We start from the raw sequence: 57,671 nt of genomic DNA on the forward strand, positions 1-57,671 counted from the left end.
TTGATCGTGGACGTTTCGGATCACGACCCGGAAAGGGCGCCGCGCTTCGACGTGGAGCGCCCTCTCGGTCAGGGCGGCCTCGGGATGTTGCTTGCCCGCACCTTCGCGGTCGAGGTCGGTTGGTACCGCGCCGGCGCCGGCAAACACGTCTGGGCGAGCTTCCCCGCCTGAATCGATCTACGGTGCGTGACCGTTGATGTACCGAGAATACAATTTCTGCTCAGATATCGACCGTGACCTCGTGCGCCACACCCTTCACGGACGGGGGAGGGGGCCGATTTGGAGGTGCGGGGAGGACCGGGTAAAGTTTTCCAAGCCGGCAGGGAAACGGGCGAGCAAGCAGGGCCGAAGTTGAGGCTCAGCGCAGCGGCCGTCCTGCCAAACCCCAGATTTGATCACGGCCCAGCGTCGTGTAATGTTCTGCGGGTTGCTCGAACGGAGTTTCGAACCGCTTAATTTCGCCGAAACGCGGATTTGACGGGCCGGAAAACGAGAGAGTAAAGTTGAACGAGTGCCCCGGAGGGCAGGCCGCGAATGCGGTCTGGTTTGATGGTGTGCGGTTGTTCTTTGAGAACTCAACAGGGTGCTTGATAAGCCAGTGCCAATAATGGCATTACCCCGACCCATCTCTTACCGGGGATGGGTGGGAGATTCCTTTGGCAACATTTGTTTGTTGCCGGGACGCTTTTCCAAAGATTTTGTTGGAGAGTTTGATCCTGGCTCAGGACGAACGCTGGCGGCGTGCTTAACACATGCAAGTCGAGCGGAAAGGCCCTTCGGGGTACTCGAGCGGCGAACGGGTGAGTAACACGTGAGTAACCTGCCCCAGACTTTGGGATAACCCTCGGAAACGGGGGCTAATACCGGATATTACTTTGCATCGCATGGTGCTTGGTGGAAAGTTTTTCGGTTTGGGATGGACTCGCGGCCTATCAGCTTGTTGGTGAGGTAATGGCTCACCAAGGCGAGGACGGGTAGCCGGCCTGAGAGGGCGACCGGCCACACTGGGACTGAGACACGGCCCAGACTCCTACGGGAGGCAGCAGTGGGGAATATTGCACAATGGGCGGAAGCCTGATGCAGCGACGCCGCGTGAGGGATGACGGCCTTCGGGTTGTAAACCTCTTTCAGCAGGGACGAAGCGCAAGTGACGGTACCTGCAGAAGAAGCGCCGGCCAACTACGTGCCAGCAGCCGCGGTAAGACGTAGGGCGCGAGCGTTGTCCGGATTTATTGGGCGTAAAGAGCTCGTAGGCGGCTTGTCGCGTCGAATGTGAAAACTCGGGGCTCAACTCCGAGCTTGCATTCGATACGGGCAGGCTAGAGTTCGGTAGGGGAGACTGGAATTCCTGGTGTAGCGGTGAAATGCGCAGATATCAGGAGGAACACCGATGGCGAAGGCAGGTCTCTGGGCCGATACTGACGCTGAGGAGCGAAAGCGTGGGGAGCGAACAGGATTAGATACCCTGGTAGTCCACGCTGTAAACGTTGGGCGCTAGGTGTGGGGGACCTCTCCGGTTTTCTGCGCCGCAGCTAACGCATTAAGCGCCCCGCCTGGGGAGTACGGCCGCAAGGCTAAAACTCAAAGGAATTGACGGGGGCCCGCACAAGCGGCGGAGCATGCGGATTAATTCGATGCAACGCGAAGAACCTTACCTGGGTTTGACATCGCCGGAAAACTCGTAGAGATACGGGGTCCTTCGGGGCCGGTGACAGGTGGTGCATGGCTGTCGTCAGCTCGTGTCGTGAGATGTTGGGTTAAGTCCCGCAACGAGCGCAACCCTCGTCCCATGTTGCCAGCATTTAGTTGGGGACTCATGGGAGACTGCCGGGGTCAACTCGGAGGAAGGTGGGGATGACGTCAAGTCATCATGCCCCTTATGTCCAGGGCTTCACGCATGCTACAATGGCCGGTACAAAGGGCTGCGATACCGTGAGGTGGAGCGAATCCCAAAAAGCCGGTCTCAGTTCGGATCGGGGTCTGCAACTCGACCCCGTGAAGTCGGAGTCGCTAGTAATCGCAGATCAGCAACGCTGCGGTGAATACGTTCCCGGGCCTTGTACACACCGCCCGTCACGTCACGAAAGTCGGCAACACCCGAAGCCGGTGGCCTAACCCCTTGTGGGAGGGAGCCGTCGAAGGTGGGGCTGGCGATTGGGACGAAGTCGTAACAAGGTAGCCGTACCGGAAGGTGCGGCTGGATCACCTCCTTTCTAAGGAGCAACTTTCCGCGAAAGCGGACAGTAGCCCGCACCGCCCGAATGTGGTGGTGGGGTGCTCAAAGGCGGAGACACTGGCCAGTTATCTGCCGGCAACGGCCGAATCAGTCTTAGTACACGCAGCTTGCTGTGAAGGAACGGGCTCTCGGTGCGGCTGGGAGACGGCGAAAAACAAGCATCCTGTTGGGTATCTGAAAGAACAACCTTTGTGGTTGGTCTTCAATGCCAGGCATGACCTGGTTCTTTATACCGCTCAGCTTGCTGGGGTTTTGGTGGAGAACTGATCGGGTTGTGGGTTGGTCGTTGGTTGAGAATTGCACAGTGGACGCGAGCATCTTGTTTTTTGTGGTTAAGTTGTCAAGGGCGAACGGTGGATGCCTTGGCACCAGGAGCCGATGAAGGACGTGGGAGGCCGCGATAGGCCTGGGGGAGCTGCCAACCTAGCTGTGATCCCAGGGTGTCCGAATGGGGAAACCTAGCACGAGTCATGTCGTGTTATCCGTGCCTGAATTCATAGGGCATGTGAGGGGAACGCGGGGAAGTGAAACATCTCAGTACCCGTAGGAAGAGAAAACAACCGTGATTCCGTGAGTAGTGGCGAGCGAAAGCGGATCTAGCCTAAACCAGATACGTGTGATACCTGTCAGGGGTTGCGTATTCGGGGTTGTGGGACCCACTTGATTGTTCTGACAGACAGTCGAAGAGTTACAAAGTTTCATGCTAGTCGAACGACGTGGGAAAGTCGGCCGTAGACGGTGAGAGCCCGGTAGACGAAAGTGTGTGACCTCTTTGTGGTGTTCCCGAGTAGCAGCGGACTCCTAGAATCTGCTGTGAATCTGCCAGGACCACCTGGTAAGGCTGAATACTTCCTGGTGACCGATAGCGGACAAGTACCGTGAGGGAATGGTGAAAAGTACCCCGGGAGGGGAGTGAAATAGTACCTGAAACCGTTCGCCTACAATCCGTCAGAGCCACCCTAGCAGTGGTGATGGCGTGCCTTTTGAAGAATGAGCCTGCGAGTTAGTGGCATGTGGCGAGGTTAACCCGTGTGGGGTAGCCGTAGCGAAAGCGAGTCTGAAGAGGGCGCTCTTTAGTCGCATGTTCTAGACCCGAAGCGGAGTGATCTAGCCATGGGCAGGTTGAAGCGTGGGTAAGACTACGTGGAGGACCGAACCCACCAACGTTGAAAAGTTGGGGGATGACCTGTGGTTAGGGGTGAAAGGCCAATCAAACTCCGTGATAGCTGGTTCTCCCCGAAATGCATTTAGGTGCAGCGTCGCGTGTTTCTTGCCGGAGGTAGAGCACTGGATGGTCTAGGGGGCCCACAAGCTTACTGAAATCAGCCAAACTCCGAATGCCGGTAAGTGAGAGCGCGGCAGTGAGACTGCGGGGGATAAGCTTCGTAGTCGAGAGGGAAACAGCCCAGATCGCCAGCTAAGGCCCCTAAGCGTGTGCTAAGTGGAAAAGGATGTGGGATCGCATTGACAACCAGGAGGTTGGCTTAGAAGCAGCCACCCTTTAAAGAGTGCGTAATAGCTCACTGGTCAAGTGGTTCCGCGCCGACAATGTAGCGGGGCTCAAGCACACCGCCGAAGCTGTGGCATTCACATATTAACTTAGCTTGGTCCCTTGAGGATCTTGTTCAGGTGTGTGGATGGGTAGGGGAGCGTCGTATGGCGGGTGAAGCGGCGGAGTGATCCAGCCGTGGACGCCATACGAGTGAGAATGCAGGCATGAGTAGCGAATGAAGGGTGAGAACCCCTTCCGCCGGATGACCAAGGGTTCCAGGGGCAGGCTAATCCGCCCTGGGTGAGTCGGGGCCTAAGGCGAGGCCGAGAGGCGTAGTCGATGGATAACGGGTTGATATTCCCGTACCCGCGTAGAAGCGCCCAAGACGAACCTCATAGTACTAACTATTTGATCAATTCAATGGCTTCGGCCGGCGATGCGGGATTCTAGGACCTTTGTGGGTAGTAGTTTAGCGATGGGGTGACGCAGGAAGGTAGATGATCCCGGCCGGTGGTTGTGCCGGGGTAAGCGTGTAGGCCGTACCGTAGGCAAATCCGCGGTGCATATGAGGCTGAGACGTGATGCCGAGCCGTTCTGGTGAAGTCATTGATCCTATGCTGCCGAGAAAAGCCTCTAGCGAGCTTCGAGCGGCCCGTACCCTAAACCGACACAGGTGGTCAGGTAGAGAATACCGAGGCGACGGGTGAACTGTGGTTAAGGAACTCGGCAAATTGCCCCCGTAACTTAGGGAGAAGGGGGGCCGGACGCGTGAAGCCCCTTGCGGGTGGAGCGTGGTATGGCCGCAGAGAGCAGGGGGAAGCGACTGTTTACTAAAAACACAGGTCCATGCGAAGTCGTAAGACGATGTATATGGACTGACGCCTGCCCGGTGCTGGAACGTTAAGGGGACCTGTTAGCGAGTAATCGCGAGGCGGAGAACTTAAGCGCCAGTAAACGGCGGTGGTAACTATAACCATCCTAAGGTAGCGAAATTCCTTGTCGGGTAAGTTCCGACCTGCACGAATGGCGTAACGACTTCCCCACTGTCTCAACCACAGGCCCGGCGAAATTGCAGTACGAGTAAAGATGCTCGTTACGCGCGGCAGGACGGAAAGACCCCGGGACCTTTACTATAGCTTGACATTGGTATCCGAATTTAATTGTGTAGGATAGGTGGGAGCCGGTGAAGCTCGGACGCCAGTTCGGGTGGAGGCATTGTTGAAATACCACTCTGTTGGGTTTGGGTATCTAACTTGCGGCCCTGATCGGGTCGAGGGACAGTGTCTGGTGGGTAGTTTAACTGGGGCGGTTGCCTCCTAAAGGGTAACGGAGGCGCCCAAAGGTTCCCTCAGCCTGGTTGGCAATCAGGTGTTGAGTGTAAGTGCATAAGGGAGCTTGACTGTGAGACTGACGGGTCGAGCAGGGACGAAAGTCGGGACTAGTGATCCGGCACTTGCGTGTGGAAGCGGTGTCGCTCAACGGATAAAAGGTACCCCGGGGATAACAGGCTGATCTTCCCCAAGAGTCCATATCGACGGGATGGTTTGGCACCTCGATGTCGGCTCGTCGCATCCTGGGGCTGTAGCAGGTCCCAAGGGTTGGGCTGTTCGCCCATTAAAGCGGTACGCGAGCTGGGTTTAGAACGTCGTGAGACAGTTCGGTCCCTATCCGCCGTGCGCGTTGGATACTTGAGAAGGGCTGTCCCTAGTACGAGAGGACCGGGACGGACGAACCTCTGGTGTGCCAGTTGTTCCGCCAGGAGCATGGCTGGTTGGCTACGTTCGGAAGGGATAACCGCTGAAAGCATCTAAGCGGGAAGCCTGCTTCGAGATGAGGTATCCCACCACCTTGAGTGGGTAAGGCTCCCAGTAGACTACTGGGTTGATAGGCCGGAAATGTAAGCACGGTAACGTGTTGAGTTGACCGGTACTAATAGGCCGAGGGCTTAACCACCCTAAATTTTATGCTTACGCGTCCACTGTGTGATTCACAGCAAACGAACAACCACCCCGGGTTCGAGAACCGGGTTGCTGGTTGGTCATTCTGCTGACCGTTGTTTCGGTGGTCATAGCGGAGGGGAAACGCCCGGTTACATTCCGAACCCGGTAGCTAAGCCCTCCAGCGCCGATGGTACTGCACTCGGGAGGGTGTGGGAGAGTAGGACGCCGCCGGACTCAACTTGTATGAAAGCCCACCCGGGTATCCGGGTGGGCTTTCTGCGTTTCTGCGCCGTTTTTTGCTGCCGGCTTGGACGGTTTCGGGGCGGGGATAGGCCACGCAGGGCGGTCAGGCTTGATCCCTGCGTGGCCTATCCCCGCCCCAAAACCTTGCCTACTCGATCGACTTTCGGTCACCCTGGGTGGTCGAGGAAACTCGGCGGCCTTTGCGGGTCCACGCCGGCATTGATTACTGCTTGCGGTATTTCACGCGAGGCGACTCCCGCACTGTGACGGCTCGCCACTCGCGCTTGCTCGCCACTCGCGCTTGCTCGCCACTCGCGCTTGCTCGCCACTCGCCCTTGCTCGCCACTCGTCCTTGGCGGCTTGCTTGTCTGCTCTTATTCGATAGGTCCCGCTGGTCTTGGCGGCCGCTTGTGTCGTCTGCGCGGGTCGTGCTTCCGATCTTGTGGACTTGGCCGGACCGTTGGCGGGGAAGTCCACAAGATCTGTGAGGGCGTGGGTGCTAGGGCGTGGGTGCTAAGGCGTGGGTGGGCAGGCGGGTGGGCAGGTGGGGTGGGTGGGGTTTGTGGTTGGGGTCGCGTTTTTGGGTCGGGTTTGAGTGCGCGCGGGGGCTGGGGCTGGCCGGTATGCTTTGGGTGGGCCGTGACTGGCGCGTTCGGATGGTTGACCATCGGGGAGCGGCTCCGTCGAGACGACGACTTGCCGTGCGCCTGGGCCTCTTCGCTACGTGATAGGGAGGTCCTATGTCTGAGCTTAATGCCGAATCCACCGCCTTTCGGGCTGCGCTTGAGGTTGTCCGCTCGGTTGAGCCGCGGATCGCTGATGCGATTGCGCAGGAGCTCACCGATCAGCGTGAGTCTCTGAAGCTGATCGCGAGTGAGAACTACGCTTCGCCGGCCGTGCTGCTCGCGATGGGCAACTGGCTTTCCGACAAGTACGCCGAGGGCACCATCGGCCGCCGTTTCTATGCCGGCTGCCAGAACGTGGATACCGTCGAGTCGGTTGCTGTCGAGCACGCCAAGGCGCTGTTCGACGCGCCGTACGCCTATGTGCAGCCGCACTCCGGCATCGACGCGAACCTGGTCGCCTACTGGGCCATTCTCGCCGACCGGGTCGAGGTGCCGTACCTTAAGAAGTTCGAGAAGCGGCAGATCAACGACCTGACCGACGCCGAGTGGGCCGAGCTGCGTCAGGCTTTCGGCAACCAGCGGCTGCTCGGCATGTCGCTTGACGCCGGTGGTCACCTCACGCACGGTTTCCGCCCCAACATCTCCGGCAAGATGTTCGACCAGCGCAGCTATGGCGTCGACCCGGGCACCGGGCAGATCGACTACAAGGCGCTGCTGGAGTCCGCCAAGGAGTTCAAGCCCGCGGTGATCGTGGGTGGCTACTCGGCGTACCCGCGCAAGGTGAACTTCGCGACCATGCGCGAGATCGCCGACGAGGTCGGCGCGACCTTCATGGTCGACATGGCGCACTTCGCCGGTCTGGTCGCTGGTGGCGTGTTCACCGGTGACTACAACCCGATCCCGCACGCGCACATCGTCACGACGACCACGCACAAGAGCCTGCGTGGCCCGCGTGGTGGCGCCGTGCTCTGCCAGCCCGAGCTCGCGTCGCAGGTCGACCGCGGTTGCCCGATGGTGCTCGGCGGCCCGCTGCCGCACGTCATGGCGGCGAAGGCGATCGCGTTCGCCGAGGCCCGCCGGCCGGAGTTCTCCACCTACGCGCAGCAGATCGTCACGAACAGCCAGGCGCTCGCCGAGGGCCTGCTGAAGCGGGGTGTGCAGCTGGTCTCCGGCGGCACCGACAACCACCTCGTGCTGATCGACGTGCACCCGTTCGGCATCACCGGCCGGCAGGCCGAGCAGGCCCTGCTGGACAGCGGCATCGTGACGAACCGCAACGCGATCCCCTCCGACCCGAACGGCGCCTGGTACACCTCCGGCATCCGCGTCGGCACCCCGGCTCTGACCAGCCGCGGCCTCGGCGTGTCCGAGATGGATCAGATCGCCGAGCTCATCCACACGGTTCTGTCAGCCACCTCTCCGGCCGAGGGCTCGAAGGCGAAGTTCAGCCTGGACGCCGCCCTCTCCGACCGGGTCAGCAAGCAGGCCACCGAGCTGCTCGCGCCGTTCCCGCTCTACCCGTCGGTCACCCTGGGCTGACCGCCTACGCGACAACGCCGCCTCCGCGAGCCCCAAGCTCACGGAGGCGGCTTCTTTTTGTACATCTTTATTCGGTACGCCCAAAGTGCCTGTTGTGACGGCCGCCAGCGGAACCGGTTCCGACCAAGCCGTTATCCCGCAAAGCCGCAACCGTCATGGCGCGAAACGGAACCGTGATGACCTGCGCCAATCCTGTTGATCTCTCGGCGAGGGCCGGAAATCGCATCCAGCCGGTACCGGTTCCGGAACCCGGCAACATCCTGGACATCGATCGGTAACGACTTCTAGCGTCGGTTTGGGTGAGCGCTCTCCCAAGATCCGTTCCCAACTCCCCGTCCTAGGAGTACCCATGACCGTCTCACGGAGACGCTCCCCTTGGCGCCTCGGCGCTGCCGCCGGCCTGGTCGCCGTCCTGGTCGCGGGGTTCACCGCGATCACCGCAACCGGCGCACAGGCCGCCGAGGTCCTGCTGTCCCAGGGCAAGCCGGCCACCGCCTCCTCCACCGAGGCGGCCGGCGCGTACCTGGCGTCCGAGGCTGTCGACGGCAACACCGGCACCCGCTGGTCGTCGGCCTTCTCCGACCCGCAGTGGATTCAGGTGGACCTCGGCACTTCCCAGCCGATCACCCGGGTCGAGCTGAACTGGGAGACGGCGGCCGCGAAGGCGTACCAAATCCAGGTCTCGGAGAACGCGACCAGCTGGACCACCATCTATTCGACCACCACCGCGACCGGCGGCAACCAGTCGCTGGCGGTCAGCGGCACCGGCCGCTACGTCCGGATGTACGGCACCCAGCGAACCACCGGCTACGGATACTCGCTCTTCGAGTTCAAGGTCTTCGGCGAGACCACGACGCCGACGATCCCCGGTGGTGGCAGCCTCGGCGCCAACGTCGTGGTCTTCCATCCGTCGATGTCGTCGGCGAGCATCCAGGCCCGCGCCGACCAGATCTTCGCCCAGCAGGAGACGGCCCAGTTCGGCACCGGCCGGTACGTCCTGGCGTTCCAGCCGGGCACCTACAACGGCCTGAACATTCAGGTCGGCTTCTACACCTCGGTGATCGGTCTCGGTCAGAACCCGCAGGACGTGCGAATCAACGGGGACATCACCGTCGATGCCGGCTGGTTCCAGGGCAACGCCACCCAGAACTTCTGGCGCTCGGTGGAGAACATCTCCGTCTACCCGGTCAGCGGTGCCAACCGCTGGGCCGTCTCGCAGGCCGCGCCATTCCGCCGGATGGACATCCACGGCGACCTGAACCTGGCGCCGAACGGGTACGGCTGGGCGTCCGGCGGTTACATCTCGGATTCCCGGATCAGCGGTTCCGAGGGGCAGTACTCGCAGCAGCAGTGGTTCACCCGCAACAGCCAGATCGGCTCGAACACCAACGCCGTCTGGAATCAGATGTTCGTCGGTGTGCAGGGTGCGCCGGCGCAGGGCTTCCCGAACCCGCCGTACACCACTATCCCGGCCACTCCGGTGATCCGGGAGAAGCCCTACCTCTACAACGGCGGCGTCTTCGTGCCGAGCCTCCAGTCGAACACCTCCGGTGTGACCTGGGCGAACGGCAACACCCCGGGCAGCACGCTCCCGCTGTCGCAGTTCTACGTCGCCAAGCCCGGTGACTCGGTCGCGACGATCAACGCGGCGCTGGCGCAGGGGCTGAACCTTCTCTTCACACCGGGCATCTACCAGATCAACCAGACCATCAACGTGACCCGGGCGAACACCGTGGTCCTCGGTCTCGGTTACGCGACGCTGATCCCGGTCGGCGGCGTCACGCCGATGCAGGTGGCCGATGTGGACGGCGTGAAGATCGCCGGCATCCTGTTCGACGCCGGCACCACCAACTCGGCGAACCTGCTGGTGCTCGGCCCGGCGGGTTCGAACGCCAGCCACGCCGCGAACCCGAGCACGGTCCAGGACGTCTTCTTCCGGATCGGCGGTTACATCGCCGGCAAGGCCACCAACAGCCTGCTGGTCAACAGCAACAACGTCATCATCGACCACATCTGGGCGTGGCGTGCCGACCACGGCAACGCCGGCACGTACGGCTGGACGATCAACACGGCTGACTCCGGGCTGATCGTCAACGGGCAGAACGTCACGGCGTACGGCCTGTTCGTCGAGCATTACCAGAAGTACGAGGTGCAGTGGAACGGCAACGGTGGCCGGACGTACTTCCTGCAGAACGAGAAGCCGTACGACCCGCCGACCCAGGCGGCCTGGCGTACCGGTGCGAACGGTTACGCGGCGTACAAGGTGGCGGACTCGGTGACCACGCACGAGGCGTGGGGGATGGGTAGTTACTGCTACTTCAACGTGAACCCGTCGATCCATGCGGATCGGGGCTTCGAGGTGCCGGTGAACGCAGGGGTGAAGCTGCACAACCTGCTGACCGTCTCGCTCGGCGGCAACGGGGTCATCGACCACGTCGTCAACAACACCGGCGGTCCTGCTCAGGGCACGGCGACCGTACCGTCGTACGTGGTCAATTTCCCGTAACCAGGATCTCTCCGCTGCCTCGCGCGATCAGGGTTGTCGCCACCCGGATCTCGCGCGGCGGGCCGTCGTGGCCGTCGATGCGCTCGAAGAGCGCGCCGGCGGCCACGCGGCCTATCCGGGCGGGGTACTGTGCGATCACGGTGACCGCCGGTTCGAGCAGGTCAGCGAGGGGGAAGTCGTCGAATCCGACAAGCGCGACCGAGCGGTGCCGGTCCAGTCGCCGCAGTGCCCGGACCGCGCCGATGGTGATCAGGTTCTGGCTGGTGAAGAGGGCGGTCGGTGCGTCGGCGCGGCGTAACAGCGCGATCGTGGCGCGCTCGGCTGCCGCCTCGCCGCGTAGTCCGTGCACGACCGGTCCGGACCGGTGGCCGAGCGCCTGCAGATAACCGCGGAAGCGTTCCCGCGCGGTCGGTATCCGCTGGTTGTCGCCGAGGAACGCGATCCGCCGGTGCCCGTGCGCGACGAGGTGACGGACCGCGGCGGCTGCGCCCGCGACGTTTGTGGAGACCACCGTGTCGGCCAGGAATCCGGACGGCTGCCGGTCCACGAAGACGATCGGGGTGCCGGTGAAACGGCTCAGGTATGTCTGATCAGAACCGGTCGGGGCGACGATGAGCCCGTCGGTCTGCCGCTGCCGGAACGCCCGCGCCAACTCGCGTTCCCGTCGCTCGTCCTCGCCGAGGCTGCCGGTCAGCACATCCACACCGCGAGCGTGCGCCTCCTCCTCGATCGCCCGGTGCAGCACACCGGAGAACGGGTTGGACACGTCCTCCAGCAGTACGCCGATCATCCTGGTGCGACGGTCGTTGCGGCGCAGCAGGCTGGCGCCCAGGTGCGGGCGGTAATCCAGGGTTTCGACGGCGGCGCGTACCCGGGCGGCGAGGTCCGGGGTGACGGTGGGCTCGCCGTTCACCACCCGGGAGACGGTCTTCAGGCTCACGCCGGCGGTACGCGCCACATCGTTCATGGTCGGCCGACTCATAGCGACTCCCGTGGATCATCACGCAGTGCAACACATTGGAAACTCATTGTTGACACTCCGGAAGCCTGGGCGTCTACTCCAAGACAACGTTGTCTCCCGGATTGGGAGGAGAGATGCGCAATAGATCCAAAGTCCTACAGGCCGGTTTTGCCCTGGTGATGGTCGCCGCGGCAGCGGGCTGCGGTGGCGACGACGCCGGTGGCGAACCGGTGGTCGGGTTGATCACCAAGACCGATACGAACCCGTTCTTCGTGAAGATGCGAGAGGGCGCCCAGGCCGCGGCCGAGCAGCAGGGCGTCGAGCTGCAATCGTTCGCCGGCAAACAGGACGGCGACAACGAGGCCCAGGTGCAGGCGATCGAGAACCTGATCTCGGCCGGTGCCAAGGGTTTCCTGATCACACCGAGCGACTCCAAGGCGATCGTGCCCTCGATCGACAAGGCGAAGCAGGCGAACATGCTGGTCATCGCCCTCGATACGCCGACCGACCCGGCGGACGCGGCCGATGCCACATTCGCGACCGACAACTATCAGGCCGGCAAGCTGATCGGGCAGTGGGCGAAAGCCAAGTTCGATGCCGACGGCACGCAGGCGAAGATCGCGATGCTCGATCTCAACGCGAACCAGGTCTCCGTCGACGTGCAGCGTGATCAGGGATTCCTCGAGGGATTCGGTATCACCAACGGAGACCCGAACAAGATCGGCGACGAGAACGACCCGCGGATCGTCGGGCACGACGTCACCGACGGCAACGAGGACGGCGGGCGTACCGCGATGGAGAACCTGCTCCAGAAGGACCCGTCGATCAATCTGGTCTACACGATCAACGAACCGGCGGCGGCCGGCGCGTACCAGGCGCTCAAGTCGGCCGGCAAGGACTCGGACGTCACGATCGTCTCGATCGACGGCGGCTGCCCGGGCGTGGACAACGTCAAGAACGGTGTGATCGGCGCGACCTCGATGCAGTTCCCGCTCAAGATGGCGCAGCTCGGCGTCGAGGCCATCTCGGCGTACGCGAAGGACGGCACCAAACCGCAGAACACCGCCGGGAAGACGTTCGTCGACACCGGTGTGCAACTGATCACCGACGACCCGCAGACCGGCGTGGAGGCCAAGGACTCCGCGTGGGGCGCGCAGAACTGCTGGGGCTGAGTGATGACGACCAGCACCGACTTCGAGGTTCGGAACCGTGACTCGATCGGGTTGCGGGTGCAGCACGTGCTGCACGGCAACCCGGTGCTCGGCCCGCTCGCCGTGCTCCTCGTGGCGACCGTCGCCTTCTCCATCGTCAACCAGCGCTTCATCGCGGCGGCGAACCTGTCGCTGGTGCTCGCGCAGGTGACCGTCATCGCGACGCTCGCCCTCGGGCAGACGCTGATCATCCTGACTGCCGGCATCGACCTGTCGGCCGGCGCGATCGCGGTCTTCTCGTCGATCCTGATGGCGAACTTCTGCGTGAAAGCCGGGATGCCCGGCGTCCTCGCGCTGCTGCTCGGCCTGGCCTGCGGCACGGCGATGGGCGCGCTCAACGGGTTCCTGGTGACGCGAATAAAACTGCCACCGTTCATCGTCACGCTCGGCACGCTGACCATCTTTTTCTCACTCAACGCGGTGGTCAGCCAGAGCGAGACGGTACGCGGCGCCGACATGCCCGGCCTGATGACCTGGACCGGCGAGAGCATCCGTTTCGGGCAGTTCCAGGTCACCTACGGCTCGATCGTGATGCTCGTGCTGTTCGGGTTCTTCTTCTACGCGCTGAGCTGGACGGCCTGGGGCAAACACGTCTACGCCACCGGTGACGACGTGGAAGCGGCCCGGCTGGCGGGTATCCGTACCGGGCGGGTGCTCTTCTCGGTCTACACGATCGCGGGCCTGCTCTACGCGATCGCCGGCTGGATCCTGATCGGACGGCTCGCGTCAGCCAGCCCGAACGTGGGCACCGAGTACAACCTCGACTCGATCACCGCGGTGGTGCTCGGCGGCACCAGCCTCTTCGGCGGCCGCGGTGGCGTGATCGGCACCCTGATCGGGGCGCTGATCGTCGGCGTCTTCCGCAACGGCCTGCAACTGGCCGGCGTCGAGGTGGTCTGGCAGGGCTTCGCGATCGGCCTGCTCGTGCTGATCGCCGTCTCCCTCGACCAGTGGATCAGGAAGGTGAAGGCATGACGACGCCGGTGCTCGAAGCGAGGAGCCTGACCAAACGGTACGGCCGGGTCGTCGCGATCGACGGCAGCGACCTGGAGCTCTACCCCGGTGAGATCCTCGCGGTGATCGGTGACAACGGCGCCGGCAAGTCCAGCCTGATCAAGGCGTTGTCCGGTGCGCTGGTGCCGGACAGCGGCGAGATCCGGCTGGACGGTGATGCGGTCCGCTTCCGCAACCCGATGGACGCTCGTGCGGCCGGCATCGAGACCGTCTACCAGACCCTCGCGGTCGCGCCTGGCCTGGACATCGCCGACAACCTCTTCCTCGGCCGGGAGGAGCGCCGATCCGGCCCGTTGGGATCGATCTTCCGGATGCTGGACCGCAAACACATGCGTTCGGAAGCCCGGCGGCACATGAGCGACCTGGGCGTCGGCACCCTGCAGAACATCCGCCAGGCCGTCGAATCGCTCTCCGGCGGTCAGCGGCAGGCGGTCGCGGTGGCCCGGTCCGCCGCGTTCGGCAGCAAGGTGGTGATCCTCGACGAGCCCACCGCGGCTCTCGGTGTGAAGGAGAGCAACCGGGTGCTCCAGTTGATCCGCGACGTCCGGGATCGTGGCCTTCCGGTGATCCTGATCAGCCACAACATGCCGCACGTCTTCGAGGTGGCGGACCGGATCCACATCCAGCGGCTCGGCCGCCGGATCGCGGTTATCACTCCGAAATCGCACAGCATGTCGGACGCGGTCGCCATCATGACGGGTGCCGCACCGCCGCCTGAGGGGTAATACGTACGGCATGACTATCGGAATCACAGGCGCCACCGGAAACGTCGGATCCCGCGCGGTCCGTCTGCTGATCCAAGCCGGTGTCCGCCCACGGTTACTGGTCCGGGATCCGGCGCGGCTGGATTCCGGCACCGCCGAGCTGTCCGAGATCGCCCAGTGCGACCTGCTCGACCCGACGGCACTCTCGGCAGCGATCGAAGGCCTCGACACGCTGCTCTGGATCACGCCGGAGAACTTCACCGCCGCGGATCCGCTGGCTGAGATGAGCGCGATGGCGGCGGCGGGTGCCGCCGCGGCAGAACACCATCGGGTACGCCGAATCGTGCTGATCAGCAGCGTCGGAGCTGAACGTGGCCACGGGGCCGGCCTGATCGACGGGCTGGCCCGGTCCGAGGAGGCGTTCACCGACATCGGGGCGCATGTGGCGGTGCTGCGCAACGGTTACTACTTCACGAACCTGCTCGGGAACCTCGACGAGCTGCGCGACGGCCGGCTCACCACCACGATGCCGGCCGACCGGCCGATGCCGTGGGTCGACCCGCGTGACGTCGGCGAGGTGGCGGCCGCCCTGCTGCTCGCCGGCCACTGGTCCGGCACCGTGGTCCAGGCCGTGCACGGCCCCCGCGACCTGACCTGGTCCGAGGTCGCCGAAATCGTCGGCCTGATGATCGGCCGGAAGATCAGCTTGGACGTGGTGCCGGACGAGGCGGTGGCGGCCGGACTGAGCCAGGCCGGCCTCTCCGACGCGGCGGTGGCCGGGCTGATCGGGATGACCGCCGGTTTGCGCGACGGGTTCACGCCGGAGCAGTCGCGTACCGCGGTGACCACCACACCTACCACTCTGGCCTCGTGGGTGGCCAGCACTCTCGCACCGGCGCTCGCGGCCTGACGGTTTCCCTCAAGGGGCAGCACGCCGCGACGATGAAGGGCGCATGTTGCTCCGCCGTGCACGCCGGCGCCCGCACGCTCGCACCAGCTCACGGCTGTTCGCGACGTACGCGGCGGCCAGCCTGGTACCTGTGGTCGCCCTCGGGGCGCTCGTGTTGCACAGTTATCGCAACGACGCCGCGGAGCAGGGCCGGGCCCAAGGGCTGGCGCAGGCCGCGGTGATCGCCGAGATGGCCGTCGCGCCGGCGCTGAACACCGAGGATCGCACCGGTGGGGCCGGGATCGACGACGGCCTCACCGCGGAGCAGTCCGACGGGATGCGGGAGGCGACCGAGCAGGCCATCTTCCGGGGTTCGGTCCTGCGGCTGCGGCTGCGTTCCTTCTCCGGCCGGGTGCTCTTCTCCGACGACGGGTCGACGAGCGGCGGAGTGCCGGTCGCCGATGCCGATTTCCAGGCCGCCGCGAACGGCGAGTCCCGGGCCACGGTGATCGGCACCGAGGTGATCCGGGTGCTCCAGCCGCTGGTGGCCAGTGCATCGGGTCAGTCCATCGGGGTGATCGAGCTGTATCTGCCGTACCGTGCGATCGCTGACCGCTTCCATGCGCAGGTGAGTCAGACCTGGTGGCGCATCGGCGGCGGCCTCGCCGCCCTCTACCTGGTGCTGGCGCTGCTCGCCTGGTGGACCACCCGCTCGCTGAGCCGGTACGCGGCCCGCCAGGAGCACCAGGCCATGCACGACATCCTGACCGGCCTGCCGAACCGGGCGGCGTTCCGGAAGCGGGCCGAGGCTGTGCTGCGTGAAGGCGGCACCGGCGCGATCGTGCTCAGCGACCTCAACCGGTTCAAAGAGGTCAACGACACCCTCGGCCACCACGCCGGTGACGAGCTGCTGCGGATGGTCGCCGGACGGATGCGCGCCGCACTCGGCCCGGACGACCTGCTGGCCCGCCTCGGTGGCGACGAGTTCGCCATCATGCTGCCGGGTCGCAGCGCCGCCGAGGCGGTGACCCTGCTGAACGAGGTCCGCAACCGGATCACCGCCGAGATGATCCTCGACGGTGTGCCGCTGAACATCGAGGCCGCTTTCGGTGTCTCGGTGTACCCGGAGCACGGCACCCAGCTCAAGGAACTCAAGCAGCACGCCGACTTCGCGATGTACCAGGGCAAACGCGGCGCTACCGGCATCGTCGTCTACTCGGGCGACGGCGCCGGGCACCCGCACCAGTGGCTGGTCATCCAGGCCGAGCTGCGGCACGCGCTGGAGCGCGAGGAGCTGGTGCTGCATTACCAGCCCAAGGTCGCCCTGCCCGGCGGCGAGGTATGCGGGGTGGAGGCGCTGGTCCGCTGGCAGCACCCGCAGCGTGGGCTGCTCCCGCCCGGCGAGTTCCTGCCCGCTGCCGAGCACTCCGGCCTGATCGTGCCGCTCACCGAGTGGGTGCTGCGCCGGGCGCTGGCCGACCAGGTCGGCTGGACCGCGACCGGCCAGGAATGGACGCTGTCGGTGAACGTGTCGGCGCGCAACCTGGAGGTTCGCGGCTTCCCGGAGTTTGTCGAGGACCTGCTGGTCGCCTCCGGCGTCCCGCCGCACCGGCTGATGCTGGAGATCACCGAGACGGCGCTGGCCGGCGACACCGACGAGGTGGTCCGCGCGATCACCGAGCTGGGCCGGTACGGCATCGGCATCTCGGTGGACGACTTCGGAACCGGGTACACCAGCCTGTCCCACCTGCGTGGGCTGCCGATCACCGAAATCAAGATCGACCGGGCGTTCGTGGCCGACGTGGCCCGTGACCAGCAGAGCCAGGCGATCGTCCGCTCGGTGATCGAACTGGCTCACGGGCTCGGCAGCCGGGCCACCGCCGAGGGTGTCGAGACGCCCGAGGTACGCCGCTGGCTCGCCGAGGCCGGTTGCGACGAGGCGCAGGGATATCTGTTCGGCCGGCCGGTGCCGTGGCCCCAGATCTCGGTGAATGAGCAGACCGCCCACGTAGAAGGAGTCACCCGATGAAGGTCGTGCACTGGGCACTCGCCGCGGTTCTGCTGGCTGCTGCCGGGGGCTGCACCGCCGCGGCTCAGCAGCCGTCGTCCGGCGCGCTCGACATCACCGGCGGAGTGACCGCCGACCAGTCGCTGCACGACCAGTTGCCGGAGACGGTCCGGGCGCGTGGCTCGATCCGTCTCGTCACCGATGCCAGCTATGCGCCGATGGAGTACTTCGCGGCGGACGGCCGTACCATCATCGGTTTTTCTCCTGATCTTGCCGCCGCGCTGGGTGAGGTGCTCGGTGTGCGTGCCGAGATGGTGACCGGCAGTTTCAGCAGCGCGCTGGACGAGGTCGCCGCGGGTGAGTACGACGGGGTGCTGTCGTCGATGACCGACACGACCGAGCGGCAGGTCAAGGCCGACTTCGTCAATTACCTCAACACCGGTACGTCGATCGTCGTGCAGCGGGGCAACCCGCGGAAGATCGGGGTTTTCGAGGACCTCTGCGGGCAGACCGTCGGTACGGAGAAGGGCACATACCAGGAGGAGATGCTCAAGCGGCTGCAGGCGAAGTGCGGGGACCGGCCGCTCGTGATCGACAGCGAGCCGACGAACGCGGACGCGCTGGTGCTGCTGCGCACCGGGCGGGTCAGTGCCGTCCCGATCGACTTCCCGCCCGCGTCGTATCTGGTCAGCCAGGACCGGACCAGCGCTTTCTACCAGCTGGCCTCGGAAGCGCAGTACGAGCCCGGCCTCTTCGGTATCGCCGTGGCGAAGGACAACGTCGCGCTGCGGGACTGTCTGCGCGGGGCGTTGCAGCGGTTGATCGACTCCGGTGTCTACGCCGAGCTGCTGTCTCGCTGGAGCCTGGATTCGAGCGCTGTGCTCAGCGCCACGGTGAACGGGACATCGACAGGCGTCTGAAAACTACACGTGCGTGTAGTAGCCTATACGTGTGAGTAGCACTGCGAGTGACCTGACCGCCCGCGCCCGGATTCGTGACGCCGCGATCGCGCTCTTCACCGAGCGCGGCATCGCCGGCGCCACCGTGCGTGACATCGCGCAGGCCGCCGGCGTCTCGTCCGGGCTGCTGCGGCACCACTTCGGGTCGAAAGAGGGCCTGCGTGACGCCTGCGACGAGTGGGCGCTGGCCCGGGTCGCCGAGCTGCAGATCCGGTTCACCGAGTCGCAGGCGATCGGGCCGATCACGCCCGAGGTGGTGGGCATGCAGCAATACCTGGTCCGCTCGCTGATGGACGGTTCGCCGCGTGGCCTCGCGATGTTCGCGCAGACCGCGGCCCGCGGTGAGGACTGGCTGGCCTCGACCGATCTGAAAACCGAGGACGCGCGTGCGTTCGTGGCGGTTCTCGGTGCGATGAAGCTGGGCATGTTCCTGATGCGCGACCAGCTGTCGTCAGTGCTCGGCGAGGACACCGGCGAGCTGCCGGGTTATCTGCGCGTCCTGCGTGCGTCGGTCGAGATCTTCTCCCAGCCGCTGCTCACTCCCGAACAGGCCGATCTGGCGCGCAAGACGCTGGACCGGCACGGCAATCTCTGAAACGGAGTTGTCATGACAGAGGCCATCGATGTCGAGGGATTGGTCAAACGGTTCGGCGCCGTCACCGCCCTTGACCAGCTCGACCTGCATGTCCGGACCGGCGAGGTGCACGGCTTCCTCGGGCCGAACGGCGCCGGCAAGACCACCACCATCCGGGTTCTCCTGGGGCTGATGCGGGCCGACGGCGGCACCGCGCGGCTGCTCGGCGGCGACCCCTGGGCCGACGCGACCGCGCTGCACCGGCGGTTGGCGTACGTGCCCGGTGACGTCACGTTCTGGCCGCAGCTCACCGGCGGTGAGGTGATCGACCTGCTCGGGCGGCTGCGCGGCGGGCTCGACCCGAAACGCCGGGACGCCCTGATCGAGCGGTTCGAGCTGGATCCGCGCAAGAAGGGCCGGACGTACTCGAAGGGTAACCGGCAGAAAGTGGCGCTCGTCGCCGCGCTCTCCTCCGATGTGGAGCTTCTCGTGCTCGACGAGCCGACCTCCGGGCTCGACCCGCTCATGGAGGAGGTGTTCCGCGAGGTGATCCTGGAGGAGAAACGGCGCGGCGACCGCACCGTGCTGCTCTCCAGCCACATCCTCTCCGAGGTCGAGGCACTCTGCGACCGGCTCACCATCATCCGGGCCGGCCGGGCCGTGGAGACCGGCACCCTCGCCGACCTGCGGCACCTGACCCGCACCACGATCCGCGCCGAACTGACCGGCCCGGTCAACGGGCTGGCCGGGATCGCCGGCGTGCACGGCCTGACCAGCGAGGACGGCCGGGTCGCGTTCGACGTCGACGCGGATGCTCTGGAGCCGGCGCTGAAGACGCTTGTCGCGGCCGGTGTGCGCAGCCTGATCAGCCAGCCGCCGTCGCTGGAGGAGCTGTTCCTGAGGCATTACACGAAGTCCGAGGCGCCTGCCGCGACGGCCGAGAAATGACCGGCACCGGCCGGCTGCTCCGGCTCGTTCTACGCCGCGACCGGTGGATAATGCCGCTGTGGATTGTCGGGTTCGGCATCCTTCCGTACGTTTACATCGCCGGCTTCGAGACGCTCTTCGCCTCCGCGCAGGAACGCATCGATTACGCCCACATCAGCGCCGCCAACACCGGATTCATTGCGCTGTACGGCCCGCTGCACGGCGACAGCCTCGGTGAACTGGCCGTCTGGCGCGGTGGCTTCGTGCCGTTGATGATCGGCCTGGCCGCGTTGCTCACCGTCGTCCGGCACACCCGGGCCGACGAGGAGTCCGGGCGTACCGAGCTGGTCCGCGCCACCGTCGTCGGCAGGTACGCCCAGCTCGCTGCCGCCCTGATCGCCACGGCCGGCGCATCGCTGCTGATGGGGCTGGTGGTGGCCGGCACGATGATCGGAGCGGGGCAGCCGGTCGCCGGCTCGAGAGCGCTCGGCGTCGTCTTCCTCCTCAGCGGCTGGATGTTCGCCGGCGTCGGCGCGGTCGCTGCCCAGCTCACCAGCGGTGCCCGTAGCGCGCGCACCGTCGGTGTCGTGACGCTCGGTGTGTCCTTTGTGCTGCGTCTCGGCGGGGACATCTCGGACGATCGGGAATTCCTTGCCTGGCTGTCACCGATCGGCTGGGTTCACCGCGTCTTTCCTTATGGGGAGAACAACGGGGGGCCCGCAGTGCTGGCAGTGGTTTTCGCGATCGTCACGGTGGGCGTTTCGGCGTACCTTCTGGCCCGCCGTGACATGGGCGCGGGCTTGCTCGCCTCGCGGCTCGGACCAGCGACGGCGGCCGCGTCCCTGGGCTCGCCCCTCGCGCTGGCCTGGCGGTTGCATCGGGGTCTGCTCGTCGGGTGGACCGCCGGGTTCGCCGCGCTCGGCCTGGTCTTCGGCGGTGTCGGCAGCAGTGTCGTGCAGCTCGCCGCCGACTCCGGCGGTGTCGACGAGGTCTTCAGCCGGATCGGCGGGTCCGGCGCGGTGACCGATGCCTATTTCGCGACGACGGCGGCGGTGTGCGGTCTGATCGCCGCGTGTTACGCGGTGCAGGCGGCGCTGCGGATGCGTGACGAGGAGCAGAGCGGTCATGCCGAGCCGGTCCTGAGCACGTCCGTGGGCCGGTTCGCCTGGGGTGCGTCGCACCTGCTGTTCGCGCTGCTCGGCCCGGCCGTGGCGCTGCTCGCGCAGGGGTTGCTGGCCGGTGTCGTGCACGGCACTCCGGGGCCGGTGCTTGCCGCGTCACTGGCCCAGCTGCCGGCCGTCTGGGTCCTCGCCGGCGTGACCATGCTCCTGGTCGGCACTTGGCCGAAAATGGCGTCCCTCGCCTGGGGCGTGATCGCCGCGTGTGTGCTGTTGCTGCTGGTCGGGTCGCTGCTCAAGTTCGATCAGTGGGTGCTCGACCTGTCGCCGTTCACCCATGTCCCGCACCTGCCGGGCGGCACGTTCACGCCGCTGCCGCTGGTGCTGCTCACAGCGGTCGCCGCGGCCCTCGGCGGCCTGGGGCTGCTGTCCCTGCGCCGCCGCGACATACCCCGCTGACCTACCGCGCTCTGCCGCGCGTCAGCTCCACGGCGTGTGCAGCCTCAGGCGCGATCCAGGGGCGATCCAGGGGCGATCCAGGCGCGATCCAGGCACGCTTCGGTCGCTCAGCGGGCGCTCAATTCCGCCCTTCAAGATCCGGCGGATCCACCGGCCGGTCCGGGCGGTCCGAGCGGTCCGAGCGGTTTGGGCGTGCCGTGCGGTCCGAGCGGTCCGGGCGTGCCGGGCGGTCCGGGCGGTCCGGGCGGTCCGGGCGGTCCGGGCATGCCGTGCGGTCTGGGCGGTCTGGGCGGTCTGAGCGTGGCATGCGGGTCGTGCGGGTCGTGCGGGTCGTGCGGGTCGTGCGGTCACGAAGTCGACACGATGGCTGGCCCTGCTGGCTGGACATGCATGGGCGGGTCGCCGCGACCCCGGTCCTGGTCCGCTGATCCGGGGCGGTTCAGGTTGGTCGTCTCCTGTGCGCCGATCGGCCGCGCTCCGGCCCAAGATCCAGTCCGGCTGGCTGTCGCGGTTGTCTTAGGCGTGCTGAGGCAGCCATGAGCCTGCTGGCTAAATAGGCCGGCGTCCCCGCAAGCCGTTGCTGGCGTCCAGCCGAGTGGCACGAGCCGGCCGTTCTACGATCTTGGAGACTTCTGGGTGCGGAGTGTTACTCGCTGTCACGGCGAGGTGAACCCGTCCCGCATGTATGGAACATAGTGGTGCCTCCCGGCACTGCCCGTTACCAAGATCGGCAAATGATGCCGCGAGCAGAACACGCAGAGCAACCAATGCAGGTCACCGACAATCCACGAACCACCGCTCTGCGGGGAGGTCTCCAGCCCTGCTCCGCCGCAGCCCTCCCGATGCGTGTTGATTTAGGGTGCGATTCGAACCCGAAGTCCACACGGGCAGCTGTGTCGTGGCGTGCGTGTCGGTATTGGGTGCGGATTGCACCCCAAATCAACACAGCGAGCCCTAACTCGACACGTTGGGCCCTGGTCGAGCGGTCGTGGACCGAGGATCCCGCTCTGGCGGCGGGATGCTGCCGGGCGGACGGGAGGGGATGCTGCCTGGGCGGACGGGAGGGATCCTGCCCGGGCGCCGATCGAGCGACCGGTAAGCGCGGGCGGTGAGCTTCACGCACAACGCGTGAACTCGCCGCCCCGGCAGAGCCGCATGAAACGGGCTGAAACCGTCAGACCGAACCCCCGCTGACGAACCCGAGCAGGCGGACCTTGCCCGGATCGCTGCAGGGAAGGGGAAAGGCGTCAGTGGCCGGTGCTGCCTCGTTTCGGGAGGATCAGCTCTTCGTGGTCGAGCTCGCGGTTCAAGACCCGGAGACTGTCGTCGCCCAGGCGGGCCGCGTCGCGCCAGCGGAGGAGTTCTTCGCGTTCGGCGTCGATGACGGCCTGGCGGACCATGAGAGCCGCCTCGTACTGCGGTGAGATCGGCACCTCGCTGGACCCGCCCTGCTCCAGCAGATCGAGGCGTCGGCGGTACCGGTCCAGGCGGACCTCCAGCTGCTGGCGCATCGTCTCGATCGCCTCGTCCTCGACGTTGTCGTGCTGCTGCTCCTGGATGTCGTCGAGCCGGTCCAGGGCGGCGCGGACCGCAGCCGAGCGGGCCTCGTTGCGTTCCCGGGCACGGTCGGTCTGGTTGGCCCGCAGGCCCAGCCGGCGCACCAGCGGCGCGAAGGTGAGGCCCTGACCGACCAGGGTGACCAGCACGACCGAGATGGCGCAGAAGTGCAGCAGCTCGCGGTCGGGGAAGCCGGCCGGCAGGGTGAAGATCGCAGCGAGCGTGATGACACCACGGGTGCCGGCCCAGCTCATGATCGCCACTTCTTTGCCGGTGAGCGGCACCTCGCGCGCGTCGTCGTTGTCGTCATCGTCGATCTGGCCGCCGAGCCGGGTGTGCAGCGAACGCGGCATCCACTGGGTGACCATCAGCCAGAGCGGGCGCAGCAGCAGGACCACGCCGAGCGTGATTGTCAGGGCGATGACGATCGTGCTGGTCTCGTACTTGGCGAGGCCGTCGATCACCTTCGGCACCTGCTGGCCGATGAGCAGGAAGACCAGGCCCTCCAGCAGGAAGTCGATCAGACGCCAGACCGCGCTGGTCTGCAGCCGGGACGCGCCGGTCGTGTACCTCGGGGTGTCGTGGCCGACGATCAGGCCGGCGACCACCACGGCGAGCACGCCGGAGATCGTCACGTAGTGGTGGACGAACGCGTTCTCACAGATCAGGTACGCCGCCAGCGGCGTGATCAGCGACAGCGCGTTGGCGTTGAGCGGGTCGGACCGGAGCGCCTTGAGGAACCGCACCGCGTACGCGACGGCGACACCGACGAGCACGCCGCCGGAAGCGGAGATGACGAACTGACCCACCGCGTTGTCGAAGTTGAAGTCGCCGCGGGAGTGCGCGGTCACCGCGACCGTCAGAATGGTCAGCGCGGTGGCGTCGTTGAGCAGGCCCTCGCCGGAGATCAGCGTGACCATCTTGCTCGGCAGCCCGGCTTTACGGCCGACGGCGAGCGCCGCGACCGGGTCAGGCGGTGCGACGGCCGCGCCGAGGGCGACACCGGCGGCCAGGGTGGCCCCGGCCACCCAGAGCGAGAAGCCGAGGCCGATCAGGAGTGCGGTGACCAGCACCAACGCCACGGAAAGGCTGATCACCGTACGCATGTTGCGCCTGATGTCCAGCAGTGATGAATCCAATGCCGCGTTGTAGAGCAGCGGCGGCAGGATGAAGGTCAGGACGAGTTCCGGTTCCAACTCGAGGTTCGGTCCCGGTAAGTACGCGTAGGCAATGCCGATCAGGGTGAGCAGGACCGCGGCGGGGAGGCCGGTCTTCTCGGTGACCCAGCGCACGGCGACGATCACCGCGACCGCGCCAAGGGCGAAAAGCAGGATCTCCTCGAGACTCATTCGATCATTCTCGCTGTTGACCTGCACACGTGAGTCGCCGAGGTCGCGGTTTAACGACCCGTTAACTTCTGCTGTGCCGTGGCGAGAGCCTGCTGGTGGCTCTGAACGATCGGCAGCGCCTTGGCGGCGAGCTTGGTGACCTTCGGCTCGGCACCGGTATCGATGACGACCATGGCCAGTTTGATCGCCCGCTCGTGCGCGATCAGCTGACTGCCGAGGAACAGGGTGTCGAACGCGGCGCCGGACGTCGATTCGTGCTGCTGGATCAGGGTCTGCTGCTCGGAGTTCGGCTCGGCCGGAAGTTCGACGTCGAGGCGGGCGGCGGTCTTGCGTACCGCTGTGTCGAGCTTGCGGTGATAGGCGGCGAGTTCGCCGCCCAGTTCTCGGATCGGCTCGGTGGTCGCCTTGCGCTTGGCGACCTTGCCGAGTGTGATCTGGGCGAGATTGCCCTGGTGCGCTGCGATCAGGAAGTCGGCGTCCGGGCCGAGGGGGCGGGCCTGGGCCGCGGAGGCCGTGCCCAGGACGAGCAGGGCAGCGGCACTCAGTGTTGCGATGATGTGACGGAATGACATGAACGCATGATAAGCACGCATTAAGCGGGTTTTTTGGACAAAAGAGAGGGCCGCCCGAGGGCGGCCCTCTCACGGGTCAGATCAGTACCGGTAGTGCTCCGGCTTGAACGGGCCCTCGACGTCGACGCCGAGGTACTCCGCCTGCTTCTTGGTGAGGGTGGTCAGCCGGACGCCGAGCGCGTCCAGGTGCAGCCGGGCCACCTTCTCGTCCAGGTGCTTCGGGAGGACGTAGACCTGCTTGTCGTACTCGCCCGGCTTGGTCCAGAGCTCGATCTGGGCCATCACCTGGTTGGTGAACGAGTTCGACATGACGAAGCTGGGGTGGCCGGTGGCGTTGCCCAGGTTCATCAGACGGCCCTCGGAGAGGACGATCACCGAGTGGCCGTCCGGGAAGCGCCACTCGTGCACCTGCGGCTTGATCTCGATCTTTTCGATGTTTTCCACGCGAGCGAGCCCGGCCATGTCGATCTCGTCGTCGAAGTGACCGACGTTGCCGACGATCGCGTTGTGCTTCATCGCGGAGAGGTGCTCGACCGTGATGATGTCGGTGCCACCGGTCGTGGTGATGAAGATGTCGGCGTCGCCGACCACGTCCTCGATCCGGACGACCTGCATGCCGTCCATCGCGGCCTGCAGCGCGCAGATCGGGTCGACCTCGGTGACCACGACGCGGGCACCCTGACCACGGAGGGTCTCGGCGGAGCCCTTGCCGACGTCGCCGTAACCGCAGACCACGGCGAGCTTGCCGCCGAGCATCACGTCGGTGGCCCGGTTCAGGCCGTCGACGAGCGAGTGGCGGATGCCGTACTTGTTGTCGAACTTGCTCTTGGTGACCGCGTCGTTGACGTTGATCGCCGGGAAGAGCAGCGTGCCCTCCTTGGCGAGCTTGTAGAGACGCGCCACACCGGTGGTGGTCTCCTCGGTCACGCCCTTGATGTCGGCCGCGATCTTGGTGAAGCGCTGCCCGTCCTCGGCAAGCGAACCACGCAGCGCCTCAAGGATGATCGAGTACTCGTGGTTGTCCTCGGCGGTGGTCGCCGGAACCGCGCCGGCACCCTCGAACTCGACACCCTTGTGCACGAGCAGGGTGGCGTCACCGCCGTCGTCGAGGATCATGTTCGGGCCCTGGCCGTTGCCGAAGTCGAACAGGCGCATGGTGGCCCACCAGTACTCCTCGAGGGTCTCGCCCTTCCAGGCGAAGACCGGAACGCCGGTGGGGGCGTCGACGGTGCCGGTCGGGCCGACGACGACCGCGGCGGCCGCCTCGTCCTGGGTCGAGAAGATGTTGCAGGAGACCCAGCGGACCTCGGCGCCGAGCGCGATCAGCGTCTCGATCAGCACGGCGGTCTGCACGGTCATGTGCAGCGAACCGGCGATGCGGGCGCCCGCGAGGGGCTTGCTGTCACCGAACTCGGTGCGCAGCGACATCAGGCCGGGCATCTCGTGCTCGGCGAGACGCAGCTGGTGGCGGCCGGCCTCGGCCAGGCTCAGATCGGCAACGGCGAAGTCGAGACCGTTGATGGATCGAAGTTTGGCGTTAGAAGAATCAGTACTCACAGAAGAGGGCCCTCCCTCTCAGGAGGCGCCCTTTCGTCATCGAACCCTGCCGAGCGTGGCGGGTTCCAGGACCCGTTGCAGCGCCTCTCGGAAGGGCGAGTCAACTTTAGCCGAACAACCGCATGATCACATCCGGCGCAGTGTTCCGTCGGTGTCGGTGATGACATATGTCCCATCCCCGAGCGGCTGAAGGTCGTACTGGTCGATCGTGACGATGCCGAGGTCGCCGATCACCTCACCGGTGTGGACGTCGACCCGGTAGTGCCGCCACCTGGCCTCGCCGCCGTTCTCCCAGGAGAGCACCACGACCGCCGTGTCCTGATCCAGGAAGCCGCCGGTCCACTCGATCCCCGCGGTGTCCGGGACCTCGTCGAAGTCGGCCACCCGGACGGTGACTTTCGCCTCGCCGTCCGGGACCTCGTGGAACGACACGTCCTCCTGATCGTGCGCCACGGTCATCAGGAGGTGGGCGTCCGGTGCGACCGCGATCACCGAACGGTCGTCCCAGGGGCAGGTCCGCAGCTCGGTCGCGGGCCCGGCATGGAAGGTCCGGGAGCCGGTGTCGAGCATCATGTGCTCCCCGTCGGGGAAGGCGATCTGCTGACCGCCGTGCCCGTCCGTTCCCAGGGTGTGCCGGGTGCGGACCTCGCCGGTGCCGGCGTCCAGGGCCAGCCACTGGTCGGGGGCGATGTAGAGCCAGACGTGGGTGCCGTCGCCGGAGAAGGTGCAGTCGGCCGGGTCGCCCTGGTCTTCCGCCGGAATCGGGAACCGCCACAGCTCACGGTTGCCCGCGTCGACACAGATCGCGGCCGCGCCGGTCGTGTAGATCAGCCGGTCCAGGCTCGGGGCCACGGCGTAGGCGTCGGGCTCCGGGATTTCGAAGGCGCCAGCCAGGTCGAGACAGGCGTCGAAGACCTCGACACCCTGGTCCGTCAAGCGGGAGATCACGCGCACTCCCGGAGCCTAGCCGGGGTTCAAAGCGTCACGCGAAAGGGCGGAGAAACATCAAAGACCTTCCATAGAACATCAAAAACCCATCATTCTGTACGCGTGAAGCACCCGTACCGCATTCGCGAGATCGCCGGACAAGCCGGATTGAGCCAAGCGACAGTGGATCGCGTGCTGCACAACCGCGGCGGGGTCCGGGAGAGCACCGTCCGCCAGGTGCACCAGGCCATCGCCGAGTTGGACCGACAGCAGTCGTCGTCCGGCCGGGCGCTGGTGATCGACGTGGTGCTGCAGACATCGCGTACCTATGGCGCGGCCGTCCGGGTCGCGCTGGACGCCGAAATATCGGAGATGTCGGTCGCGGTCCGCACCCGCCTGCACGTCACCGATGAGCCCATCCCGGCTCTGGACCGGGTCGGCCGGTCCCGCTCGCACGGGCTGATCGTGCTGGCTCCGCCCACCCAGGAGGTCGCCGACGCGGTCGCGCGGCTCGGTGTGCCGGTGGTGACGCTCAACGCCGACCTGCCGGCGGGCAAGCGGATCGCGCACGTCGGTGTGGACAACTTCGACTCCGGGGCCACGGCGGCGTACCTGGTCGAGCGTCTGCTCGCGGACCGGGCCGGCGATGTGCTGGTGATCAACGGGCGGGGTGAGCGGGAGCAGGGTTTCCGCTCGGTGCTGCCGGCCCGGCGGCTCGTCACGACCGGCTCCGAGGACGGGCCGCTGCGGGAGATCCTGGCCGGCAACCCGTCGATCCGGGCCGTCTACTCGGCCGGCACCTGTGGCAACGCGGCGATTGTCGAGGCGTTCGCCGCCGAGCGCCGCAACTACGACGTGTTCGTGGCGCACGGCCTGGACGAGGAGAACGTGTCGCTGCTGCGCGCCCACCAGATCTCCGCGGTGCTGCACCAGGATCTGCGTGCCGATCTGCGGCACGCCTGCCAGGCGATCCTGCGGGCGCAGGGCGCGCTGCCGGGCCCGATCCGCTCGCACCCGTCGGCTGTGCAGGTGATCACACCTTTCAACGTGCCACCCGCCGAGTTCTGACTCATCAGGCTGCGTCCGATGCCGATAAGGCGGTAACCGTTCGGACGAGCTGAGGGATGAAGATGGCCGGCAACCGTGGGCTTGGGCAGTGGTGCAGGGACCGGAGGGTTTCCACCAAGGTGCTCACGGTCGCCGGGGTGGCGATTGCCGGAACGCTCGCGACCGGCGCGCTCAGCGTCGTCGGCATCAGCCAGCTGCAGACCGACCGGAACACCGAGATCGCCGAGGTTCTTCCGTACGCCACCAGCCTGAACACCGCGGCGCTGACCGCGAAGGCGGCCGCGAACGACGAGCGCGGCTTCCTGCTGAAGGGTGACGCCGAGTTCAGCGAGGAGGCGATCGGCCGCAAGGAGAAGGTCGACGCCTCTCTCGCCGCAGCCCGCGAGGTGGCCGACTCGGACGCGTCAGCGGCGCGGATCGACGCGATCCAGGCCGCCACCGACACGTGGTTCGCCGCGCTGGAGTCCGAGTTCACGCTCTACGAGACCCAGCCGCAGGCCGCGATCACGCTGGCTCTCGGTGACAACCGGGACCTGCGGAAGGCATACGAGGGTCTGCTCGCCGACGAGATCGATTACGCGGACTCCGCGTTGCTTGAGGGCCGGGAGTTCGACGCGAAGGCGGCCGAGAGCCGGCAGAAGATCATCATCGTGCTGGTCGTGGTGCTGGTGCTCGCGATCGTCGGCGCGCTCTACGTGGCCCGCCTGATCGTGCAGCCGCTGAACCGGGTGGGCCGGGTCCTGGACCAGGTGGCCGAGGGTGACCTCACCGGTGACCCGCGGGTGGACCAGCGGGACGAGGTGGGCCAGATGGCCAGTGCGCTGCGCCGGGCCACCACGACGCTGCGGCAGACCGTCACCGATCTGGCCGCGCATTCGCAGAAGCTCGCGACCGAGGCGGAGGCGCTTGCCGACACCAGCCGGCAGAGCGCGGCAAGCGCCGACCAGGGCGCGCAGCAGGCCGCGCTGGTGGCTGACTCGGCGGCGAGCATGTCGCACAACATCCAGACGGTCGCGGCCGGCGCCGAGGAGATGGGCGCGTCGATCCGCGAGATCAGCGAGAGCGCCACCCAGGCCGCCGACGTGGCGTCCCGGGCGGTCGGCGTCACCGCGAACACCAGCGCTGTGATGGCCAAGCTCGGCGAGTCGTCGGTGCAGATCGGCAACGTGATCAAGACGATCACCGCGATCGCCGAGCAGACGAATCTGCTCGCCCTGAACGCCACCATCGAGGCGGCCCGGGCCGGCGAGATGGGTAAGGGATTCGCGGTCGTCGCCAGCGAGGTCAAGGAGCTCTCTCAGGAGACCGCGCGGGCTACCGAGGACATCGGCGTGCGGGTCGCCGCGATCCAGACGGACACCGCCGGCGCGGTTGCCGCGATCGAGGAGATCAGCGAGATCATCGCCCGGATCAACGACTTCCAGACCACGATCGCGTCGGCGGTCGAGGAGCAGAGCGCCACCACTGTCGAGATGAGCCGCAACGTCAACGAGGCCGCGTACGCCGGCAGCCGCGTCGCCGAGACGATCGGCTCGGTGGCAACCTCGGTGCAGCAGACCACGGCCGGTGTGACCCAGGTGGACCGGTCCGCGGGTGACCTGGCCACGATGTCCCTCGACCTGCGACAGATCGTGGACCGGTTCAAGCTGTGAGCTTGCAGCGGCTTGCAAAAACGAAGCAGATTCCCGGAAAACATCTACGAGACCTTGTGAGTTAGATCACCGGACATCTATCGTCGGGCTCACCTTCCACGAAAAGAGCCCTCGATGTCTGTGGACATGAGGCGGGCCGGCGTTCCACCGCGCTGGTCCGCCCTGCTTCTCGGCGCGGTTCTGGGTGTCACCGGGACCGGTGTTGTCACTGGCCCAGCCGCCGCTGCTGTTCCGTTCACCAAGATCACCCGCGCTGCCATCGACCCGGCCCTGACCGCCGGCCGTGGTGCGAGCGTCGCCTTCCTGGAGCAGGAGGCGGAGCACGCGACCACCAACGGGACGGTCATCGGGCCAGGCCGGACCGCGTACACATTGCCCGCGGAGGCCTCCGGCCGCTCCGCCGTGACCCTCGATCCGGGGGAGTGGGTGGAGTTCACCCTCCCGCGGGCCGCCAACGCGATCACCGTGCGATACAGCATTCCGGACGCGCCGACCGGCGGCGGGGTCACCGCCCCGCTGACCGTGAGCACCAAGCACGGCACCCGGACCATGCAGCTGACCTCGCAGTACTCCTGGCTATACAACCAGTACTCGTTCACCAACGACCCGCAGGCCGACCTGCTCCACCCGGACTGGTGGATCACCGAGTGCGGTTGTGTCCCGGCCGCCACCACTCCCACGCCGGTGATCACCAAGCCGTTCCGGCCGGCGCACTTCTACGACGAGCAGCGCCTCCTGCTCGGGCGTACCCATCAGGCCGGTGACAAGATCCGGCTGACCGGCCGCAGCGTGCCCACCACCATCGACCTGCTCGACTCCGAACTCGTGGGCCTGCCGAAAGTCGACCTGACCGGGGTGAACGTGCTGCTCTTCGGCGCCGACCCGACCGGCCGGCGGGACGCGGCACCGGCCATCGAGAAGGCGATCGCGTACGCGAAGAAGGCTCACCGCAAGGTTTACCTGCCCCCGGGTGTCTTCCAGGTGAACCGGCACATCGTCGTCGACGACGTGACGATCACCGGGGCCGGCAACTGGTACACGATCATCAAGGGCCGCCAGGTCACCCTGGACCAGCCCGCTCCGGACGGCTCGGTGCACACCGGCGTCGGCTTCTACGGCCGGGACGCCGCCGAGGGTGGCAGCCGCAACGTGCACCTCTCCGGCTTCGCGATCCAGGGCGACGTCCGGGAGCGGATCGACACCGACCAGGTCAACGGCGTCGGCGGCGCGATGAGCGACTCGACGATCGACGGCCTGCACATCCAGCACACCAAGGTCGGCCTCTGGTTCGACGGCCCGATGTCGAACGTGAAGGTCACCAACAACGTGATCGTCGATCAGGTCGCCGACGGCCTGAACTTCCATACCGGGGTCACCGGCTCGCTGGTCCGCAACAACTTCGTCCGCAACACCGGCGACGACGCGCTCGCCATGTGGGCGGAGAAGACCACGAATTCGGGCAACGTCTTCGACCGGAACACGGTACAGACGCCGACCCTGGCGAACGGCATCGCGATCTACGGCGGCCATGACACCACGGTGTCGAACAACCTGATCGCCGACCCGATCCGGGAAGGCAGCGCCCTGCACGCGGGCACCCGATTCGGCGCCGAGCCGTTCACCGGGCACCTGCGCTTCACCGGCAACACCACGGTGCGCGCCGGAACGTACGAATTGAACTGGAACATCGGTCTCGGCGCGATCTGGATGTTCGCGCTGGAACGCAGCATCGACGCGGACGTGCAGGTGACCGGGGACAACTACCTCGACAACACCTACAACGCGATCATGCTGGTCGCCGACTGGCCGGTGAAGGACCTCTACTCGATCAACAACATCACGTTCAAAGACCTCAAGGTCGACGGTACGGGAACCGGCGTGCTGAGCGCCCGAGCCGGCGGTTCGGCCTCCTTCGAGAACGTCGACGCCCGCAACGTCGGCGCGGCCGGGGTGAACAACTGCGGCCGGTTCGGCTTCCCGCCGGGCGGCTCCGAGTTCAGCCTCACCGACCTCGGCGGCAACGACGGCGGCTGGCTCGGTCCCTACGTCCCGAACGTCATCACCTGCAACGACCGCCCCACGGTAGTCCCGCCACCAGCACCGTCCGCCTGGTAGTGGGTATTTCGGCGCCCGGACCGGCGACGGTCCGGGCGCCGCACCTGGATCTTCAGCGGCTTGCCGAGCCAGTCCGGCCCACGGTCGAGATCGACGGCGAAACGAACGTCTCCGCTGGTCAGTGGCAGGGTGCCGCGCATCCGTACCCCGGCGGCCGTCGCGTCAAGGCGCAGGCCGCTCACCCGGGTGGCGAAGAAGCGCCGGGCTCGCATCGCCGCGAGCACCGCGTTGCGGGTGTTCTCGGCGGCCCAGATCCCGGTGCGGCCCTCGCCCTCCGGACAGCCCCACTCGGTTCCGTGCTCGTCGGTCACGCCGGAGGCCGTGATCCGTCATGACCTCACAGTGAGGTTCGTAAATGTATGGCGGATGAACGGCTGGGAATCCGGAAACGGACGGTGGCCTTGGTAGCCTGGTCGGCGCTTCGAGCACCGGGAGATGGGAAACACGTTGAGCCGAACCCTGCTGGTCACCGGTGGCGCCGGATTTGTCGGCGGCGCCCTGATCAAGTCACTGCTGACCGAGTACTCGGATGCGGTGATCATCTCCCTGGACAACTACTTCACCGGCTCGCCGGAGAACCACGTCAACGATCCGCGGGTGACGTACATCGACGGCTCGACCGTCGACATCGCGAAGATCTGGGCCGGCCGGGGGCTGCCCGCGCCGGAGATCGTCTTCCACCTCGGTGAGTACTCGCGGATCGTGCAGTCGTTCGAGGACCACGACCTGACCTGGGACTTCAACCTGCTCGGCACGAAGGAGGTCGTGAAGTTCACGGCCGGCCACGGCGCCAAGCTGATCTACGCGGGCTCCAGCTCGAAGTTCGGCAACGACGGCGAGGACGAGAACCTCAACCCGTACGCCTGGACCAAGGCCAAGAACATCGAGTACATCAAGAACTACTCGAACTGGTTCGGCCTGGACTACGCGATCACGTACTTCTACAACGTGTACGGCCCGGGACAGATCACCACGGGCAAGTACGCCACGGTCATCGGCATCTTCGAGCGGCAGTACCTCGCCGGCGAGCCACTCACTGTGGTCTCCCCGGGCACCCAGACCCGCGATTTCACCCATATCGACGACATCGTCCGCGGCCTGGTGCTGGTGGCCCGTGGCGGTACCGGTGACGGCTACCTGCTCGGCGCCGGCAACGAGCGACCGCTCGCCGAGGTCGCCAAGCTCTTCGGCACCGAGTTCGTGCTGGTCCCGGCGCTGCGCGGGGAGCGGACCCGGGGTCAGGCGGACACCGCGAAGGCCGCTGAGCTGGGCTGGCAGGCCGAGCGACGCCTCGACGACTACATCGCCGAGTTCGTGGCGGCACACCCGCGCTGACGTCGGATTATTCGCAGGAATGCTTTTGCCGGGTTGGGGCATCCCGCCTGCATGCAGAACGGGATAAGGGTTGTCGTGGTGGATGGCCGCGCCGCCTTCGTTCGCGCCCTGGAGGGGTTGATTTCCGAGATCAGCGGGGGTCGGGCGACAGTGGTGGCGACGACCAGTGAGGTGGGGAAGGTGGCGAGCGTGATGCGCGCCGCCGTCCCCGACCTGGTGCTGATCGACCCCATGCTGCCTCCACCAGGCAGCCGGCATCCGGTGGCCCTGGTGCAGGAGTCAGCCCCGCAGGCCCGGATCGTGGCCGTCGCCGACGACACCGACCACGCGATGGCTGTCGAGGCGCTGCACGCCGGCGCGGCCGGGCTGTTGCGCCGGAGCGTGGACATCTCCGAGCTGCGGCAACCGCTGCTCGCCGCGCTGGAGGGGTGGGCCGTCGTGCCGCCGGCGCTGCTCACCGCGTTGCTGGAACAGGCTCGCCCCCGGCAGCCGCACCCGGTCGCGACCCATCTCGACGACGATGACCGCCGGTTGCTGCAGATGATCGCCGGAGGCTCGTCGACCAGCGACATCGCCGGCCTGCTGCACGTCTCCGAGCGTACGGTGAAGCGCCTGACCGCCTCGCTCCTGCGTAAGTTGAAGGTCGCGAGCAGAACCGAGGCGGCGGCGCTGGCCGGCAGCGCCGGCCTGATCTGAGATGAACCTCGGTGTCGCGGTGGTCGGAATGGGCTGGATGGGCCGCGTGCACACTCGGTCCTACCTGCGGGTTCGCCACCACTACCCGGATCTTCCGCAGCCGGTCATGATCTCGGTGGCCGACGGTGTTCCGGGTCGTGCCGAGGCAGCCGCGGCCCAGTTCGGCTTCGGTGAGTCCACGCTGGACTGGCGCACGCTCGTCGACGACCCGCGCGTCCATGCGGTGAGCGTCACCGCGCCGAACTTCCTGCACCGCGAGATGGGCGTCGCCTTCGCCGCCGCCGGCAAGCACCTCTGGATCGAGAAACCGGTCGGTCTCGCCGCGGACGACGCCCGTGCCATCACCGGCCCCGGCCAGATGACCGTCGGCTTCAACTATCGCCACGCACCCGCCGTCGTCAAGGCGCACGCGCTGCTCACCGCGGGTGCGATCGGCGAGGTCACGCACGCCCGATTCAGCTTCTGCAGTGATTACGCGGCCTCTCCGGACGACGCTCTGACCTGGCGTTTCGAGCGCGAACGCGGCGGCAACGGCGTGCTCGGCGACCTCGGCTCGCACGCCGTCGACCTGATCCGGCATCTGCTCGGCGAGATCACCGAAGTGCGCGCGGACACCGCGATCCTCATTCCCGAGCGGCGCCGCCCTCTGGGCGTCACTTCAGGCCACGAGCGGGGTACGGGTGAACTGGGCGCCGTGGAGAACGAGGACTGGTTCGGCGCCCAGTTCCGGATGGCATCGCAAGCCCGGGTGTCGTGCGAGGCCAGCCGGGTCGCCGTGGACTCGCCGAACGCCTACGGCTTCACGGTGTACGGCCGAACCGGCTCGCTGAGCTGGGACTTCCGCCGAATGGGCGAGCTACGCGTCCGCGACGAAACGATCTTCACCGGCCCGGGCGACGGCGACTTCGGCGCGTTCCAGCCGGGCGCCGCGATCGCGATGAGCTACGACGACCTCAAGGTGATCGAGGCCTCGCTTTTCCTGCGCTCGATAGTGGACGGCACACCACACGGCCCGACCCTGACCGACGCGATCAGGGCAGCCGAGGTCCTCGAAGCGATCGAGATCTCCGCGTCGACAGGCCGTAACCGTCTCGTCCTTCTGAAAAGTTGATCTCCTGACTAGACCCGGCGCACTTCAACAGGCAATGGGGAGAGTCAATTGTCCAAGCGCGTCAAACGATCAGTGCTGGCTGCGAGTGTGCTCGCCGCGGCCTCGATGTTCTTCGTCGACCTGTCCACCGGGTCCGCGTCCGCCGCGGTCACGCCGACGCCGCTGACCAACGAGCAACGGCATCCGGTGTCCGGTTACCACGCCGACCACGTGATCGTCGACAGTGTCCGCCAGCGCCTGTTCGTCGCCGACGACGTGGCGCACCGCATCCTGGCCGTGGGTTACGACGGCACTGTCGCCGCCGAGGTGGCGCTCCCGGACGGGGCCAACGCCGGGGACCTCAAGCTCTCCGCCGACACTGGCACGCTCTGGGCGATCCTTCCCGATCCGAAGCTGATCGTCTCGTGGAACGCGGCGACTCTTGAGGAGATCGAGCGGTACCCGATCGCCGTGTTCGACCCGGGCCTCCGGTGACCGCGCGAACTACACGACGTACGGCGCCTGGCAGTACTTCACCTTCACCAAATAACAAAACCAGCGAGGGTACGGGTTTTCGCCCGTACCCTCGCTGGGTTTTGATCTTGATTTTGAATTAAGCGGGGTCGAGGGCCAGGCCGTCGAAGATGAAGTTGGGGCTGAGGAAGGTCTCGCCGCTGCTGCCGCTCAGCACCGAGATCGACAGCGTGTTGCTGCCGGCCTTGAGGGCGCTGGCCGGGACCGTGAACGTGTAGGTCGTGTTGATGCCGCGCCAGGTGCCGCGGGTGACGCTGCGTGAGTTCAGGTTCGTCGGGGTCGGCGAGGCCGAGGACGGTGAGGTCCAGCCGCCAATCGAGACGGCGGGACGTCCACCGGCGAAGTTGGACGTGGTCGCGATCCGCAGCTTCGCGCCGTTGGCCGGCACCGAGGAGAGGTTGAAGCTGAGCGCGATCGGCGAGTTCACCGACTTGAACTCGGCCATCGGGAAGGTCGTCGTGGTCGCGGTGTTCTTCCACGCCGCCATCCGGGTGTCCGACGGGTGCATCGTTTCGATCTTGTCGGCATTGGTGAAGCCCGCCGGGGTGCCGTCGAACGTGCCGATCTGGAAGAGCGTGCCCGCTGCCGGGACGCTGCCGCTGATCGCGAGAGCGGACGTCGCGCCCGCGGTGACAGTGATCGTCTTCTTGGCGGTCTCGAGCTCACCGGCGTAGAGGGTGGCCGTGTACGTGCCCGGCTTGACGTGGCCGATCACGAACTTGCCGGCCTTGACCTGACCCCAGTACTGACCGTTCGTGCCGGCCAGGCCGACCGTCGCCTTCAGACCGTTCCAGGAGCCGCTCGCGGTGCCGCTGACGCCGCCGCGCTGTGCGTTGGACAGCATCCCGGGGATGAAGGACGCGAGGAAGTCCATGCTGCGGGCGGCCGGGGCGGCGCCGTCGGTGAGCGCGAGAGCGTACGGCCCGTGCAGGCCCAGGCGCAGCGCCTCGGTCTGCTGGTGGCCGCTGAACATGTAGTGGGTGATGTTCACGGCGCTGCCGGTGTCGTTCACCTCGATGTCCCGGAAGAACGGTCCACCCGAGGTCATGTCCGTGTACGCCGGGATGATGTACGCCCCGTGACCGTTGCCGCTCGCGCCGAACGGCTGCTGCGCGATCAGGCGCTGCGAGCTGAAGAACTTCGAGGCGGTTTGGCCGTTCGCGAACGCGAAGACGTCCGAGCCCTCGACCGTGGTCGTCGCGCCACCGGTCTTCGCCGCGGTCGGTGAGGTGGTCAGCAGCGACGGCTTCAGCCGGGTGATGAACCGGGCCTCACCCGGGTTCAGCGCCTTCGTGATGCTTGTCGCCATGTAGATCGTGTTGTCGTTCTTGCGGGCGAAGTAGTACTGCGTCACGCCGATCGACGTGTTTGCCGCGCTGACCAGGATCGAGCTGCCGCTGTTGAACGTCTGGCTGGTCACGGTGGCCGAGGACCAGCCGGACTCGAACTGGCCGGCCGCGTAACCGGAGGCGGTCAGCTCGGTGCCGTTGTGCTTCAGCGAGGTCATGTTGCCGTTCGTGCCGTTCACGATGAACGACAGCCCGGTGCCGGTGTCGAAGCTGACGTTCGCCGCGGCGCTCGCCCACGGCTGGCCGAAGCCCAGCAGACCGGCGCCGGCCAGCACCACTGCGGTGGTGAGGCCGCCGGCCAGGACCTTTCGCTTGGTCCGGGTGTTCGTCGGCCGGTCCGCCGGTCGCCGGTGCGAGATGATGTTGGGGGACATGCCCTGTCAGTGGCTGTCCCGGCGGAAAAGGTTGCTCTACTTTTCGAAATTCCAATTCACTGTCAGCTCGTTGCGCTGACCGAAACGCTCCAGGTGCGAGCCGACGACCTTGGTGACGGTCTGCAGGTCGTCCTCGGTGGCGGCGGTGGCGGTCATCTCCAGCGCCGTCGCGGTGCTGTGCAGCCGGCACTCGCCCACGGTGAGCACGATGGCGATGTCCTCGCCGATCTCGCGGATCTCGCTGCGGCGGCCCAGGTGCGAGGCGAGCTGCTTCGCGTAACGCGGGGCAGCGGTGGTGGCGACACTGGCGGTTGCGGTGCTCATTCTTCAGTTCTCCTCGGGTGTGTTTGCCAGCGGTGGGCTTCAGATTTCTTCTGGTCCGTCTGCCAGCAGCAGGTAAAGCGCTTTTCGGGTGTCGGCCAGGATGCGAGCGGCGGCCTCGGCCTGCGAGTCCGTCCCCGTACGGGCGACCTGGCGTGCCGCGTCGTGCACCTGCTCCAGCAGCGGGCGCAGGTCGATCCCGCTGAAACCGCCGGGGAATGCGGCGAACGGGTCCTCGTTCTGGCTCGCTGCGAGATGCGCGCGGCCCGAGTCGGTCAGGGTGACGAGCTTGCGGCCGGCACTTGCGGTGACCGTGACCAGGCCCTCGTCCTCCAGCTGGCTGATCGTCGGGTAGATCGCGCCGGGACTGGGCTGCCAGCGCCCACCGGTGCGCTCGCCGATCGCGTGCATCAACTGGTAACCGTGCATGGGGTGGTCGGTCTCGCCCAGCAGGATGAGGACCGCGGTGCGCACGTCGCCCCGGGGCATCCGGCCGCCGGGGCCCCTCGGCCTTCCATGCCCGCCTGGCCTTCCGTGACCGCCTGGCCTTCCGTGACCTCTCATGACGGTAACGATATATCGCTAGTGTGACGTCCGCTAGGGTGATCGACGTGACGACATTTCAGATCGGTGAGGCGGCCGAACTGCTCGGCGTCAGCCCCGACACGGTCCGCCGATGGGTCGACGCGGGTCGGCTCTCTGCCAGCCGTGACCAGCAGGGACACCGAGTAATCGACGGCGTCGACCTGGCGGCTTTCGTCCGCTCGCAGGCCGCCGACCCGGACGTGCGCTCGGAGGAGTCCTCGGCCCGCAACCGCCTCCGCGGGATCGTCACCGCAGTGGTCAAGGACACCGTCATGGCTCAGGTCGACATCCAGGCCGGGCCGTTCCGGGTCGTGTCGCTGATGAGCCGGGAAGCAGTCGACGAACTCGATCTGCGGGTCGGGTCGGTTGCCGTCGCGGTCATCAAGTCGACGACTGTCGTGGTGGAGCGTGCCGTCAAGCGGTGACGCTCTTGACCTTTTGAATCGCGGCGCTGACGGCCGTGCGGGGACTGGTCAGCACAGGCGCGCCGGTCAGCAGGTCGGCGGCCGGGGTCATGCTGGCCTGCGCCAGCACCACGACATCGACGTCTGCGTCGATCATGATCGTGCGGACGTGGTCGGCGACAGCCGCGTGATAACTCGGGTGGTCGCCCGACTCGAAGTGCTGCCAGGCGGACAGACACCGTGACGGCAGAAGCGTGACCTGGGCGCCGGCGTTCGCGGCGCTTTCCCGCAGCAGCGCCATCGTCGGTTCCAGAGTGGACTCGACAGTGGCGACGACCGCGATGCGCTTGCCCATGGCGACCGCGGCGTCAGTCATCGGCCGGTCGACACGCAGGGCGTTCGCCTCCTCTGCCGTCGCGCCGATGGTCGAGCAGGTGCAGACGATCACGTCGGCTTCAGCCAGCTCGGCCAGCCGTCCACGCACTCGCCCGGCGATCTCCGGGGTGACCCCGTCGACCCGGGCGTCCGCCAGCAGCGACTCGTCCACCACGTGCCGGACGGTCCAGCCCGGTGCCAGTTCCGTCACGAGCCGCTGGAACGTCTCGACGTGAACGTCCGCCGTGTGCAGAAAACCGATCGTGGGCATCCACCCAGTCTGGCACCGGCTAATCCTGTCTCTCCGCGTCGGTCCTCACTCGAAGGTGACCACCGCCTCGGAGACACCGCGCGCCCGGGCCACTTCCGGCGCCTCCGCCTCGGCTTGTTTCCGCTGTGCCGCTGTCAGCTTGCCGAACGGACTCACCGTCAGGTCGACCTTTTTCCGCCCGGCCATCCGGGCCCGCCACACCCCGGCGATCTCGCCGTCCACCAGCAGAACCCCTGGGTTGCCGAGCGGGCGCCACACCTCTTTCTGCGCCGCGCGCTCCGGCAGCAGCAGGTCACGGTCGCGGGCCTGGAGCAGCGGGTCCATGCCGGGAAGCCAGCGGACCCCGGCGACCGGGGCGGCCGACTCGAGCGCCGGCATTTCTGACTCGGACAGCCACGCCTTGCGGCCGTCGACGCTGACCTCGACGAGGCCGGACGACGGCCAGACCTTGCGGATCTCGGTCGTCGAGCTGCCCAGGTATTTCGCCACCTCGGCGGGACCGGCCGGGCCCAGGAACCGCAGGTAAGCCTCGATGAGTTGATCCACACCCTCGTTCGCCTCCGGCAGCGGTGGGGCGCCGTCGATCGGGCCGAGCTGGGCGTCCCTGCCCCGGGAGAGGATCTCGACGCCGCCGGCCAGTCCGGCCTGCTGCCACACGTTGCCGGAGACGTGCCGGGCCTGACAGGGGCGACAGTCGAACGTCAGCTCAACCGGGACCCGCCTGCTCACCTCGGTGCTCGCCGCACCCCGGGGAATCGGAGCGGTCACCGCCTCGCGTAATGCCTCGGCAGTCACGGTGAACGCGCGAATCCCGAGGGTGTGCGCGTCGGGGATCTGTGCGCTCTTGATGCGGGTTGCGGCGTCCGCGTCGGTGAGCGGCCAGAGCTGCCGGACCAGGGCCGCCAGATCGGCGCGCCGGTGCAGGTGGGGTGCGCCCCGGGCGGACCAGACCACGAGCAGCCGGTCGTCGGCCGGGTCGGCGCTGCTGCGGGCGGTGAGCGCGATCTGTGCGGAGTCCGGCGAGTACTGCTGGATGCCGAGGTCGAGCACCGGCAGGTCGGCCGGGCGCGCGGCGGCCCGCTCGGTCAGTCCCTGTGCGGCGATCCGGTAGGCCATCACCTGGACACGATCCACGCTGATCATGCGGTTCCTTCTAGATCTAGGTCGCTAGCTCTTCAGGTCCGCCGACCGTACCGCCGGGCTGCGACATTTCTCAGGCGATCCTGGCGGGTGCCGGACCGGCCGTCGACGTACTCCCAGGTCTCCAGCCTGGTCGGGCCGTACGGTCCCTCCTGGTGGATCAGTGGTTCCCCGGTCAGCCAGTAACCACATCGGCGGGCCACCGACGTGCTCGCCACGTTCGCCGGATCGATTCGGAGCAGCAGGCGTCGAAGACGAAGCTTCTGGCACGCGTACCCGGAAAGCACGGAGAGTGCCCCCGACGCGAGGCCGCGGCGCCGATAAGGGTGACCGATGAGGTATCCGAGCTCCGCCTCGCGGAGCTCGGGGTTGACCGCGAAGAGCAGCACCTCGCCGACCGGGCGCATGCCGTCGGCGGTGATCGCGAGCTGGATCCGGCTGCCGTTGGCGCGCCCCTGAAAGGCACGCTTGAGGTAGGCGAGGCCGGCTTCGGCGTCGAAGGGTGACGGCATCGGCGTCCAGCGCGCGATCTCCGGCTCGTCCAGCAACGCGACCAGATCGTCCAAATCGTCCGGACGCCACTCGCGCAGGATGATGCCGGTTCCCGTCAACCTCAGCGGGTAGGGCAGAGGATCGGCGGTCACCCTCCGAATCCTGCCCACAAAGACCCGGTTGGTGCTAGTCGGGATCGATATCCAGTCGGCTTGTCGATACCACTATTGACCAGCGTCCGGAAGGCTATGTGTCCTTTTGCCGGATCTTCCGATGATTGCCGGATGAGTCACTGGGCCCGCTACAACACCGCCGACGGCCTGATCCAGCGGAGCCCCGATGCCCTGTCCAGGCACCGGGGCAGCTCTCACTTGGTGAAGTACAGGTACTGGTACGGGGTCCAGGTCGTGGTATTCAAGCTGTCACCGGAGTGCGAGCTGCCCTTGACGTATGCCGCCCGGACTCGCATCTTGTAGCCCTTGTACCCGGCGCCACTGAGGTAGATCGCCTTCGTGGCGGGGAAATACCCGTCGCCCCAGGCCCGCCACTTGCCCTTGTAGTAGAACTGCACCGAGACGTACGCCTGCCGCGCGTTCGGTGCGGCGGTCATCTTGACGTTGAACTTCGCTTTGGTCTTCACGTGGTAGTAGCGGTACTTCTTGCTGCCGATCTTGGCGGTCTTGTAGTACTTGGACAGCTTCAGCGACACGTGGGCCTTGGTGCCGACGGTCGATGAGACGGTCTTCGGTGCGGTCCGGGCGTCACCGGTGAAGACCGCGGACACCGTGGTGTTGCGGGTCAGCCGGAGGTTCGCCGACACCGAGCCGGTCTTGCTGACCACGGCCCGCTTGAGCAGTCGCCGCTTCTGGTCGCTGCCGCTCGGGTCGGCCCAGATCTCCACGGTCCGGTTCTTGTACGTGGCCCCGAGACGCGCCGCGAACGTGACCGTTTTGCCGTACCCATAGATCTTGCCGTTGTTGGTCAACGACAGGGCCGGTGCTGTGCGGGAAACCGCCACTGACTTGGTCGCAGAGACCGCGGAATGCTTCGCGTCGCCGGCGTAGGAGACCCGGTAGGTCACCGTCCCGCCGGCCGACGTGGTGTCGGTGAACGAGAACGACCCGTTGGCGGTGGTTGTTCTGGTCCCCAGCGGTTTGCCGGACGGGTATTCCAGGTCGGTGCGGGTGACGGTCACCGGAGTACCGGCCGGCAACGGGATCGAAGCGGTCAGTTTGGCGGTGATGCTGATCGGCTTCGCCCGGGTCGCCGAAGCCGGGCCGGACAGCTTCAGCGCCGGCGAAGATTTCTTCGGCTCGGTGTAGACCCGCAGGTAGTGGATGCCGGCGTGGTTCTCGGTGACGGCGAACAGCCGGTTGCCGGCCGGCTCCCAGGCAAGTGCCCGTTCAGCTACCTGGTCCCCGCCGGTCGTGGTCGGGTCTGTATCCGGGAGGGCGTAATCGCGGATCGGCACCACACCACCAGGCGCGAAGGTCCGCAGGGCCGTCCCGCCGGCGGCCACCGTGCCGTCCGATGCGACAGCCACCGCTTGAACCCAGCCCTCGACCGGGTACGAACCGGCACGCGCGAGATCGGTGCTGCGGGCGACGGTCACTGCGGTCGCGTTGGCGGCAACCACCTGGGTGGCGTCCGGAGTGAAGGCCACGGACCGGGTGTAACCACCGGTGACCTGATCCGCCCCGGTCCGGGTGAAAGTGCCCCCGGACACGTTGTAGACGGCGACGACTCCACTGGAGGTGTGCGGGTCGAAGGCGGCGAGCAGCCCTCTGTCACCTGGCGCGGAGGTCAAATGGGGCGCGCCGTTCCAGATGCCGTAGGCGCCCGTGGCTTCCTGCTGCGGCGTCACCACCGGCTTCGCGCCACTCAGATCGAGGGAGCCGATGTTGCCGTCCGAGCCGATGAACGGGTCGCGACCGTAGTTGTCGTAGCTGAACCAGAGCTTTCCGGCCGTATTCTCCAGCGACAACGGGTAGACGCTGGAGCCCAGGTCGTACCGGACGGGTTGGGTGAGGGTGGCAGCCGAGAGGGCGACGATCGCGTGGCTTGACTCCAGCGCACCATAGAGCTTGGCGCCGTCGGCGGAGAGCGCCAAGCCGGTGACCCGCGGCAGGCCGCTCGCGGTCGCGACAACGGTCCCGTCGTATGTCGTCTCGACGACTCTTCCGCCGGTCGGGTCGCTGACGAAGATTCGCTGGCGTGCGCTGTCGACGACCATGTCGCCGACGGACTTGATGGGCAGAGTCTTGCCGGAGTCGGCGATCGCCGGGGTGGCACCGGCCGCCAGCACAGCGGATCCGGCCAGAGCGGCCACCAGAGTGGCGGCACCGATCCTTCGGTTACGCATTCAGATCCTCGTGGCGCAGGGATATCGATATCGAAGTAGTGCACGAGGATATATCGAAGATCAACAACGGCGCCTCGGTCGAACGGACGAGCCGCTACCGAATCGTCGTAACGGTTTAGGCGCGTCGCTGAGCCGAGGCCCCGGCCCAGGCCCAGGCGGCGCGCCGGGCGCGATCTTCGCCTCCGGACATCAGTCACCCAGGGGTGCCTCCCTTCATGGGAAAGGAAGGCGCCCCTGGTCGTCAGCCGTCAGCGGCCGGTGGGGTTCCATCCGTCCGTGCCCGCGAGGTACTTCTCGACGGTGTATGACGTGGCCTGCTCGTCAGTGAGTTGTGGCCGCCGCTCGGTCACCGTGGCCCCGGGACCGGTGTTGCCGTACTCGGAGAAGCGCCCGTCGGTCCAGAGGTTCGGTGACATGTCGGTCCAGGGGCCGGGAGCGCTGCCGGTCGTCGCGGTCTTGATCGCCGCCGGGAGTGCGGTGTTGCGGATGGTCACCTGACCGCGGGAGTTGTAGACGACACCGTTCTTGGTGTACCCGTCGGTCCAGCCACGCCACGGGCGGCCCAGATAGACCGTGCCGGCCGGGGCGTTGCTCGTGATGGTGCTGTCGGTGATCAGGAAGCCGTACGGGTTCTTGTCCGATGTGCTGGCCGCGGTGAGGTAGCCGTTGTTGCTGCTGCTGCCCCGGGTCAGCGCGTTGATCGTGCACTTCTCGAAGACCGCTGTGCCGCGACCGAAGATGAAGTCCACGTCGCCCTCGATGTACGAGTTGACGAAGTACGAGCGAGCCACCAGGTCGGCGTCGCCCGAGTTGACCAGCAGGGTGTCCTGATTGCCCAGCAGTCGCACGCCGTCGAAAGTCAGCCGGTCACCGGTGGTCTGCAGGGCGACCGCCTGCTCGCTGCCGACGCCCGTCTCGGCGTACGCGTTCTCGATCGTCACGTTCTTGACCGTGACGTTGTTGCCCTTGATCAGCATGGTCGAGCTGCCACTGGTGCCGTACGCCGCGCCGGTGGCGGGGTTGATCGTTTTCGACGCGTTGTCGTAGGTGATCGTGACGTCCGTGGCTTTCCCGGTGGCACCGATGATCTGCACATAGTTCTTGGTGAGGCTGACGATCTCACGGTAGACGCCCGCCTTGACCACGATGACGGTCGGCTTGGCCGCGGTACCGGCGGTGGCCGCCGCGATCGCCGCGCTGACGGTGGTGTGCGTGCCGCTGCCGTCCGCGGCGACCAGGAAGTCGTAGCGGGGCAGGACCACACCGACCGGGGTGGCCTCGACGGTCGACGACCTGACCGACTCGTTGCCGCTCGTGTCGACGGCGCTGATCGAGTAGCTGTAGGTGGTGCCGTTGGCGGCGGTCCGGTCGGTGTAACCGGCGCCGGTGATCGCGGCAGTGGTGAGCGCGACACCGTTGCGATAGATCTGGTATCCGGCCAGGTCGGACTCGGTGGAAGCGGTCCATGTCAGTGCCACGGAGGTGTCCCCGGCGGACGCGGTCAGACCGGCCGGCACGGCGGGAGCGGTGACGTCCGCCGGTGGCGGGGGCGCGGCCTGACCGGTCGGGTTCCAGTTGTCCGAGCCGGCCAGGTAGTTCCACTTCGTGTACTGCGCCGCCTGCACGGCGGTCAGTTGCGGCCGGTCGGAGCTGACCGTGGCACCCGCACCGGTGTTGTTGTACTCGGCGAACCGGGCGTCGCGCCACGAGAAGGTGGTGGTCATGTCCGTCCACGGCGCCGACTTGACCGCTGCGGGCAGCACGCTGTCACGGATGACGACCTGGGCGATCGCGTTCGTGTCGCCGCTGGGCTGCCACGGGCGGCCGAGGTGGAACGTTCCGTTCGGGGCGTCGCTCTCGACGGTGCTGTCGGTGATCAGGTACCCGTACGTCAGGCTCTTGTCCGTGCTGGCCGCGGTGATGTACCCGTTGTTCGACGTACTGCCGCGGGTTGCCGCCTTGAGGGTGCTGCGGTCGAAGACCGCGGTGCCACGACCAAAAATAAAGTCGACGTCGCCTTCGATGTACGAGTTGACGAAGTAGGAACGAGCCACCGCGCCGACTTTCGCCGAGTCCGCGTAGAGGGTGTCCTGGTCGCCGAGGAGCCGTACGTTGTCGAAGACCAGCCGGTCACCGGTGGTCTTGAGAGCGACCGCTTGTTCGGAGCCGGAGCCGGTCTCGGCGTACGCGTTCTCGATCGTCAGGTTCTTGACCAAGACGTTGTTCGACTTGATCAATGCGGTGGCGCTGCCCGAGGTGCCGTAAGTGCCACTGCCATCGGGTTTGGCGGTCCCGGCCGCGTTGTTGTAACTGATCACCACGTCGGAGGCGGTGCCGGTGGCGCCGACCAGGGTGACGTACGGCTTGTCGACCGTGACCGTCTCCCGGTAGGTGCCGGCCTTGACGGCGATGACGAACGGCGCGGTCGACGACGCCGGAGCGGCGGCCAGCGCCGCGGCCACGGTCGTGTAGTCGCCGGTGCCGTCCTGCGCCACGGTCAGGTCGGCGTCGGCCACCGGGTTGTAGACGACGGACCGCGCCGCCGATGCGGTCGCCGCGGTGGAGGCGTTTCCGGTGGTGTCGACCGCGGTGACGGTGTACGCGTAGACCACGCCTGGCGTACCCGTGGTGTCGGCGAACTGGGAGACCGTGATCGGCGTGGTCGTGAGCGGCACGCCGTCGCGAAGGACCAGGTATCCGGCCAGATCCGCCTCGGTGCTGTCCGCCCAGTCCAGGGTGACGCCGGTGTCGGTGTCGGTGCCGACGCCGGTCAGCGCGGCCGGTGCCGCGGGGGCGGTCACGTCCAGCGGCGCGGCGAAGGCGGTGCCGGAGACGGGTGACTCGTTGCCGGCACGGTCCACCGTGGTGACCCGGTAGTAGGAGACGGTGTCGGCGGGTGCGGCGAGGTCGCCGTACGCGGAGCCGGCGATCGCAGCCGGTGTCAGCCGGGTGTACTGGCCGTCCGATTCGGAGGCTCGGTAGACGAGGTATCCGGCCAGGTCGGCCTCGGTGCTGTCGGCCCAGTCCAGGGTGATGCCGGTGGCGGATCCCGCGGCGACCAGCCCGGCGGGTGCGGCCGGCGCGGTCACGTCGGCCGGCACGGCTGCGATCGTCCCGGTGACCGGCGACTCGTTGCCGGCCTTGTCGATGGCGGTCACGGCGTACTGATAGGTGGTGCCGTTGGTGACGGCGGTGTCCGTGTAGGTCGCCCCGGTGACGGTCTTGAGCAGAGTCCCGTCCCGGTAGACCCGGTATCCGGCGAGGTCCGATTCCGTGTTCGCGGACCAGATCAGGACGACCCGGGTGTCGGCCGCGGTGGCGCTGAAGCCCTCGGGCGTCACCGGTGGGGTGACATCGACGCGCGTCGCGATGATGGTCGCGGCGACCGAGGCATTGCCGCTCAGATCAACCACAACAATCTTGTACGTGGTGGCCACGCCCACCGGAGCGGCCGTATCGACGAACTCGGAAGTGCTGATCAAGGAACCGGTGAGCAGCGTGCTGCCGCGGTACACCCGGTATCCGGCCAGATCCGCCTCGGCGCTGTCGGCCCAGTCCAGGGTGACCCCGGCGGCCGTACCGGTAGCGGTGAGCCTGGCGGCTGCCGCCGGCGCGACCTTGTCGAGGCGAATGGCGGTGACGCTCACCGCCGCCGACTCGTTGCCACTGGAGTCGACCGCGGTGATCCGGTAGTACACCGGGAGGCCTGCGGGCGCGGTGCTGTCGCTGTAGTCGGAACTGCTGCGCGGCTTCGCCGTCAGCAACGTGTAAGTGCCGTCCGTGCTGGTCGCGCGGTACACCCGGTATCCGGCCAGATCGTCCTCGGAGTTCGAGGACCAGTCGATTTTGATCTTCGAGGTGTCGGCGGAGACCTTCAGCCCTTTCACCGCGGCGGGCGCCGCGAGATCCGGCAGGGTCGCGCTGATCGAGGCGGCCGACGAGGCGTTGCCGCTCAGATCGACGGCGACCACCTTGTACGTCGAGACGACGCCGGTGGCAGCGCTCGTGTCGACGAACTGCGAGGCGCTGATCAATGAACCGGTGAGCAGCGTGCTGCCCCGGTACACCCGGTATCCGGCCAGGTCCGGCTCGGTGCCGTCGGCCCAGTCCAAGGTGACCTGGCCGGCTGAGGCGACCGCCGTCAGGCTTGCCGGGGCGACCGGCGCGATGATGTCCGGGCGCGTCGCGCTGACCGAGGCGGCCGCGGATTCGTTGCCGCTGGCGTCGATCGCGGTCACCCGGTAAAAGCTGGACACGCCGGTGGGCGCAGTGCCATCGGTGTAGTCGGAGTCGTCGACCGGAGTCGCGGTGAGCCGGGCGTATTCGCCGTTCGCGCTGGAGGCTCGGTAGACCAGGTACCCGGCGAGGTCCTTCTCCGAGTTGGTGGACCAGTCCAGCTTGATCTTGCTGCTGCTGACGGTCGCTTTCAGGGATTTCGGCGTGGCCGGTGCGGTCGCATCCAGGCGCTTCGCGGCGATGCTCGCCGACGCCGAGATGTTTCCACTGAGATCCACTGCGACGATTTTGTACGTGGACGCAGTCCCCGCCGGCGCGGCCGCGTCAACGAACCGGGAGTCGTTGATCACCGTGCTGTTCAGCAGCGTGCTGCCCCGGTAGACCCGATAGCCGGCAAGGTCCGCCTCATCGTTGTCCGCCCAGTCCAGCGTCACGTCGTCCAGGCTGCCGACCGCCGTCAGGCTCTTCGGCGCGCTGGGGGCAACGGCGTCCTTGCGGGTCGCGCTCACGCTCACCGCCGCCGACTCGTTGCCGCTGGAGTCCACCGCGGTGATCCGGTAGTAGGCGGTCACCCCGGCCGGGGCGGCATAGTCGCTGTACTCCGAGCTGCTGAACGGCGTGCTGGTCAGCTTGACGAAGTCACCGTCCGCCGCGGGTGCGCGATAGACGAGATAACCGGCGAGGTCCTTCTCGCTGTTGCTGCTCCAGTCGAGCTTCACACGCTTCGTGTCCACGCTGGCCTTGAGACTGCGTACCGAGTTCGGGGGAGTTGAATCCGCCGCTGCCGCCGCGGATGTCCCGGTGAGGAGCAGGGTGAGAGCAGTGACCACGCTGACAGTTCGGGTTCGGGGAAGTCTGCGCACCTGGGTTCTTTCTGTCCTGGGTTCTTTCTGTCGAACAACGCCGAAAACTCGCACGCCGCGAGGAATGCTGGCATCAAGAATGAGTCACCGCTGTTCTGTTGCGGTAGCCCTGACGGCAGGAAGATCCAGAAATCACAATGGCTGCTACTGTGTGCAATTGCAGCGTTGCAAATTGCTGAAGTGCCAGGTGGCGGCGGTGCCTGATCGGTTGATCTCGTTGCCGCTAAACGTATTTCGGAAACGAACTTTAACGTTTTTTCTCACTTGGCTATCGGTTTATCCCCGCAGTGGCCTGCCTGACATGCCACTGCATTTGGGCTTTATGTCTCGATCGAGGCCGGTGCATTACGCGCCGTGGGAAGTGCACAGGAATGCCGGCTTCGGGGCGGGTACTGCTGGAGGGTGTACCGACAGCCCACCACTCAGGCATCTGAAGCGTTCTGACCTGGGTAAACTCCCGCGGTAAGGCGTGCGCAGAATCAGTCGCTGTCAGCCGGCTGCGGGAAGGCGCGTGCCTGAGCCTGCGGATCCCCGGTTTCGTTGTGGCATGGCAGGTCAGCCCGGACGACCTGGGGCTGTGCGGGCCGGTCCGGTGTCCCCATTCGGCGGCCGGGTCGGGTCGTCCAACATCGGCGCAGGAAACTTCATCGCGGGGTTCTTCGAGGAGATCACCCCGGACGACTTCCGGGCGCAGGTCGGGACGAACCTGTTCGGCCCGCTCAACGTCACCCGGGCGGTGCTGCCGGTGATGCGCGCCCAGCGGTCCGGGCTGGTCGTGTCGATCTCGTCGGTCGCCGGCTTCCTCGGCGCGGAGTTCACCTCGGCGTACGCGGCGGCGAAGTTCGGCCTCGAGGGCTGGATGGAGTCCCTCGCTCCGGAGGTCGCCCCGTACGGCATCAAGACCATGATCGTGGAGCCCGGATTCTTCCGTACCGACCTGCTCACGCCGGAGTCGACAAGCTACGCCGAGGCGAGCATCGACGACTACGCGGAGCGCACCAAGCAGACGGTGACCATGTGGAGCGGTCTGAGCGGCCTGCAGGGCGGCGACCCGGCGAAGCTCGCGGCCGCTCTGGTGCAGCTCACCGGTTCGGCCGAGCCGCCGGCGCGCTGGGTGGCCGGCGCGGACGCGGTCGGTGCCCTGGAGATGAAGGCGAAGCTGCTGCTCGAGCAGGCCGGCGCGCACCGGGAGCTGTCGTCGGCGCTCGCCCACGACGCCTGAGCCCGGTTGTCCGCTCCAATGGTCGAACCCGGCCACCGCTCTTAGCGGCCCTACCCGGGCCGCTGACTGCCACGCGGTTCTTGTCGTACGGCTGCCGGCGTCGGACCACGATGACGCCACATCCTCCAGGCCGAGGGCACAAGGATTTACGCCATCCTGATCGGGCTCGTCGCCTGACCTGCCTGACCGCCGTCCACCTGAGGAGACGTCTGGTCTGGACACCACCCGATCGGTCCGGGCCCGCATCGTCGGCATCGCGATCGCGGTGCTGTTGGTGGCGCTCATCCCGGTGACGATGGCCCCGTTGACGCTGTCATTGTCCAGGTGCCGGGCCACCTCACGGGTCTCGCTGCGAGACAGGTAGGCACTGCTGGTGAGGTATCCCCGATCCGTCTCGATCGCGTGGGCGGGGGCTGATGGCCACCGTGGTGGTGACGGCGGTGGCGAGACATGCTGCGGCAATGACGCGACCGGTGAAAGCGTTCATGATTCCTCCTGGGCAAGTGTCGGATGCCGACACAGATGCACAGTGGTAATCCCTGCGGGAAGCCGCTGCGCCAGCGAGCCGGCTGGTACGACGGCCATCAGCTCAGACTGACCCGGATCTCACAGCGAAGCTGATCACGTTGGACGTGGTTCCGGCCGGCGCGCCGCCTAAGCGGCGTCCGGCCAGGAGGTGTGGGGCTGCACCCTTAGTCCTCGAGATCTCCAGGCGCTCGGCACGCCAGAACTCCAGCCGGCGGGCGGTGGACGGCTTCGCCGACGCGGCTCCGGCGATCTGGCTGATTGCTTCCTCACCGGGCAGCTCGGACACCGTAACTCACCGAGTGCTCTGGACCAGGCCTGAGCCCGCGACGCCGACCGCGCGTTCGCACGGTTCGCCTGAGTGCTCGGAGATACCTGGTCACCATCAGGTTTTCCGGGTCATTACGTGGCAGCGAAGGGCACGGTGCAAACAACGCTGATCCGTATGCTCCGGAGGTGATCGCAAGGCCGGATCATCCCGCCAAGCAGGCTGCTGGTCAGCGCTGGGTGTTGTCGGGCAGTGGTGGTCACCCGTGGTCAGTCGCTGGTCCGGTAGCATGACGCTTCGCGCCCTCGTAGCTCAGGGGATAGAGCATCGGTTTCCTAAACCGTGTGTCGTAGGTTCGATTCCTACCGGGGGCACTCAGCTGTTCGTCACGTATGTCTGCCAGGACAACCACGCTGACACCACCGCGTCTTCGAGCGAGGAACGGCATTCGAAGCCGCGTTCGGCAGCGTGTTCCACAGCCGCGACGACCTCGGCGGCATCACCCCGCCGTTTCGGCCCGACTCGCCGGGGCACCGCCTGACCGATCATCTGGCCGACGAAATCGACCACCTCGGCGACCGACGCTCCGCGCCCGCTTCCCAGGTTCACCACGCTGTGCGTACGCGCCTTCGCTGATCGGCCGGACAGAAGCTCCACGCCCCGCGCGAAGGCGTCCGCGATGTCAGCGACGTGTACGTAATCGCGTACAGCGGTCCCGTCCGGGGTCGCGAAACGGCGGCCCAGCACGACCAGCTCCGGCCCTGTGGTCAGCGCTCGGAAGATGGATGGCAGCAGTCCCTGCGGGCTGACGTCCGCGGCGTACGGATGTGTGCCGGCCCCGATCACGTTGAATTGCCGGAACACCAGCGCTCGCAGGCCGGTTCGGCTGGCGTCCTGGATGATTCGTTCGGCGGCCAGCTTCGTGGCGCCGTAATGGTTCAGCGGCCGCAGGTCGTCGTTCTCGCGTACCGGCCCGGCGTGGCCTCCGCCGTAGACGGCAGCCGAAGAAGCCTGGAGCAGGCGTCCGACGCCGGCCTGCCGCATCGCTTCGAGGAGGTGCCGCACGCCCGTCACGTTGACCGCTTCGTACAGCTCCTGGAGCCGCTGCGACTCACCGGCGAGCTTCCGTGCGGCGAGATGGACCACCCCGTCGGCGGGATATCGCCGTAGCACTCTGTCGAGGTCGTCCCGGCTGGTCACCGATCCTTCGACAAGCGGCACATCCGGCGGGAGACGATCACGGTTGCCGGTCGACAGATCGTCGAGGACCACCACGTCGCACCGGTCTCTGAGCCGATGAACCACGTGAGCGCCGATGTATCCAGCGCCACCGGTAACGATCCAGGTCTGGCGACGTTCCACCGGCAACGACCGCTCCAGACCTCTTGATATCGACCCGTTCAACCTAACCGGCGGGTGTGTCCCGGGTCGATCGTCGACCGGGACACATCATCCACACTCATCGATTTATAAGCCCGATGGTGGCCCAGATGCCGAAGAGGAGTGTGGTCAGCCAGATCGCCGACATCGTCGAACGGGCTGCCTGGAGGAGGACCCTGACGATCGCGTACGTGGCGCTCAGGGCAAGGACGACGAGAATCAGGATTCCGGCGAGGGCGGCGCCTGCGGCGAACGCCGCCATGAGGTCCATGGTGTAGGTCGGATCGGAAGCAGGCATGTCGTGCCCTTCTCGCGTTCACTCGATCCGTCGCAGCGACGCACGAGTGAAAAAGGCTGTCCATCTCACAATGGCAGCCATGAACACGAGAAATAAGCGATGAAATCGAACAGGAATCGTCACAGGATTCCGTCAGCCGAACATCCGATCGGCCGCATGATCACTTGATTTCGAAGGGCGCAGCTTCGGTTCTCCGGGAAATACAGTTGATTACACCCGGGTCGAGAATGATTCAGGCTGGCGAGAGGTCCTTGTAGTAGACGAGGCAGTACTCGGGTTCGTCCCCCCAGGTGCAGCTCTCGTGGAAGGACCGCTTCACGGTGCGCAGCGGCGACCCTGCCCAGGCCTGGTACCCGAGCTTTCGGTAGAGGCGCTGAGCGCCCTCGTTGCTCTCATCCACGCCGAGCACGACGTACCGGAAGTCTCGTGCGGCCAGCCGGCTCTCCATCTCCGCCATGATCCACGTGCCGATGCCGCGCCCGCGCTGCGGCGGCGGCACCTCGAGATGGCTGAGCAGGCGCGACGGGTGTTTCGAGAAGGGCTCGCTCTCGCGCAGCTCCTTCTCTTCGATCGGACCCAGGGTCACGGTGCCCAGGATGTCCTCGCCCTGGCGCGCGACGAACACCTCGTTGTCGAACGGCCCCCAGCGCTGCACTTGCGCAACGAAGTAGATGCGCTCACCGAAAGCCTTGGCGAGCGCATCGACGTCGGCCTCCTTGACCTCGTCGAGGCTGGCGCCGACCACTGCGGAACGTGAATCCATTACGCGCGACATCATCGATCCATCAAGTCCGGGCGACAATTACGGCTCAGATCTGCGAATGCGGCCCACTGCGGAAACGTCCGGCCGCCGCGGGTGTCCAACCTATACCCTTCATCGGCAATCAAAGCAAACACCTGAGCTCGAAACCTCGAGTGGAGTCGCCGGTTTCGTTGCGTCGTGGCCGGCTGGTGGCCGCTTCCCCTCGGTTGTCCGGCCTCTGGGAGGGCTAGCTTCCTGTCACCCCTGTCAGGTACACCTACTACAGGTGTAACTCGACTGTCGCTCCAGCCAGCAACGGAGCGGATGGCGCGATGGATCGAGGGAGGGTGGCGCTGGAATTTTCAGTTCACTTCAGCCCTCCAGGTGTACCGAGGCGCACCAGCGCTCTCACGGCGGATCAGGTCCAGCCGATACAGTGGACCCCCTGGGGAGGTGCTGAGTGCCGACGGCCGGTGAAGCTGCCCTTGCTCTTGCGGTGCGGCTGCGCCAGTTGCGCGCCTCGCAGTGGCCCGACAAGAAGCTCAACCAGGGGGAGCTTGCTACTGCGCTCTCCCAGCGTAAGTCGGCGAGCATCGCTCTCATCTCGTCATGGGAGCGGTCCGTCAAGCCCGTGATCCCGCCGGAGGAGCGGATCGATGCGATCGCCACCTTCTATTGCACCCGGCGGTCAATCGATGGTCGGCAGTTGCGGCTCCTGGCCGAGTCGGAGCTGACCGCCGACGAGATAGCGGCGCGAGACGCGCTTCGGGAAGAATTATTGGACCTTCAACGGGCCGCCGAAGCCCCGAGCACCCTGTTGCAGTTCCCGGACGACGGCCCGATCACGATCATCTGCTCCGAGCTCCCGGAGCATGTCCAGAGAAGACTGCCTCCCGAGCTGACAGGCGACGACGGCGCAGAGATGCACCGGATCGCTGACGCGGATTCCCTTCTCCACTTGTTCGGCCAGATCCGGGCCATGAACCCCGAGTCCGACGTGCGAATCATCCGCGCCGGGAACCTCCGCGACGGGGACATGAACAGTCATGTGGTCCTGCTCGGCGGTATCGATTGGAATCGCGCGACCCAGGACACCATGAGCCAGATCGACATTCCGCTGCGGCAGCATTCTGATGACCACCTGCCCAACCGGGGCTACTTCGAGCTCATCGGAGATGAGTTCAAAGACCTCAGCGACGAGCAGAAACGTTTCTTCCCCGTTCATGAGCTCCGGGGAGAAGATCCGGTACTGATTCAGGACGTCGGCCATCTCGTACGCGCGCCGAACCCGCACAACGAGGACTTCACCCTGACGGCATTCAATGGCATGTACAGCCCCGGCGTGGTCGGAGCCGTCCGCGCGCTGACCGACAAGGTCTTCCGCGAGAAGAACGCCGCTCACCTCAACAGCGTCTTCAAGAACGCCGAGACGTTCAGCCTCCTGTTCCGTGTCCGCCGGGTGGGCCGCGTCGTGGTCACACCGGATTGGTCCAAGCCCAGAACGGTCCTGCACACCTGGCGCGGAGCGGCACAGTGACTCTAGATCTCCGTGGGTTGCACCACGGATCGCACAGCCGCCTCCTCACCGAGCCGGCTCTGGCTCACACATCCCGGGGGCATCTTGACGCGATCATCGTGCCGACCGCTCGCCCGACGCCGACCCTGCGCCACGCCATGCACCTTGCCCGTACTCTCGGTTGTCCGATCATCGCCCTGTGCAGCCTGAAGGCCACGGCGGCGCAGACCCGGCAGCTTGCTGACTCGCTCGGAGCCGCCGTCCTCGCGCTGGATGTCGACGAGTCGCTGCTGCCGCTGGCGCCGACCGGCACCAACCAACTGCTCGACCGGCACGGCTTCGCCAGCGGTAGCGATCTGAGCCTCAAACGCAACATCGGAACGGCACTGGCTCGCAGCAGCGGCTGGCAGCGCGTTCTCTTCCTCGACGACGACATCGTCGTTCGGCGAAGTCTTCTGCCCTTGGCCGTCGGCCTGCTTGATCACCATCGCACGGTGGGACTGTCCAACGAGGGCTTCAAGGACAACTCCGTGGTTTGCCATGCATACCGTGCGGTCGGTGGCAGACAGGACACCTTCATCGGTGGCGGTGCCATGATGATCAACCCACAGCGCACCGCCTCGTTCTTCCCGAACATCTACAACGAGGACTGGTTCTTCCTGCTGGGCGACGGGGCTCCTCTTCAAGCCACTCGTGTCGGCATAATGCAGCAGCGCCGCTTCGACCCATTCGCTGATCCTCATCGCGCTGCGACTGAGGAGCTCGGCGACACCCTTGCCGAAGGGCTCTTCTGGTACCTGGACAGCGGCGATGACCCTGACATCACCAGCACCGCTTACTGGCGGCGACGCCTGGCCCACCGCCGCCAGCTCATCCGGGTCGTCCGCGCCCATGCAACCGGGCACGCCAAACGCCACGGGCGCCCCGACCTCCTCCGGCCGCCTCTCTTCGCCGCCCTTCGCCGCAGCAAGCAGATCAGTGCGGAACTGTGCTGCGAGTTCGTCGAGGCATGGCAGGCCGACCTGGCGGAATGGCGGGGTTTCCTCGGCCGCGTTCCGGTCAGCACCAACCCCGACAAGTTCCTCTGGGAGACGGGCCTCTCCGATCGAGTGCTCCGCTCCCGCGCGTACACGGGCTCGCCTCTCGCCGCCTGATTCCGTGCTTTCTTGATCGATTCCAGAAGCGAGCCCTCGGGATCTCTATGGTTTTGTCAAGAAGGCGGCCTGGCAGTGCCGCAGGAAAGCCGCCAGGGCAGGGCTGCTGCGGTTCTGCCAGATCAGCGCGAGCAGTGCCGGGATCTCGATGCCGTCGATCGGGATCGCGGTGAGATCCGGGTAGGCAGCTGCCATCGACTCGCTGAGCACCGCCACGCCGAGGCCGCGGCGCGCCAGGCCGGCGACCGTGTCCGGCGAGGTGGCCGCGAGCGCGACCGAAAGATCAACACCCAGTGCGGCGCGAGCTTGGTCGAGCACGTTGCGGATGCCGGTTCCCACCGGCAGACAAACTATTGGGTACGCAAGGAGCGCGGTGACCGGGAGACGCGCTTGACCTGCTAACTCGTTGTCGGCCGGGACCAGTGCGACGAGCCGCTCGCTCGCGATCACATGAGTCGCGAGGTGCTCGGGAGGCTCGCCTGCCAGACCGGCCAGCGCCAAATCTAGGTCGCCGGAGCGCACGCCGGCGACGAGCTGGTCCGAATTCGCCTCCACGAGTTCGAGTTCGATGTCGGGGTGTTCGGAATGGAACGCTGCGAACGCATCGAAAAAGGGCGTCACCTCGCAGCCGATCACCATCCCGACCGTGAGCCGGCCACGGACCAGGCCGAACACGTCGTCGATCGAGTCACGCATGTCGGCTGCCGCGTCGAGGGTCGCGCGGGCGTGCCGGAGCGCCGCCTCACCCGCGTCGGTGAGGCGCGCGGTACGCGCGGAACGGTCGAAGAGCTGCGCTCCGAGCTCGTGCTCCAGTGCCTTGATCTGGGCGCTCACCCCGGACTGGGTGATGTGCACGCGCTCGGCGGCACGGGTGAAGCTGGCCGTCTCAGCGACGGCCACGAAGTATTCGAGCTGGCGCAAGTCCATGAGTCATTCTACTGGTTATCAGAAGAACTATGCGTTGGACTTGTTCCTGCCTCTCCGGGAGGCTGTAGCCATGACCGGGAAAGCGCACCGACCTGAAGACCTGACCAGGCTGTTCGTCGAGCGTGCGAATGCGAAGGACGCCGACGGAATTGCGAATCTCTATGAGGAGGATGCCGTGATGGCTTACCCGCCAGGCAGCCAGACGCGTGGCCGCGAGGCGATCCGCAAGCTGTGGGCCGAGCTGCTGCCGCACATGCCCGAGTTCGAGCCGGAGCCGCCGCTACCGACACTGATCAGCGGCGACCTGGCGCTCACGTCGACGCCGCCGAGCGACGGTTCAGGCGCGCGGGCACAGGTCGCCCGGCGACAGCCCGACGGCACGTGGCTGCGCGTTCTGGACCAGCCGGAGTTCACCCGCCCAGACTGACACGGCGGCACGCCGCATCGAGCCGCGGCGGCACGCCGCATCGCGCCGCGGCGGCAGCTCACGGCGGCGGCATGTCAGGGCGACGCGTCACGCCGACGGCATGTCAAGGCAGCACGTCACGGCTGCGGCATGTCACGGCAGCACGTCACGGCTGCGGCATGTCACGGCTGCGGCACGTCCCCACGCCACGGAGGCACGGCGGCATTCCGGGCGTCCCGGATTTGAGACGCCCGGCGTCCCGGGCGATGAAGAGGTGTTCCGTCCTCTACAACCTGATGCGCTGGCCGACGTAAACGCGGTGCGGGCTACGGAGGATGTCGTCGTTGGCGCGGTAAAGGGCCCGCCAGCCACCGGCGACATCGTTCCGGCTGGCGATGCGTGCAAGCGTGTCGCCTCGGCGGACGACATAGGTCCGTGTGGCCGACCGCCCGCTGATCGCGTTCTCCAGCACCACACTGCCTCCGGCAGCGGGGCGCACCACGCGCGCCGGTGCGTTGCGCACCACTCGGGCCGGCGCCTTACGTGCCGTTCGAGCTGGGGAATTGCGGACTGTCTTGCGGCTCGCCTTGACGCTCGCGCGCT

Annotated in this window: 43 protein-coding genes, 1 tRNA gene, 3 rRNA genes and 2 riboswitches (2 of these 49 only partly in view); of the genes, 28 read left to right on the forward strand and 19 right to left on the reverse strand. The window is 66.6% G+C overall.

Features of this window, described 5'->3' with window-relative positions; genetic code table 11:
• From ACQP2E_RS02050 to ACQP2E_RS02075, 6 genes are all read left to right on the forward strand, one after another.
• Positions 1-171, forward strand: partial view of an ATP-binding protein gene (locus ACQP2E_RS02050; RefSeq protein ID WP_433828194.1) — the 3' portion only. 312 nt of this gene lie to the left of the window's left edge; the window shows 171 of its 483 coding nt (coding positions 313-483); its start codon lies beyond the left edge, outside the window; its stop codon occupies positions 169-171.
• Positions 172-698: 527 nt separating this feature from the next.
• Positions 699-2,213: ribosomal RNA gene (locus ACQP2E_RS02055) — 16S ribosomal RNA — on the forward strand.
• Positions 2,214-2,566: 353 nt separating this feature from the next.
• Positions 2,567-5,681, forward strand: a 23S ribosomal RNA gene (locus tag ACQP2E_RS02060).
• A 104-nt stretch (positions 5,682-5,785) separates the two neighbouring features.
• Positions 5,786-5,902: ribosomal RNA gene (gene rrf / locus ACQP2E_RS02065) — 5S ribosomal RNA — on the forward strand.
• Together the 16S, 23S and 5S rRNA genes form the textbook arrangement of a ribosomal RNA operon.
• Before the next feature lie 638 nt (positions 5,903-6,540).
• Positions 6,541-6,631, forward strand: a riboswitch (ZMP/ZTP riboswitch).
• Between the two features lie 20 nt (positions 6,632-6,651).
• Positions 6,652-8,076: a glycine hydroxymethyltransferase gene (locus ACQP2E_RS02070; RefSeq protein ID WP_433828195.1), complete on the forward strand. Its 1,425-nt coding sequence runs from the start codon at positions 6,652-6,654 to the stop codon at positions 8,074-8,076.
• A gap of 349 nt (positions 8,077-8,425) precedes the next feature.
• A complete protein-coding gene (locus ACQP2E_RS02075; protein WP_433828196.1) occupies positions 8,426-10,582 on the forward strand; it encodes a discoidin domain-containing protein in 2,157 nt (718 codons plus the stop codon).
• On the opposite strand, the gene ACQP2E_RS02080 is transcribed toward ACQP2E_RS02075, so the two are convergent.
• Positions 10,569-11,564 carry a LacI family DNA-binding transcriptional regulator gene (locus tag ACQP2E_RS02080; protein WP_433828197.1) on the reverse strand — a complete coding sequence of 332 codons (996 nt, stop codon included), beginning with the start codon at positions 11,562-11,564 and terminating at the stop codon, positions 10,569-10,571. The genes ACQP2E_RS02075 and ACQP2E_RS02080 overlap by 14 nt on opposite strands.
• Positions 11,565-11,677: 113 nt before the next feature.
• On the opposite strand from ACQP2E_RS02080, the gene ACQP2E_RS02085 reads away from it, so the two are divergent.
• Genes ACQP2E_RS02085 through ACQP2E_RS02125 form a run of 9 tightly spaced genes read left to right on the forward strand, consistent with a single transcriptional unit; the run spans position 11,678 to position 21,406 of the window.
• Entirely contained in the window at positions 11,678-12,715 is a 1,038-nt protein-coding gene (locus ACQP2E_RS02085; protein ID WP_433828198.1) for a substrate-binding domain-containing protein, read from the forward strand.
• Between the two features lie 3 nt (positions 12,716-12,718).
• Positions 12,719-13,729, forward strand: coding sequence for an ABC transporter permease (locus tag ACQP2E_RS02090; RefSeq protein WP_433828199.1), 1,011 nt, complete (start codon positions 12,719-12,721; stop codon positions 13,727-13,729).
• A complete protein-coding gene (locus ACQP2E_RS02095) occupies positions 13,726-14,493 on the forward strand; it encodes an ATP-binding cassette domain-containing protein (RefSeq protein ID WP_433828200.1) in 768 nt (255 codons plus the stop codon). The genes ACQP2E_RS02090 and ACQP2E_RS02095 overlap by 4 nt, the downstream gene beginning before the upstream one ends.
• A 10-nt stretch (positions 14,494-14,503) precedes the next feature.
• On the forward strand, positions 14,504-15,382 hold the full coding sequence (locus ACQP2E_RS02100) for an NAD(P)H-binding protein (RefSeq protein WP_433828201.1): 879 nt from the start codon (positions 14,504-14,506) through the stop codon (positions 15,380-15,382).
• A 43-nt stretch (positions 15,383-15,425) separates the two neighbouring features.
• Complete coding sequence (locus ACQP2E_RS02105) at positions 15,426-17,390, forward strand: putative bifunctional diguanylate cyclase/phosphodiesterase (RefSeq protein ID WP_433828202.1); 1,965 nt, start codon at positions 15,426-15,428, stop codon at positions 17,388-17,390.
• The gene (locus tag ACQP2E_RS02110) at positions 17,387-18,289 is read left to right on the forward strand and encodes an ABC transporter substrate-binding protein (RefSeq protein ID WP_433828203.1); all 903 of its coding nucleotides are present in this window, start codon (positions 17,387-17,389) and stop codon (positions 18,287-18,289) included. Before ACQP2E_RS02105 ends, ACQP2E_RS02110 begins: the two co-directional genes overlap by 4 nt.
• Positions 18,290-18,320: 31 nt before the next feature.
• Positions 18,321-18,923, forward strand: a complete 603-nt coding sequence (locus ACQP2E_RS02115; RefSeq protein WP_433828204.1) for a TetR/AcrR family transcriptional regulator — start codon at positions 18,321-18,323, stop codon at positions 18,921-18,923.
• 12 nt (positions 18,924-18,935) lie between these two features.
• Positions 18,936-19,850 carry an ATP-binding cassette domain-containing protein gene (locus tag ACQP2E_RS02120; RefSeq protein ID WP_433828205.1) on the forward strand — a complete coding sequence of 305 codons (915 nt, stop codon included), beginning with the start codon at positions 18,936-18,938 and terminating at the stop codon, positions 19,848-19,850.
• Positions 19,847-21,406: an ABC transporter permease gene (locus ACQP2E_RS02125; RefSeq protein ID WP_433828206.1), complete on the forward strand. Its 1,560-nt coding sequence runs from the start codon at positions 19,847-19,849 to the stop codon at positions 21,404-21,406. The genes ACQP2E_RS02120 and ACQP2E_RS02125 overlap by 4 nt, the downstream gene beginning before the upstream one ends.
• 1,247 nt (positions 21,407-22,653) lie before the next feature.
• Here the strand turns inward: ACQP2E_RS02125 and ACQP2E_RS02130 are convergent.
• From ACQP2E_RS02130 to ACQP2E_RS02145, 4 genes are all read right to left on the reverse strand, one after another.
• Positions 22,654-24,312, reverse strand: a complete 1,659-nt coding sequence (locus ACQP2E_RS02130) for a Na+/H+ antiporter (RefSeq protein ID WP_433828207.1) — start codon at positions 24,310-24,312, stop codon at positions 22,654-22,656.
• A gap of 50 nt (positions 24,313-24,362) precedes the next feature.
• Complete coding sequence (locus ACQP2E_RS02135) at positions 24,363-24,884, reverse strand: DUF4142 domain-containing protein (RefSeq protein ID WP_433828208.1); 522 nt, start codon at positions 24,882-24,884, stop codon at positions 24,363-24,365.
• An 81-nt stretch (positions 24,885-24,965) separates the two neighbouring features.
• On the reverse strand, positions 24,966-26,441 hold the full coding sequence (gene ahcY / locus ACQP2E_RS02140; protein WP_433828209.1) for an adenosylhomocysteinase: 1,476 nt from the start codon (positions 26,439-26,441) through the stop codon (positions 24,966-24,968).
• 16 nt (positions 26,442-26,457) lie between these two features.
• Positions 26,458-26,536: riboswitch (S-adenosyl-L-homocysteine riboswitch) on the reverse strand.
• Between the two features lie 31 nt (positions 26,537-26,567).
• Entirely contained in the window at positions 26,568-27,389 is an 822-nt protein-coding gene (locus tag ACQP2E_RS02145) for a hypothetical protein (RefSeq protein ID WP_433828210.1), read from the reverse strand.
• A 171-nt stretch (positions 27,390-27,560) separates the two neighbouring features.
• On the opposite strand from ACQP2E_RS02145, the gene ACQP2E_RS02150 reads away from it, so the two are divergent.
• The 3 genes from ACQP2E_RS02150 (at position 27,561) to ACQP2E_RS02160 (ending at position 32,203) form a co-directional block, all read left to right on the forward strand.
• Positions 27,561-28,436 carry a substrate-binding domain-containing protein gene (locus tag ACQP2E_RS02150; protein WP_433828211.1) on the forward strand — a complete coding sequence of 292 codons (876 nt, stop codon included), beginning with the start codon at positions 27,561-27,563 and terminating at the stop codon, positions 28,434-28,436.
• A 119-nt stretch (positions 28,437-28,555) separates the two neighbouring features.
• Entirely contained in the window at positions 28,556-30,088 is a 1,533-nt protein-coding gene (locus ACQP2E_RS02155) for a methyl-accepting chemotaxis protein (protein WP_433828212.1), read from the forward strand.
• A gap of 114 nt (positions 30,089-30,202) precedes the next feature.
• Positions 30,203-32,203 (forward strand): glycosyl hydrolase family 28-related protein, encoded by a 2,001-nt coding sequence (locus ACQP2E_RS02160; protein WP_433828213.1) that lies wholly within the window; start codon positions 30,203-30,205, stop codon positions 32,201-32,203.
• On the opposite strand, the gene ACQP2E_RS02165 is transcribed toward ACQP2E_RS02160, so the two are convergent.
• Positions 32,131-32,514, reverse strand: a complete 384-nt coding sequence (locus ACQP2E_RS02165) for a DUF3604 domain-containing protein (protein WP_433828214.1) — start codon at positions 32,512-32,514, stop codon at positions 32,131-32,133. The two genes, ACQP2E_RS02160 and ACQP2E_RS02165, sit on opposite strands and share 73 nt — an antisense overlap.
• Positions 32,515-32,638: 124 nt before the next feature.
• Here ACQP2E_RS02165 and ACQP2E_RS02170 point away from each other — a divergent pair, with 124 nt between their 5' ends.
• From ACQP2E_RS02170 to ACQP2E_RS02185, 4 genes are read left to right on the forward strand one after another with little or no spacing between them, the layout of a single operon-like run.
• A complete protein-coding gene (locus ACQP2E_RS02170; RefSeq protein ID WP_433828215.1) occupies positions 32,639-33,538 on the forward strand; it encodes an NAD-dependent epimerase/dehydratase family protein in 900 nt (299 codons plus the stop codon).
• 51 nt (positions 33,539-33,589) lie between these two features.
• On the forward strand, positions 33,590-34,234 hold the full coding sequence (locus ACQP2E_RS02175; RefSeq protein ID WP_433828216.1) for a LuxR C-terminal-related transcriptional regulator: 645 nt from the start codon (positions 33,590-33,592) through the stop codon (positions 34,232-34,234).
• Position 34,235: 1 nt separating this feature from the next.
• Positions 34,236-35,345, forward strand: coding sequence for a Gfo/Idh/MocA family protein (locus ACQP2E_RS02180; RefSeq protein ID WP_433828217.1), 1,110 nt, complete (start codon positions 34,236-34,238; stop codon positions 35,343-35,345).
• A 48-nt stretch (positions 35,346-35,393) separates the two neighbouring features.
• The gene (locus tag ACQP2E_RS02185; RefSeq protein ID WP_433828218.1) at positions 35,394-35,819 is read left to right on the forward strand and encodes a hypothetical protein; all 426 of its coding nucleotides are present in this window, start codon (positions 35,394-35,396) and stop codon (positions 35,817-35,819) included.
• A gap of 118 nt (positions 35,820-35,937) precedes the next feature.
• Here ACQP2E_RS02185 and ACQP2E_RS02190 read toward each other — a convergent pair whose 3' ends face one another.
• Genes ACQP2E_RS02190 through ACQP2E_RS02200 form a run of 3 tightly spaced genes read right to left on the reverse strand, consistent with a single transcriptional unit; the run spans position 35,938 to position 38,391 of the window.
• Positions 35,938-37,581, reverse strand: coding sequence for a rhamnogalacturonan lyase B N-terminal domain-containing protein (locus ACQP2E_RS02190; protein ID WP_433828219.1), 1,644 nt, complete (start codon positions 37,579-37,581; stop codon positions 35,938-35,940).
• 36 nt (positions 37,582-37,617) lie between these two features.
• The gene (locus ACQP2E_RS02195) at positions 37,618-37,905 is read right to left on the reverse strand and encodes a DUF2218 domain-containing protein (protein ID WP_433828220.1); all 288 of its coding nucleotides are present in this window, start codon (positions 37,903-37,905) and stop codon (positions 37,618-37,620) included.
• 39 nt (positions 37,906-37,944) lie between these two features.
• Positions 37,945-38,391, reverse strand: a complete 447-nt coding sequence (locus ACQP2E_RS02200) for a PadR family transcriptional regulator (protein WP_433828221.1) — start codon at positions 38,389-38,391, stop codon at positions 37,945-37,947.
• A gap of 122 nt (positions 38,392-38,513) precedes the next feature.
• On the opposite strand from ACQP2E_RS02200, the gene ACQP2E_RS02205 reads away from it, so the two are divergent.
• Positions 38,514-38,912, forward strand: coding sequence for a TOBE domain-containing protein (locus tag ACQP2E_RS02205; protein WP_433828222.1), 399 nt, complete (start codon positions 38,514-38,516; stop codon positions 38,910-38,912).
• On the opposite strand, the gene ACQP2E_RS02210 is transcribed toward ACQP2E_RS02205, so the two are convergent.
• The 5 genes from ACQP2E_RS02210 to ACQP2E_RS02230 form a co-directional block, all read right to left on the reverse strand.
• Positions 38,902-39,537, reverse strand: a complete 636-nt coding sequence (locus tag ACQP2E_RS02210) for a hypothetical protein (RefSeq protein ID WP_433828223.1) — start codon at positions 39,535-39,537, stop codon at positions 38,902-38,904. The genes ACQP2E_RS02205 and ACQP2E_RS02210 overlap by 11 nt on opposite strands.
• 45 nt (positions 39,538-39,582) lie before the next feature.
• Positions 39,583-40,680 carry a DNA glycosylase AlkZ-like family protein gene (locus tag ACQP2E_RS02215; protein WP_433828224.1) on the reverse strand — a complete coding sequence of 366 codons (1,098 nt, stop codon included), beginning with the start codon at positions 40,678-40,680 and terminating at the stop codon, positions 39,583-39,585.
• A 32-nt stretch (positions 40,681-40,712) separates the two neighbouring features.
• Entirely contained in the window at positions 40,713-41,321 is a 609-nt protein-coding gene (locus ACQP2E_RS02220) for a GNAT family N-acetyltransferase (protein ID WP_433828225.1), read from the reverse strand.
• Between the two features lie 215 nt (positions 41,322-41,536).
• Positions 41,537-43,531, reverse strand: coding sequence for a hypothetical protein (locus tag ACQP2E_RS02225; RefSeq protein WP_433828226.1), 1,995 nt, complete (start codon positions 43,529-43,531; stop codon positions 41,537-41,539).
• Between the two features lie 248 nt (positions 43,532-43,779).
• Complete coding sequence (locus ACQP2E_RS02230; protein WP_433828227.1) at positions 43,780-48,597, reverse strand: pectinesterase family protein; 4,818 nt, start codon at positions 48,595-48,597, stop codon at positions 43,780-43,782.
• Positions 48,598-49,222: 625 nt separating this feature from the next.
• On the opposite strand from ACQP2E_RS02230, the gene ACQP2E_RS02235 reads away from it, so the two are divergent.
• Both ACQP2E_RS02235 and ACQP2E_RS02240 read left to right on the forward strand, forming a co-directional pair.
• Positions 49,223-49,852 carry an SDR family NAD(P)-dependent oxidoreductase gene (locus ACQP2E_RS02235; RefSeq protein WP_433828228.1) on the forward strand — a complete coding sequence of 210 codons (630 nt, stop codon included), beginning with the start codon at positions 49,223-49,225 and terminating at the stop codon, positions 49,850-49,852.
• Positions 49,853-50,946: 1,094 nt separating this feature from the next.
• Positions 50,947-51,019 (forward strand) — tRNA-Arg (locus ACQP2E_RS02240).
• A gap of 1 nt (position 51,020) precedes the next feature.
• On the opposite strand, the gene ACQP2E_RS02245 is transcribed toward ACQP2E_RS02240, so the two are convergent.
• The 3 genes from ACQP2E_RS02245 to ACQP2E_RS02255 all read right to left on the reverse strand — a co-directional run bounded on the left by ACQP2E_RS02245 (position 51,021) and on the right by ACQP2E_RS02255 (position 53,086).
• Complete coding sequence (locus ACQP2E_RS02245) at positions 51,021-52,007, reverse strand: NAD-dependent epimerase/dehydratase family protein (RefSeq protein ID WP_433828229.1); 987 nt, start codon at positions 52,005-52,007, stop codon at positions 51,021-51,023.
• A gap of 97 nt (positions 52,008-52,104) precedes the next feature.
• Entirely contained in the window at positions 52,105-52,323 is a 219-nt protein-coding gene (locus tag ACQP2E_RS02250) for a hypothetical protein (RefSeq protein WP_433828230.1), read from the reverse strand.
• A gap of 232 nt (positions 52,324-52,555) precedes the next feature.
• Positions 52,556-53,086 carry a GNAT family N-acetyltransferase gene (locus tag ACQP2E_RS02255; protein ID WP_433828231.1) on the reverse strand — a complete coding sequence of 177 codons (531 nt, stop codon included), beginning with the start codon at positions 53,084-53,086 and terminating at the stop codon, positions 52,556-52,558.
• 439 nt (positions 53,087-53,525) lie between these two features.
• Here ACQP2E_RS02255 and ACQP2E_RS02260 point away from each other — a divergent pair, with 439 nt between their 5' ends.
• Together ACQP2E_RS02260 and ACQP2E_RS02265 are read left to right on the forward strand one after the other, a co-directional pair.
• The gene (locus ACQP2E_RS02260; RefSeq protein ID WP_433828232.1) at positions 53,526-54,602 is read left to right on the forward strand and encodes a helix-turn-helix domain-containing protein; all 1,077 of its coding nucleotides are present in this window, start codon (positions 53,526-53,528) and stop codon (positions 54,600-54,602) included.
• Positions 54,603-54,700: 98 nt separating this feature from the next.
• Positions 54,701-55,735 carry a hypothetical protein gene (locus ACQP2E_RS02265; protein ID WP_433828233.1) on the forward strand — a complete coding sequence of 345 codons (1,035 nt, stop codon included), beginning with the start codon at positions 54,701-54,703 and terminating at the stop codon, positions 55,733-55,735.
• Between the two features lie 45 nt (positions 55,736-55,780).
• On the opposite strand, the gene ACQP2E_RS02270 is transcribed toward ACQP2E_RS02265, so the two are convergent.
• Positions 55,781-56,662, reverse strand: coding sequence for a LysR family transcriptional regulator (locus tag ACQP2E_RS02270; protein WP_433828234.1), 882 nt, complete (start codon positions 56,660-56,662; stop codon positions 55,781-55,783).
• A gap of 70 nt (positions 56,663-56,732) precedes the next feature.
• On the opposite strand from ACQP2E_RS02270, the gene ACQP2E_RS02275 reads away from it, so the two are divergent.
• Positions 56,733-57,089: a YybH family protein gene (locus ACQP2E_RS02275; protein WP_433828235.1), complete on the forward strand. Its 357-nt coding sequence runs from the start codon at positions 56,733-56,735 to the stop codon at positions 57,087-57,089.
• A 265-nt stretch (positions 57,090-57,354) separates the two neighbouring features.
• Here the strand turns inward: ACQP2E_RS02275 and ACQP2E_RS02280 are convergent, their stop codons facing one another.
• Positions 57,355-57,671, reverse strand: the 3' end of a protein-coding gene (locus tag ACQP2E_RS02280) for a transglycosylase family protein (protein WP_433828236.1). 337 nt of this gene lie beyond the right edge of the window; 317 of the gene's 654 nt are visible here — the last part of the coding sequence; the start codon falls outside the window, past its right edge — the gene reads right to left on this strand; the stop codon is at positions 57,355-57,357.

The organism is Actinoplanes sp. CA-015351 (genome assembly GCF_050955685.1).
Classification (GTDB): domain Bacteria; phylum Actinomycetota; class Actinomycetes; order Mycobacteriales; family Micromonosporaceae; genus Actinoplanes.

What these genes read in the sequence shown, in the direction of transcription:
- ACQP2E_RS02070 (WP_433828195.1), top strand. Translation starts at nt 6,652, where the DNA reads ATGTCTGAGCTTAATGCCGAATCCACCGCCTTTCGGGCTGCGCTTGAG.
- ACQP2E_RS02075 (WP_433828196.1), top strand. Translation starts at nt 8,426, where the DNA reads ATGACCGTCTCACGGAGACGCTCCCCTTGGCGCCTCGGCGCTGCCGCC.
- ACQP2E_RS02080 (WP_433828197.1), bottom strand. Translation starts at nt 11,564, where the DNA reads ATGAGTCGGCCGACCATGAACGATGTGGCGCGTACCGCCGGCGTGAGC.
- ACQP2E_RS02085 (WP_433828198.1), top strand. Translation starts at nt 11,678, where the DNA reads ATGCGCAATAGATCCAAAGTCCTACAGGCCGGTTTTGCCCTGGTGATG.
- ACQP2E_RS02090 (WP_433828199.1), top strand. Translation starts at nt 12,719, where the DNA reads ATGACGACCAGCACCGACTTCGAGGTTCGGAACCGTGACTCGATCGGG.
- ACQP2E_RS02095 (WP_433828200.1), top strand. Translation starts at nt 13,726, where the DNA reads ATGACGACGCCGGTGCTCGAAGCGAGGAGCCTGACCAAACGGTACGGC.
- ACQP2E_RS02100 (WP_433828201.1), top strand. Translation starts at nt 14,504, where the DNA reads ATGACTATCGGAATCACAGGCGCCACCGGAAACGTCGGATCCCGCGCG.
- ACQP2E_RS02105 (WP_433828202.1), top strand. Translation starts at nt 15,426, where the DNA reads ATGTTGCTCCGCCGTGCACGCCGGCGCCCGCACGCTCGCACCAGCTCA.
- ACQP2E_RS02110 (WP_433828203.1), top strand. Translation starts at nt 17,387, where the DNA reads ATGAAGGTCGTGCACTGGGCACTCGCCGCGGTTCTGCTGGCTGCTGCC.
- ACQP2E_RS02120 (WP_433828205.1), top strand. Translation starts at nt 18,936, where the DNA reads ATGACAGAGGCCATCGATGTCGAGGGATTGGTCAAACGGTTCGGCGCC.
- ACQP2E_RS02125 (WP_433828206.1), top strand. Translation starts at nt 19,847, where the DNA reads ATGACCGGCACCGGCCGGCTGCTCCGGCTCGTTCTACGCCGCGACCGG.
- ACQP2E_RS02130 (WP_433828207.1), bottom strand. Translation starts at nt 24,312, where the DNA reads ATGAGTCTCGAGGAGATCCTGCTTTTCGCCCTTGGCGCGGTCGCGGTG.
- ACQP2E_RS02135 (WP_433828208.1), bottom strand. Translation starts at nt 24,884, where the DNA reads ATGTCATTCCGTCACATCATCGCAACACTGAGTGCCGCTGCCCTGCTC.
- ACQP2E_RS02160 (WP_433828213.1), top strand. Translation starts at nt 30,203, where the DNA reads ATGTCTGTGGACATGAGGCGGGCCGGCGTTCCACCGCGCTGGTCCGCC.
- ACQP2E_RS02170 (WP_433828215.1), top strand. Translation starts at nt 32,639, where the DNA reads ATGGGAAACACGTTGAGCCGAACCCTGCTGGTCACCGGTGGCGCCGGA.
- ACQP2E_RS02175 (WP_433828216.1), top strand. Translation starts at nt 33,590, where the DNA reads ATGCAGAACGGGATAAGGGTTGTCGTGGTGGATGGCCGCGCCGCCTTC.
- ACQP2E_RS02180 (WP_433828217.1), top strand. Translation starts at nt 34,236, where the DNA reads ATGAACCTCGGTGTCGCGGTGGTCGGAATGGGCTGGATGGGCCGCGTG.
- ACQP2E_RS02190 (WP_433828219.1), bottom strand. Translation starts at nt 37,581, where the DNA reads ATGTCCCCCAACATCATCTCGCACCGGCGACCGGCGGACCGGCCGACG.
- ACQP2E_RS02195 (WP_433828220.1), bottom strand. Translation starts at nt 37,905, where the DNA reads ATGAGCACCGCAACCGCCAGTGTCGCCACCACCGCTGCCCCGCGTTAC.
- ACQP2E_RS02200 (WP_433828221.1), bottom strand. Translation starts at nt 38,391, where the DNA reads ATGCCCCGGGGCGACGTGCGCACCGCGGTCCTCATCCTGCTGGGCGAG.
- ACQP2E_RS02210 (WP_433828223.1), bottom strand. Translation starts at nt 39,537, where the DNA reads ATGCCCACGATCGGTTTTCTGCACACGGCGGACGTTCACGTCGAGACG.
- ACQP2E_RS02215 (WP_433828224.1), bottom strand. Translation starts at nt 40,680, where the DNA reads ATGATCAGCGTGGATCGTGTCCAGGTGATGGCCTACCGGATCGCCGCA.
- ACQP2E_RS02225 (WP_433828226.1), bottom strand. Translation starts at nt 43,531, where the DNA reads ATGCGTAACCGAAGGATCGGTGCCGCCACTCTGGTGGCCGCTCTGGCC.
- ACQP2E_RS02250 (WP_433828230.1), bottom strand. Translation starts at nt 52,323, where the DNA reads ATGCCTGCTTCCGATCCGACCTACACCATGGACCTCATGGCGGCGTTC.
- ACQP2E_RS02255 (WP_433828231.1), bottom strand. Translation starts at nt 53,086, where the DNA reads ATGGATTCACGTTCCGCAGTGGTCGGCGCCAGCCTCGACGAGGTCAAG.
- ACQP2E_RS02270 (WP_433828234.1), bottom strand. Translation starts at nt 56,662, where the DNA reads ATGGACTTGCGCCAGCTCGAATACTTCGTGGCCGTCGCTGAGACGGCC.
- ACQP2E_RS02275 (WP_433828235.1), top strand. Translation starts at nt 56,733, where the DNA reads ATGACCGGGAAAGCGCACCGACCTGAAGACCTGACCAGGCTGTTCGTC.